The organism is Streptomyces sp. NPDC007896 (genome assembly GCF_042959425.1).
GTDB lineage: Bacteria > Actinomycetota > Actinomycetes > Streptomycetales > Streptomycetaceae > Streptomyces.
In genome coordinates, this window is the sequence record NZ_JBIBKX010000031.1 from 1 (window position 1) to 54568 (window position 54568).

Consider the following 54568-nt stretch of genomic DNA (forward strand, 5'->3'; position numbering starts at 1 on the left):
AAGCGGGGGTTTTGATTCCGTTCTGCGGGTGTCTTCCGGGGGTTGGGGGTGGTGTGCGAGGCTCGGGGTCGGGTGGTCGCGGGGGTGTGTTGGTGCCTCTTGCGTGGGCCTCGGGCGAGGCTATAGTGAAACCGGCCGAGCGGTTTTGTTTTGCGAGTGGTTCTCTGGCGGGTGTCGGTGGTGCCGGGGGGACGGTTTCCGGGGATGCGCATGGCCCGGGCCGGCACCCGAGGTGCGTGCCCTCCGCGTTCTGCTTCGGTAACGGCTCGGGCGCGGAGTCGGTGGCCGGCTCCAGATGAGCGCCGCAGGGATACGGACGGTAAGCGTGGCTGCCGACAGGACTGCGGGCCGCCGTAGGCGACTTGGACTGGGCTGCTGTCGCAGGCCAGGCTGGCGGGGCAGGAGTGCCAGGCGAAGTCAACGGTGCAGGTGCCTGTGTGGAAGTCGCTGATGCTGCCGAAGTGGCCGCGGGCGAGGCTGAGTTCGCAGACGGTGACGAGGGTGACCTCGGCGCCGTCCCGGCGTAGCCGCTCCGCCCGTTCGGCGCAGTCGGTAAACAGTGGCAGCATCTCGGCGTTCGTCAGCTCGTAGGGGAAGGGTGAGAACCGCACCTCCAGGCCCGCGTACGCCCCGTACCGCGGTGCAGTTCAGGTCCTTCGCAACGACCCGCATGTCCCGTTCGGCGTCCCGGGGTTCGAAGACGGGTGCGATGTGTCGCCGTTGGGAAAGGTGCCGGCGTTGTGGTGCATGCCCTTGCCGCGCAGTATGACTGATGCCTCCGATGGGAAGCGCTGGATGTCGTACGGCGCGATCGTCCAGGTTCCAGCCGCGTCAAAGGCCCGCCACAGCCCGCCGGACCAACCAGTCTCGTCAATCGGTACGTTCCTACCGCGTACCCCGAGAAGCAGGTCGACCCTGTCACGCCATAGGTGCCCATCCGTCCGGGCTCGCCGTCGCTCCTTTGTGCCTGGCTCTGGATTGGCTGGGTGGACGTCGGAGGGCGGGGCGCTGAGGCGGGTCCGAGGCCGGGTGGAGGACTCAGGCGGTGGCCTGGTCCCGTGCCGGGCTGAGGTAGTGCACGGCGGTCTGTTCGGCGTGCGGGATGAGCAGGCCCTGCAACTCCTCGGCTGCGACCTTGAGAAGGTCGCCGTCACGGGTGGAGTGGAGGGTTTCGAGGACGAAGGTGACGTGGGTGGAGTCCATGGTGACGCGGGTGCGGTGGGCGTCGCGGTGGTTCCAGTGGCGTGTCAGGACGCCGGTGGTGTCCGCATAGATGATCTCGCCGGGCTTGGGGTTCTCGGTGGACTCAGGTTCGCCGAGCGGGGTGAAGGTCTCGGTGCCGTCCGCGTGGCGGATGTCGACGTCGCCGGTGACGTGGTCGAGATCGAAGGCACCGGCGGGCAGGCCGTGGCGGACGGAGACGGCGTTGTAGGAGTCGACGGCCGGATTGATACGCGGCAGGGCCCCCTTCTTCGCGAGGCGGCGACCGAGCGCGTCGACGCTGGGGCGGATACGGCGGGGGTTGGTGCCGAAGGCGCGGTAGGCGGTGTGCCACGCCTCTATACGGGGGTCGGTCTCGTTGGCGGGCTGCCAGGTGCCGTCGGCGAGTTGCTGCTCCAGGTCCTCCACGGCGGCGGTGGTGTGGGGCCAGGATTCATGGCTACGCAGGCCGGTGGCGGTGACCAGGGCGATAAGGGTGTCGGGGAAGGCGTCGGCGACGGCGGGGCTGAGGCGGAAGACGGTCATGAGCGGGGTTCCGTTCCTGAGTGCGTGCGTGCGAATGGGCGCGGGTCAGGGATTCCAGGGTCCGATGCGGTCCAGGCGGCGGCGCTGCTGGAGCGCGGTGGGCACGTCGAGGCCCGTGCCGCGGGCAGTGAGGTGGTCGGCTACGGCGGTGCGGTGCTCGACGGGCTTGTGGTCGTCGTACTTGAACTTGGCCGCCACGTCGGTGACTTCGAGGCGCAGGCCGCGGATGCCGGGCAGCAGCCGGCCGTAGGGCGGCTGGTCGGCGGCGACGGGGGCGTGGTCGCCGTCGGGCTGGAAGTGGGCGAGTTGGCGGCGCAGCAGCTCGGCCTTGGCCTCGGGGTCGTCGATGATGTGGGCGCGGCAGGTGAACTGTACGGCCGTGTAGTAGCTGGTGGGGACGCCGTCGGTGGGCGGGGTACCGGCTGTGGCGCGCCATGGGCCGGGGATGAATGCGTAGTCGCCGAAGACGGTGAGGAGCACGTTCGGGTCGTGGTCGATCGACTTCCAGGCCGGGTTGGGACGGGCGAGGTGAACCAGGAGGTGGTCGCCGTCGCTGGTGAAGTGGGTGGGGACGGCGACGGGCGGGTGGCTGGGCAGGCCGTTGACGCTCAGGATTCCGAAGTCGTGCCCTTCGGCTATCCAGCTCTGCCATTCGGCTTCGTCCAGGCTGGTGTCCCAGGGTTGGATGAACATGCTGTGCTCCTTACGTAGTCGGCGGAGGCGGGGGAGGGAGAGGGGAGCGGGGGGTCAGGTGAGAGCGAGGAGACTGACGGCGACGGCGGCGGCGCCCAGTCCGACGAGCTGGCCGCGACGGATGCGTTCGGCGAGCACGCTACGGGCGAGCAGGACGGTGCCGGCCGGGTAGAGAGCGGTGATCACGGCGACGACGGTGAGGTCCCCGCTGCGTGCGGCTAGAAGGAACAGCAGGTTCGCCATGGAGTCCAGCACGCCGGCGGCTGTCGACATCGCGTACGCGGGGCGCTCGGAGCCGAGCCTGCGGTACATGAGGCCGGCCGCGGCCAGGATGACGGCAGAGGAGACCGCCCGGCCGATGATCAGTGGGGCCACGCCGCTGTCGGAGGGCGCCTGGTGCAGGAAGATCAGCTGGAAGGCGATGGCACCTCCCGCGCCGAAGGCCAACAACAGCGCGGTGCGGGACGGGCGTGCTGTTCCGGCGCCATGTCCGGCGCTGACCAGCACCACCGCGACCAGCGCGAGCGGCAGGCCCACCAGCCCGGCAGCGCCCAGGTGCTCGCCCTGCAGCAGGCCCACGCCGACGGGCAGCATGGCGGACACGAGGGCGGTGACGGGCGAGAGTACGTTCATCGGGCCGATCGCCAGGGTGCGGTAGAGCAGGGCGAATGCGGCGGCCGAGGCGATGCCGGACGCGGCGCCCCAGGCGAGGGCGTCGGCGCTGAACGAGGCGCCGAGGAACGGCCACAGCAGCAGCTCGACCGCGAGCGAGGCCGGGGCCGCGATCATCACGGTGCGCAGCACATGAGCCTTACGGGCCCCCAGGCCGCCCAGGAAATCGGCGCATCCGTAGGCGAGTGAGCTGCCCAGGGCCAGCAGCAGAGCGATCACGGTACATCCCTTACGATCTCGATGGAACGACTAGACGGTACAACGAACCGACTGGCGTGTGTCAACAAAACGACCGGACAGTGCATTAAAGTGGTCCACTGGCGAGGATGGTGATCGGATGGCCGAGACAGAGGCAGCCCTGCGGACGCTCGCGCACAACGTCAGGACGGCCCGCACCCGCGCGGGCCTGTCCCTGGACGAGCTCGGCCGTCGCGCCAAGGTCAGCAAGGGGGCCCTGGTCGGGTTGGAGAAGGCACAGGGCAACCCGAACTTCGCCACCCTGGTCCGGCTGGCCGACACTCTCGGCATTTCGGTGTCCGCGCTGATGGAGGGGCCGTCCGAAGGGCGCGTTCGCGTCGTGGCCGCCGACGCCGTGATGCCGTTGTGGACCGGAGCGCAGGGCAGCGAGGCCCGGCTCATGCTGACGACCTCGGGCCCGGCACCGGTCGAGGTCTGGCGCTGGAAACTGGAACCGGGCGAGGAGTACCCCAGCCACCCCCACCAGGCCGGAGTCGTAGAAACGGTCAGCGTCACCGCCGGCCGGATGACCCTGATCGTCGACGGCGCCGAGCACCTCGTCGAAGTCGGACAGACCGCCACCTTTGACGGCGACGCCACCCACACCTACCGCGGCGCCGGCACCGAGTCCTGCCACCTGATCATGACGGTCCACCTGCCGCCCGGCCCCGCTTCCACATCCTGAGCCGACGACACCCGGGAAGGCCGCAGTGGCGCCGACCTGGGGCCAACTCGTTCAGCTGGACGCTGCGGGCAAGAACCCGGGCCCGTCGCGGGAGTGCGTGCGCGGGTTTGGCCGGGAGCCGCAGCAGATCTTCCACGAGTGGAACAGCATTGCGGATGTCAGCGAGTACGAAGCGAACTATCAGCGAGTGTGCGTGCGCGTATCAGCTCAAGATGGTCTGGTGAGTTCTTCGAGTAGGAAAATGAAGGACTCGTATGGCCGCCCGGTAGCGTGTCGAAGACCCATTTCGCATGTGCGGTTTGCCGAGAGGTACGCCTGAGCCGGAGAGGCCTCGAGTCCGGCCTTCTCGTCCCGTGTCGCGGAGACCACCAACTCCGGATGGAGCAGACCGCGGTCTCCCGCAGTGCCACAGCAGGTTGTGCCGACGGGCACCACGGTCGTGTCGGCCAGGAAGGACGCAATGGTCTTGAGGGCATGGTTGAGCCCGAGGTGGGTCGTGGAACACGTCGGATGCAGTGCGACCGTCTCGAGCTTGCGGTTCGCTGAGAGACGGGGAAGCAGGTCCCGGCACCAGGTGATCGAGTCTCGGATACTCATGGCCTCCATCTGAGCGCGCCGTGAGTCGTCGACGTGCTTGGCGACATCCTCGAGCAGCCCATGGGTGCAGGACGCGGCATCGATCACGATGGGGAGCGAGCCGTGATCGGTCCACCGCCAGAAGGCGTCGCAGATCGCATCCGCCATCCATTGGTGCCCGTCTGCGAGACCTTTGCTCGCCCAGGGCGTCGAGCAGCACAGTCCGCGCACGTCATCGGGTATCCACAGGGGCATGCCGGCGCGGGCGGAGAGCGAGACGAACGCTTCCGGGAGCGACGGCGTGCTCGGTTTGTCGGGGTCGCGCCCGAAGATGCGGTTGATGCAGGCCGGGAAGTACACGGCGTACCCAGACCGCCGCTCGGTATGCGGGAGGTGGGCGGGTGCCGGGTGGGGCATGGGACCCGGCACCGAGGGGATGAGATCGCTGCTGACGACACATCGTGCCGCGTCGGTCAGCTCCGTGAGAACCTTCACGTCGATGCGGGACTGGACGCCATCGACCGCCGACATCGCTGTGCGTGCGAGCCTTTCGATCTGGCCCCAGTGCTTGGCTGCCGCCAGCCCGGCATGCTCACGGGAAGTGGTGGACTCGGCACGGCGGAATCCCTTGATCAGGTCCCCGGTGTTGATCTGCACAGGGCACGGGATGGCGCAGGTTCCATCAGCGGCGCACGTCTCGATGCCGTCGTATTCATACTCGGCCTGGAGCTGTGCGAGCACCGGAGAATCCTCGGGTTGCCGGGCCATCTCCCGGCGGAGGGCGATCCGCTGCCGAGGGGTCGTCGTCACATTGTGACTGGGGCACGTGGCTTCGCAGAATCCACATTCGATGCACAGGTTCGCTACTTGTTCGATCTTAGGCGTGGATTTGAAATCCTTGAGGTGGATTCCGTCGTCGGTCGTCAGGATGACGTTTGGCCCGAGGACCCCATGTGGATCGGCGAGACGCTTCAGTCGCCACATGATGTCGGTTGCTTTGGCGCCCCATTCGTGTTTGACGAAGGGTGCCATGTTGCGTCCGGTGCCGTGTTCGGCCTTGAGTGAGCCATCGTACTTTCCGATGACCAAGTCGACCAGGTCGGACATGAATGCCCCATAGCGTTCCTTGTCGGCTGCCTCGGAAAGTATGGGAGTCAAGGTGAAGTGCAGGTTGCCGTAGGCGGCGTGGCCGGCGACTCCGGGGAGGAATCCGTGCTTGCTGAGCAGTTGTTGCAGGTCGTGGGCACCGTCGGCGATACGTGCGGGAGGGAAGCACACGTCTTCGTTGACGACTGCGCTGCCTTCTGGTCGCAGGTGACCGACGATGCCGAGCAGGCCCTCGCGCACCCGACAGTCGCATTCGATGAGGTCCTCGTCTCGAGTGAACTCGATCGGATGCAGCAGGGGGGTGTCCGCGAGAAGCTCTCGGACGTGCTGCTCGGCGTCATCGAGTGCGTCGGCCTCGCCGCGGAACTCCACGAGGAGGGCTGCCGACTTGGGATCCAGCGTGCGCCAGTAGGAGGGGGCGCCCGGGAATGCCTGTGCCGCCACGGTCAACGCGGGCGCCATCATCAGTTCCACCGCCTCCGCGCCCAGGTCGACCAGCGCGGGTACCAAGCGTGCCGCCGCGTCGATGGATTCGGTGGCGATCCACGCCACAGTGGTGAGTCCGGGGTTGGGGAGGGTGTCGATCACGACCTCGGCCATGAAGGCCAGGGTTCCTTCCGAGCCGACGAGCAGCCGGCGGAAGATCTCCAGCGGCGTTTCTGCGTCGAGAAAGGCGTTGAGGGCATATCCGGTGGTGTTGCGGATTGTGTACTTGTGCCTGATCCGTTCGACGAGTTCCTTATCGGCGAGTATTTCCGTACGAAGGGCGAGCAGGCCGTCAGCCAGTTCGGGCTCGGCCTTGGGGAACGCGGATTCGGCGTCGGGGGAGTCGGTGTTTATCGTGGTTCCGGAGGGGAGTACGAAGGTGATCCCGGCTACGCAGTGGTACGCGTTTCGGGGCAGCGAGCACCGCATGCCTCCCGCGTTGTTGGCGACAACCCCGCCAATGGTGGCTACGTCGGCGCTGGCGGGATCGGGACCGAGCCGGCGCCCATACCGTGCCAGGACGGCGCTTGCGTGAGACAGAATCGTGCCTGGGCGCGCCCGCAGGCGGGCGCCGTCGTTTTCGACAGTCATTCCGGCCCAGTGGCGCCGGACATCGATCAGTATGTCGTCGGACTGTGACTGGCCGTTGAGGCTGGTACCTCCGGACCGGAAGGTGGCGTGCCGCCCGGTTCGGCGGCAGTAGTCGAACACCGCGGCGACGTCGCGCGCCTCTCGTGGTTGCACGACGACTTGTGGAAGAAGCCGGTAGGGGCTCGCGTCCGAGGCGTAGCGCACCAGGTCCGAGAGCCGGTGCAGGACTTGCCCGGAATCCAGCAGTTCGGTGAGGTCGCGGACGAGGTCCACCGGTGAGCCGCCGAGATGTTCGACGCCGACCGCATCGGGCTGCGCCGGCCCGTCCGGACGTCCGATGCGGCTGGGCTCGGGGGCGAAGAGCTTTTTCATGCGACGGCCTCCAATGGCCCAGCGGAGCATTGCGGTGTCCGAGTGGGCTGGGCGGGATCCGCTTGTCATTCAGGCGAACGGCGGGAGAGTTCCGACAGGTAGGCCATCTCCAACTCGCCTTCATAAGTTTCGGCGCCAGCCTTTAGTGCTTCCTTCATGCGTGCCTGTGTCACCTCGCTGGCGACGCTCAGATCGGACTCGTGGGCCTCCACCAGTAGCCCCTCCGACAGCGAACCGAATGCTCCGGAATCGACTGATGCCTTGGCATGGGCGATGGCATGCGGAGGAAAGGAAGCGATGCGGTGAGCCAGCTTTTCGACAAAAGGAGTCAGCTCGTCCGCCGGCAGTGCCCGATTGATGTAGCCGTAGCGTTCTGCTACTTCCGCCGGGATGTCGTCGCAGCCCAGGAGCACCTCCAAGGCGCGCCCCCTCCCCATGAGCCGCGGCAGTCTCTGCGTGGCACCACCGCCCGGAACGAGACCGATTGCCACTTCCGGTTGGGCGAAGACGGCTTTGCCGACGGCTGCGAAACGCATGTCCATGGCCAGCGCGATCTCACTGCCTCCGCCCCTCGCCCGGCCCTCGATCTTGGCGATGCTCACTTTGGGCATGTTCCTGAACCGCTCGCCGATCGTCTGCGTAAGACGAAAGTTGCGAGTATTGGAAACCGTTTTAGAAAGCGTTCCAACCCGCCCCAGGCCGGAATGAGCTATGAAGAACTCGGGAACCGCACTCTGCAGGACCACGACCCGGACGCTCTCATCCGCCTCGAGTTCCCTGCCGAGTCTGTCAAACTCCTGCGACAGATATTCGTCAAGGAGATTGATCGGCGGGTGGTCGATGGTGACGAATGCCGCCCCGGTATCAAACTCGAACCGGAAATACTTGTCATCAGAGTAGGCCATGGGCGCGGCTCCTTTCGGATGATGGCCGATAGCGGATCGCCGCTCCCGGTTCAGGCGCTCACGAAACGCTGACGAAGCTCGCCGATGCCGGTGATGTAGCTGACCAGCTCCTCGCCCGGCTGCAGCCACCGCTGCGGGTTGCGGCCGACGCCGACGCCGGCCGGGGTGCCGGTGAAGATCACGTCACCGGGCAGCAGCGCCAGAGTCGCTGACAGGCCCTCGACCAGCTGGGGCACCGGGAAGATCAGGTTGCTGGTGCGGGAGTGCTGCACGGTCTCACCGTCGATGGCGCAGCCGAGTTCGAGGTCGTCCGGGTCGTCGAACTCGTCCGCGGTGACCACCCACGGCCCCATCGGGGCGAACCCGGGGAGCGACTTGCCCATACTGAACTGAGGCGCGGGGCCCTCGGTCTGCTGGATCCGCTCGGAGATGTCCTGGCCCACGGTCAACCCGGCCACGTAGGACCAGGCATCGTGTTGCAGAGCGCTGATACATCCCACGCCCCAGCGACACGAACGCCGTGCAGTCCCAGGCCGCCGGAAGGTGCACTCGCCGCACTGATCTCCCACCTCGGCACGGCACGCCTGGTCCAGGGCCCATCTTTCACCGACGCGACGCCTTGCTGAGCGGACCGAGTAAGGACACGGATTCAGCGCCTGCCGATACCGGACGCCAGAACTATCCGTTCACCAGCAAGATCTTGCCGATGTGCTGGCCAAGGTCCAGAAGTCGATGTGCTTCGGCGGCCTCGGCCATCGGCAGGATTTGGTCGATGACCAGTTGTACGGCGCCGTTCTCGATCAGCGGCCAGACCTCATTCTGCGCTTCGGCCACGATGGCGGCCTTCTGTGCTACCGGACGGGAGCGCAAGGTGGTGCCGTGTATCGATGCCCGCTTGAATACCAGCTCGCCAAGGTTGAGTTGCCCGATGAGGCCGTCCTGCAGGCCGATGACAACCAGGCGTCCGTCGGTAGCCAGAGACTGGACGTTTCGTTCAAGGTACTGGCCGCCGATGACATCGAGGATCATGTCGTAGGGGCCGTGCTCGGTGAAGTCTTGTGTGCGGTAGTCGATCGCCAGGTCGGCGCCCAATTCACGTGCTCGGGCGGCCTTCTCAGAGCCTCCGACGGTGGTGACGACGCGAGCGCCGATTGCCTTGGCGATCTGGATCGCAAAGGTGCCGATGCCTCCGGCTCCGCCGTGCATGAGAAGCGTCTCGCCCTCCTTCAGCTTCCCGGTCATGACGATGTTGGACCAGACCGTGGTGACTGCTTCGGGCAAGGCGGCCGCCTCGACCAGGCCGATTCCCTTGGGTACCGTGAGCAACTGTCCTGCGGGGACAGCGACCTTCTGTGCGTAGCCGCCTCCCGCCAGCAGTGCGCAGACCTCGTTGCCTACCTGCCAGCCAGTCACGCCCTCGCCGACGGCGCTGATGCGGCCCGAGACCTCCAGCCCCGGGTACGGCGATGCCCCTGGCGGCATCGGGTACCGGCCCATCCGCTGCGCGACGTCCGCCCGGTTCACCGCGCTGGCCACCACCTCGACGACGACTTCGCCGGCTGCGGGCAGCGGGTCCTCGACCTCGATCCATTCCAGAACCTCAGGACCACCCGGTTCCCTAATCGATATTGCCTTCATGGCGCTCCGTTCGCACGGCTGAGATGTTGGGCTCCCGCACACGCCCAAGGGATGCGTTGGCAACGTGTCCTTGCCAATGGTTCGGCAGGCCGGACGCTCGCGCCACAAGGCGAGGCCAGAGCGGGAGGGCTGACCTTCTGCCTTGGAAGGGCTCGCCGAAAAGCCCTAATGTGTACGCTGCACACATTAGAGGACGAGAGTGTGCAGTGTCAACATTGAGCAGTGGCCGCTACCACCACGGTGATCTGCGGGCTGCGTGTCTGCGTGCGGCTTGGACTTGCTGGAGGAGAGCGATGAGGCCGCCGTTTCGCTGCGCGCAGTCGCCCGTCGCGCCGTACCGGCATCACCCGGACAAGGGAGCGCTGCTTTCCGCCGCGCCTGACGCCAGGACGAGCGCGTCGCTGAGACCCGCCTTCATCCTCCGCTGGAGGCCGCGCTGATCTGGAGTTACCTCGTGCACCGACCGCGATTCAGCCGGCGGCCGGTTCAGTGGCTCGGTGATCCGCTCGGTCCGCTTGGCGTCGCGGTTGAAACCAGGCGGCAATCGGTGACGTCTCCGAGGGCAGCGGCTCCGTGCACAACACGAAGAGCGTGTATGTGCCCCGTCGGCCGCGTGTGCCACTGCCTACCAACCCGTACGTGCGCTTTGCGGGATGTCGCGCTGCTGAAGACGGTCTATGCCGCTGGAAGTCCGCGCCGTCGGATCCCCCGTCCTCCTTTGTGGCATCCCCGGCGAACGTCTGCGTTACCTGACCACCGATCAGATACGTGGTGCCTCGGATAGCATGTTCCTCCAGTTCGGAAATTCACGCTGTGGATAGCGCCCAGCCTGGCCGAACTCGCTCACCGACTCGTCAAGGCGCCGCGCCGGCGCTCCGCTCTCGCCCGCCGCCTGGCCAACCGGACTTCACGGTTGTTCCCCTGGCGTGCGGCCCGGCCAGCCCCTCAGCCGCAAGGCGTTCAACGACCAACTCGCGCGCCACGGCGTCAAGGTCGGACCGGCCAGGACCGCAGCCCTCATCGCACTCGCCGCCGAACTGCCCCCGCCAGACCTGGCAGAGCTGCCCGGTGTCCATATCCGCAGCGCACTCAAGTGGGCTCACAACGCTCAGCGTGACGGGAGCGCTTACCTCACCGCCTGCGTCACCGACCGTGACGCGGGCGGATGAACCTCCATATCGGCCAACGGAAATGGAACGGGAACTCGTGATGAAGCGGTACATCCTCACCGGCACGCCCGGCGCAGGAAAGACATCGATCCTCAGACAACTGCAAGAATTCTTCTTCATCCGCAACATCGGGTTCTGTGAGCCCACTGCCGCCCGCCGGATGAGCTTCCAGGAGTCGTTGGCGTTCGAGCAGATCCACGAGCGGAGTTATCGGCAGTTCGGCTACGACCTCATCGATGTCCCAGCCGGTGAGGTGGCCGATCGGGTGGCGATGATCGCAGACGTCATCTCGCAGCTCACGTAAGACGGGTCCGCAGTAGACATGCCCAAGACTGGGAGTCGGCATGGACCTCAGGAACCCGGGTTGGCTGACGGCAGGTACTAGGGGTCGGCTTGAACTGGGGCCGAGGCCGGCTCCCCGGCTCATCGGCGGCGATTGTCAGTCGACGGAGTCCATGAAATCCAGCATTCGGCGGTTGACCTCTTCCGCGTGGTCGATCTGTGGTCCGTGACCTGTGTTGGAGATGATCTCTGCCCGGGTTCCCGGTATCAGGCGGGGCACGCGCTCCATTTGCCGCTGTGGGTGCACGAGCAGGCTGCGCTTGCCGAGTGCGAGGTAGAGCGGGGTACGGATGGTGGACAGCTCGTCGTCGGTCAGGGGGAGAGGGGCCGGGCGGCGTATGCGGTAGGCGCGGACGGCTGTTCTGATCATCGTGCGCAGCTCCGGCACGACGAGGACCGGCTGCTCCAGCCAGGCTGCCAGTCGTGGGCGGAGCGCCTTGGGGGCGAAGGTTGCGAAGAGACTGGCGAATATCCAGACGAAGAAGCGAAGTCCCACCTTCTCCAGGCCTCCGGGGTCGAGCAGCGTGACCGAGGCGAGGCGGTCGGGCCTGCGGTGCGCCTGGTTCAGCGCCAGCCAACCGCCGTACGAGGAGCCGACGAGGTGGACGCGGTCGAGCCCGAGTCCGGCGAGTGTCTCGTCCAGCCACTGTGCGGCGCGTTCCGGTTGGTGGATGGGTTCGCGCTGCACGCTGCGTCCGGGGTCGCCCGGGGTGTCGATCGCGTAGACCGGGCGATCGGCGCTGAGCGCGCGGGTGTTCGGGTACCACATGGCAGAGCAGGAGCCCGCACCGTGCACCAGGACGACCGGGGTGCGGGACCGGGCGGCAGGGGTCGCGGGACCGTAGCGGTAGACGTGCGTGGCGCCGAAGGACGTCTCCACGTCCTCTTCGGCGAGGGCGGGCGCTCCCAGGGCGTAGACCGCGTCGCAGGCCGCGAAGTAGCGGTCGCGCCAGGCTTCGTTCACGTAGCGGCCGACGTCGGCCTGAGGGCGGGCAGTGGTCTCGGGCACAGGCACCTCCGGGTTCAGTTCCTTTATGGTACGAACGTACCACCATGATGGTACCGCTGTATCATCAACGGGTCCCGGCAGGGTCGTACCAGCGAAACGGCGAGCGGAGGAGAGAAGGCCGATGCCCAAGCGCGTGGATCATGCGGAGCGCCGCACCGAGATCGCCGAGGCACTAGTCCGGGTTGCCGGGCGGCATGGGCTGCATGCCGTGGGAATGCGCGATGTGGCGGCCGAGGCAGGCGTGTCACTGCGGCTGGTGCAGTATTACTTCGAGACCAAAGAGAAGCTGCTGCTCTTCGGGCTGCAGTACCTGACGGAGAGGTTCGGGGCACGGGTCGCCACCCGGATCAAGGACAGCGGGGACAGTCCCGGACCGCGTGCCATGGTCGAGGCGCTGCTGATGGCGGCCCTGCCCACGGACGAGGAGAGCCGCACCTTCCATTTCGTGTACACCTCGTACGCCATGCTGGCCGTCAATGACTCCGCACTCGCCGCCCAGCCCTTCATCAAGGACCCCGACGCCGCCGAGGACGCCGTGACCGGAATCCTCCGGCAGGCACAGGAGGCCGGTCTGCTCCGGCCCGGTGTGGAACCGAGACTGGAGGCAGCCGGTCTGCTTGCCATGTCCGCGGGACTCGGCACCGGCATCCTCGTCGGCCAGCGCAGCCCCGAGTCGGCCGTCGCCGTCTTGGAGCACCACCTGGATCGCATCTTCCATGGCGGTGAGCGAGACCTTCCGACCCGGCCGACGGGCGTCGCATGACGTCAATTCCCGTGTAAATCCCCGAGATTGACGATCAGTCACTGCCTTCCAGCCTGTCGACAACCGCTGCCGTCGAATCCAAATGAAGCCACCCGGGGAGACAGCGAGCGTGGCGGCGGCATCGGCGACCGCCGACACTGCGGTTCACCTGGGGCTAGAGCGCCGCGTGGGCCAGCCAGTGGTTCAGCAGCGCGCGGTCGCCCGTCACCGTCACGCGGTCGTCCTCCGGCGGGAGACGGTGGGAAAACACGAGCATGAGGTCCGCCACGGCCCCTGACACCACCACGTCGGCCATGACCGGCCCGCGCTCCCACCGCAGCGCCTCAGGTGCCCTGGTGATCACCCAGCCCTCCGTGGACCTCGGCCGGAATCCGATCCGCTCGCCCCGGCCGCGCAGCCCGGCGACCGCCGGCCTGGTCGTCTCAAAGCCCGGTGTGGACAGCAGGTCCAGGTTCTCGCTGATCACGTCGGCCGCGAGGTCGTCGGCTGTCTCGAACGCGGTGTCCGTCGCAAACGCCGCGTCGTAGTGGTGGACGCAGGTGTCGCTCAGCATCCTGCGCAGCCAGAAGGCCGCGGGCCGCGGCCCGAAGAATGTGCGCGTCTCGGTGTCCGCGCCGGTCTCCTGGATCGTGCTGATCAATCCCTCCGTGCCCTCGCGCAGCCACCGGGCCCACTCGTCCGGGGCGCCGGGTTCGGCCTGCCGCGGGTCGGGGATGGGTAGTTGCTCGCCCCGGCGCACGAGTTCGGCCGCCCACCGGTGCTCCTGGCCGACGTGCCCGACCAGGGTACGCAGCGGCCATTCCGGGCAGGTGGGCACCCGCGTGTCCGGGTCCCTTCCGGCGACCGCGCGGGTGAACCCTCTGGTCTGCTCCCACAGGTCCTCTGCGAGCCGTGCGGTGTCCAGCGTCGACGTCATCACGAATGCTCCTCCCACGGGGTGACGCCAGTACGGTAGAAACTCCAGTCCAGTGGAGGTTCAAATGCCTTTGCTCGATGAGACGCTCGGGATCGGCGACCTGGCACGGCTGACCGGTGTGCCGGTGCGAACCATTCGCTTCTACTGCGACGAGGGCATCGTCGACTCGGTGCGCAGCACGGGCGGGCACCGTAGGTTCGACCAGGCGGCCGTGGAGCGGCTGGGCCTGGTCAGACAATTGCGCGGGCTCGGGCTCGGGTTGCCCTCCATCAGGATGGTGCTCGCCGGTGAACGCTCCGTGGCCGAGGTCGTCGCGGCCGAGCGGGCCGCGCTCGACGTGCAACTCGCGGACCTGGCCTGGCGGCGGGCCTCACTGCGCGCTGTCGAGGAGGCGGGACCGGCCGTCCGGGCCGCCAGGCTGGAGCTGTTGGCCGCCGTGGCGAACGGTGGTGCCGCTCGCGACGCGCTGATCGGCTTCTGGAGGCGCACGATGGTCGCCCCGGTATCTGAGGCGATACTCACCGCGTTCGTGACCATGGCCGTGCCCGGGCCGCCCACCGACCCGTCCCCGGCGCAAGTAGTCGCATTCGCGGAACTGTTCGCTCTGGCCGGGGACCGGGCATTGACACGGGGTCTGCTGGCCATGGCGCGGGCCAACGCCGAACTGATCGCCGACGAGGACGAGCTGTTGAACGGGATCAGTGAGGCGTGCGCGCTGGCCCAGCCCAGGGTGCGGGCGGGCGAACCTCCCCGCGTGGGCCCGGAACTCGACCGGTTCGTCGCGGCACATGCCTCGGTCCGCGGCGGCAGTGACTCCCCGCAGTTCAGACGCCGACTGCTGGCCTACGTGGCCGCCGACCGTGTCCCGCGGATGCGCCGCTACTGGCGGCTCGTGGCCGAGGCCAGCGGCGACCCGGTCACTTTCGGCGCGTCCCACCTGTGGTTGACCGACTCCCTCGAACGCTCCGTAAGCCCTGGCGGTGCTGCCGAGCCGTGCTGAGCAGACCGGGACGATTCACGCGCGGAGCGAACCGCGAGCATCAGGCCTCGCGACCGTGCAAGCCGGCGACTCGGCGGACAGCCGCCTGTCACCTCAGCAGTACAAGATCGCAAGGCTCGCCGCCGCGGGTATGACGAACAAGCAAATCGGTCAACGACTGCACCTCTCGCCGCGGACAACGCCCTTTTGCTTGGGGGGAGTCGAGGCACTCTCCGAAGGTGGGTTTCTCAACCGAGGGTCGTAGTCGAGGGCCCCGAGCCTGTCGTTCTGAAGTTGGGGGGTGGTGCCGCACTGGGCGGTCGGCGTCGGCGGTACTGGCGCGCGCTGGAGCCGAAGGCCGAAGCACGGCGGGCTTATGCCACCGAACAGGTCGCGGACACGGCCTGCGAGCGCACCGCCCCACACCTGCCGGCCACGCGGCTGGGGCAGTTGCGCCGGGGCGATCGGTGGCCGCGCGATGGGCCGAACGCCTGGTTCCGCTGCCGACCGGCCGGTCAGCGAGGACGTCAGGGTGGGGACTGCCTGCAGGGCGGGACTCCGGGCGTTTCAGGCGTGGGCTCGGCTGTTGTGGACGGCCCAGGCCAGGGCGAAGTCGGCGACGTCCTCCCAGCCGTCCTGTCCGACGGTGTAGTGGGAGCGGTCAGGGAACTCGTGGTAATCGGTGACGGCCGACGACTTGCGGTAGAGCCGGGCGTTGGCCTTGTTCACCTTCGGTGGGACGATGTGGTCCGCTCCTCCGGCTATGAACAGCAGCGGTGCGCGGCTGTTGTTGCGGAAGTCGACACGGGTGGTGGCACGGGGGTTGAAGTTGGCGAACGCGCCCTGGAAGAGGACGCGCGCGGAGCCGGGCACGTGGTGCCGGTCGTAGACCGCCTGTGATTCCTGGTCGGTCAGTGTGTTGGTGAACGCGTAATGGAACTGGCGCGGGGTCAGGCCCACTGCCTTGTTCTTGTTGGCAGGGTTGCCCAGTACGGGCCAGGCCGATTTGAGCGTGGACAGCGGTAGCGGAAGCACACCCTTGACCGGGGCTGAATCGATGGCTACGCCTGCGACGCCGAGGCCCCGGGACAGAAGGATCTGCACGAGAGCGCCTCCGAAGGAGTGGCCCATGATGATTGGCTGCTCGTCCAGGCCGCGGATGGTCCGTTCGTAGTGGTTGGCAATCTCGCCCAGTCCGACACCCGCAATCGAGGACGGGTCGCGCCGCAGTTCCTCCACCGTGCCCTCCAACCCGGGCCAGGCCGGCGCCAGTACGCGGTGGCCCGAAGCGGTGTATCGGTCGCTCCACTGTTCCCAACTGCGCGGAGTCATCCACAAACCGTGGATCAGGACGATCGTGCCGGTCTTCGGCTTACCGATCGGGGGCATGAGGCTCTCCTAGAACTGTTTCCACGTCGAGCACGTCGGTCGCCACGATCGAGGAAGCTTGGGACTTGAGGAATGCGGCTCGAACCGGAGGCGTCCGTGGGCGTGTTGTACGACGCCGGGCTGGTGGCGAAACATCAAGATCTCGATGTCGTTCACCCCTACAAGTCACCGCGGGTGAAACAGTTTTCGCCACGCACAGTGATCAGATGCGGCGCAGGGCACCGCCGTCGACGTCCCACTCCGCGGCGGTGACCTGGCGGGACAGGGGCGAGACGAGATATGCGACGACCTGCGCGACATCGTCCGGTTGCCCAATCCGGCCCGTGAGCAGCGGCCGGATCTCCGTCACCATACGGGTGATCGCGCTCTCCCGGTCCGTACTCCACAGCTCGGCGGCCTGGTCGCCGAAGCCGCCGGGCCGGTCGTACAGCGGGGTGCGGGTGGGCCCGGGGATGACGACGTTCGAGCGGATGCCCTGCGGGCTGAACTCGGTGGCCAGTGAAGTGGACAGTGCCAGCAGCGGAAGCTTGGCCGCCGCGTAGTCCATGTTGCCGATCTCCGGCAGCCGCGCGGAGTCGCTGCCGACGTGCACCAGGCTGCCGCCACCGCTGTCGAGCAGGGCGGGCACGGCGGCGCGGCTCATGCGGCGGGCGGCGTGGAAGTTGAGATCGAAAGTGGCCAGCCACTGCTCGTCGGTGATGTCCAGGAAGCTGCTGCGGGCATGGAGCCCGCCGGCGTTGTTGACCAGGGCGTCGATGCGGCCGTGCTGTTCCAGCACAGTAGCGATCACCCGGGCCGGTGTCGCGCGGTCGGTGAGGTCGGCTTGGACGGCGGTGCCCCGCGCGCCGAGACCGGTGTCGACCGGATCGCGGTCGACACCGACCACAACGGCACCTTCCTCTGTGAGCAGACGGGCAGTGGCTTGTCCGATGCCTGAGGCGGCACCGGTGACGACCACTACCTTGTCGGTCAGTTGCAGATCCATGACGTTCTCCTTCGGGGGTGAAGCCAGCGGTGCGGGCGGCTTGCCGCGGCGCGTGAGACGGGGAGAGATTCCGTGGTCAGCTGGGCGCCAGCCGGGGCAGCAACAGGTCCCGGGCGGTGGTGAGGAGAGCGATCGCGAGGGCGATCACGGGGCCGCGATCGGGGCGAACGGCCTTACCACGGCCCATGCGGGCGATCTGCTGTTGGTGCCAGGCACTGTTGAGGAGGTCGTCGATGTTCTTGTGGCCGAGTGTCTTCGGCGTCACCAGGCTCTTCTCGGCGGTTCCGTCCAGGAGGCGCTGCGGCAGGTCCGGCTCGTAGGTGATGGGGCGCGCCAGTCCGACGACGTCGACCGCACCGCTGTCCAGCGCGTCGTTCATGCCCTGCCGGCTGCGGAATCCGCCCGTCAGCATGAGGGGTACCGACACTTCCTGGGAGAATCGCTCCGCGAACTCGAGGAAGTACGCTTCCCGCTTGCGGGTCGACTCCCGCTGAGAGGCACCCGCGACCATGGCGGTGTTCTCGAACGTTCCGCCGGAGATCTCCAACAGGTCGATGCCCTCCTGCTCCAGGGACCGGGCGACGGCCAGGGAGTCCTCGGCGTCGAAGCCACCGCGCTGGAAGTCGGCGGAATTGAGCTTGACCGCGATCAGGAACTGGTTGGAGGTCGCTGCCCGGACCTCGCGCACCGTCTCGATGAGCAGCCGCATTCGGTTCTCCAGCGAGCCGCCCCAGCGGTCCGTGCGCTGGTTGACCAGCGGCGACAGGAACTGGTTGAAGAGATAGCCGTGTGCGGCGTGGATCTCTACGCCGTGGAAGCCGGCATCGGCGGCCACCTTGGCGGTACGGGCGAAGCGGCCGATGATCGAGGTGATCTCCGCGTCGGACAGAGCACGCGGCGCCCGGAACAACGCGTTGCCACCCACGGCGAGGGGCACCGCGGAGGAGCTGACGACCTCCTGCCGGCGCCCGGGGAGCACGTTGCCGCGCATCGTCTGCCGCCCGGGGTGTGACAGCTGAAGGATGAACTTGGCTTCGGTGCCGTTGGTCACCGCGGCCCAACGGCGCAGTTGCTCATGGTGTCGGCCGTCCTCGATGACCACGTTGCGCGGCGCTTCCAGCGCCGTGCCGTCGACCATGACATTGCCGCTGATCAGCAACCCGGTCCCGGAGAGCGCCAGCGCCCGGTAGGCGGTGATGAGCTGATTGGTGGGTGCCCCTTGACGGTCCGCGAGATGCTCGCTGGTCGCGGCCTTGGCGAGCCGGTTCGGCAGCGTGATGCCGTTGCGCAGGGCAAGCGGGTCGGCCAGCGCATTGCGCCCGCCTCCCGCTCGGTTCTCATTCATCTGACGTCCACCTTCCTGGACTGTACGTCGTACATGCATGCTGTACAGGTGAGCATGTACGACGTACGAGTGTCAAGGCGGAGGGAGTGCTGATGGGTCCCTGTGTCGCGCCGCCTTCCGTATTGGCGGCGGAGCACGCCAAGTTCGGGTGTATCCGGTGGGTGACGTGCGTGATCTGCAGCCCCGCACCTCGTGGCTTGCTTGACGCCTGTACTTAGTACATGTTTTCCTATACATCGTCCATGTACATCGCATGATGTCCTCTATCGGTGAGAACGCCATGGCATGGATGGAATCCTGTTTGGAGGTGACCGATGAGAAAGTCCTCGGAGGGTCGAAGGAGTACTTCTGCTGTCGACGCGGGACGGCCGGACGCCCCGCTGGTCCGGAGGCTGACGGCAGGGGTTGCCGCCACCGGCGAACCGGTGGCCACGACCGCCCCGTTCACCGGCGACGAGCTCGCCGTTCTACCCCAGTCCACGGCCGCGGACGTCGCCGATGCCTTCGCCGCCGCGCGTGAGGCCCAGCGCAGTTGGGCCGCCCTGCCGGCGCGTCGCAGAGCCGAGCCCTTCCTGCGGCTCCACGACGCGATGCTGTCCCGCCGGAACGAGATCCTCGATCTGCTCCAGTGGGAGAACGGCAAGGCTCGCCACCACGCCTTCGAAGAACTGATGGAAGCGGCGTCGTCGACGCTGTACGCGGCCCGGCAGGCCCCGAAGGTCCTGCGGCCCCACCGCAGGCAGGGAGCCTTCCCCCTGCTCACCCAGGCGGTCGAGACACCTCACCCGAAGGGCGTCGTGGGCATCATCACGCCGTGGAACTACCCCCTGGCCCTCGGCATGGACGTGATCCCGGCCCTGCTGGCCGGCAACGCGGTGGTCCACAAACCCGACAACCAGACCGCGCTGTCCAGTCTCTGGCCCCGCGCACTGCTCCAGGAGCTGGGCCTTCCCGCAGACCTGTGGCAGGTGGTACTGGGGCGCTCGAAGGTGGTGGGGGACCCCATGATGAAGCACGCCGACTTCATCGGCTTCACCGGCTCCACGGCCGTCGGCCGCACCATCGCCGAACAGGCCGGTCGACGCCTGATCGGCTGCTCCCTCGAGCTCGGCGGCAAGAACCCGCTCCTGGTGCTGGCCGACGCCGACCTCGACCACACCGTGGATTCTGCCGTCCGAGCATGCTTCGCAAGCTCCGGACAACTGTGTGTTTCGGTCGAGCGCATCTATGTCCACACCTCGCTGTACGAGCAGTTCGTCACACGCTTCGGCGCACGCGTCCGGGCCATGAAGCTGGGAGCACAGCTGGACTTCACGGCCGACATGGGCTCACTCACCTCCCAGGGGCAGCTGGACCGGATCAGTACCCAGGTCGAGGAGGCCCGCGCCGCAGGTGCGTCCGTCGTGGCGGGCGGCCGGCCACGCCCGGACCTCGGCCCCTACTTCTACGAGCCGACCGTGCTCACCGGAGTCACCCCTGAGGTGCCGCTGTGGCGGGACGAGACATTCGGGCCGGTGGTGTCCGTCTACCCGTTCGAGAACGAGGAGGAGGCGGTGCGCGCTGCGAATGACTCCGTCTACGGGCTCAATGCCAGCGTCTTCAGCCGCGATGTCCGCCGAGCCCGCCGACTTGCCGCCCGAATCGAAGCGGGCACCGTGAACATCAATGAGGGCTATGCCTCCGCATATGCCTCCCAGGGCGCCCCGATGGGCGGCATGAAGGACTCCGGCCTCGGACGCCGACACGGCCGGGCAGGCCTCCTCAAATACACAGAGCCCCAGAACGTGTCCAGTCAGCACGTGCTCGGCTTCGACCCCCCAGCCCGGATGAGCAAGGCCGGCTATGCCGAACTGCTCACCGCGTCACTGCGCACCCTCAAGACCTTGCGCGTACGGTGACTCACTTTCAGTAGTCATCAACCGCGCGAGATGCCCCCTGCCCCATCGCACTCCACCCCCCACCAAGAGAGACGATCATGAAGGTACTCATCACCGGCGCGACCGGCTACATCGGCCGGGCAGTCGCCCAGCGACTGCTCACCGCCGGGCACGACGTCACCGGCCTGGTCCGCAACGAACTCGGCGTACGCACACTGACCACGGCCGGCATCGAGCCCGTGCACGGTGGACTCGACGACGCGGACTCCCTCCGCGCCGCGGTGAAGGGCGCCGACGCTGTCATCGAGACCGCGAGCGCGGACCACGCCGCGTCCACCACCGCTCTGCTGAAGGCCATAGCCGGCACCGGAAAGCGCTTCATCCGAACCAGCGGCACCGGCATCTACACCGATCTCGCCGGAGGAGAGCCCACCGACATCGTCCACACCGAGGACGACGGCTACACCCCCATCCCCCCACTGGCGCCCCGCTACAGCCTGGACGTCATGGTGCAGGAAGCCGCACAGTCCGGTGACCACACTGTCGTGCTGCGTCCCACCATGATCTACGGCTACGGCGGCAGCGAGCAGCTTCCCATGATGCTCCGCGCCTCCCTGCGCGACGGAGTCAGCCGCTACCTAGGCCGCGGCCTGAACCGGTACGGCAATGTCTATCTCGATGACCTGGCCGACGCCTATCTGCTCGCGCTGGAACACGCCCCCGCAGGCAGCGTCTACAACCTCGCCAGCGACGAGTGCGACTTCCGTCGCATCGCGGAGGCCATCGGGAAACTGTTCGGCTTCGGGGGCGCCGGCTCCGCCACCGAGGAGGAGTTCGCCCAGGCCCTCGGCCCCCTGCCCGCTGCCGGCCTGGGCAGCAACAGCCGGGTGGACTCGACCAGGGCGCGCACCGAACTGGGGTGGGTGCCGCAGGGCCCGCCGCTGCTCGACGAGCTCGTCCACGGTTCGTACCGCCGGATCTGGGGTCCCAAAGGCATCACCGTCACTCCCGGACAGTCGACCTCATGACCGAAGCACTGACCGAAGTACTGACCGAAGCACCCTGACACGTCGCGGCCGACCGCTGTGATCCCGAGCGGGCACCGTAGCGCCTTCCTGGCCTGGCACGAGATGGGACCCCCTCTCGTGCCAGGCCAGGAAGGCGCTGTCCGGGGTGCATCGTGCGGTGGTATGGGAAGACCTGGCGGATACCCGAACTTCTGGGAGTTGCGGGGCGATCCGGGTGTGTTGTTCGTGCTGCGCGATGGCCCGGCACACCCCCACGTGATGGTCCGGCACACCCGGATCGGGTCAATGCCCACAGGGAGAGCGCGCGACAGCAGGCAGGTCTGATCGCGAACCACCACGTCGCGACGCGTCGAGCAGGCACGGGCCGACCGGTCGTGATGTGGCTCGTCGGGCGGATGGCCGTGGTCTTCGCCGTCGAGCGAGCGGAGTCGGCCGACTGAAGTTCCCCCGAGGTGCGGCTGCCTCATGGCAGGCGCCCTGCTCTCGGCGACCTTCGTCGTCGAGGCCCGGTCGGCCGCACCGCTCGTACCGCTGCGACTGCTCCGGTCGCGGGCGCTGAGCACGGCGAGCGGTGCTCTGGCCCTGACGACGGACGCGCACCCGGGGCTTGTCACTCACCTCTGCCTCACACACAAGGCAACACCACCCCGAGCAGGAGGGCTTCCTCATGTACGACGCCGACCCCGCACACACCGCCGCACTGCTGAAGCACTTCGCCGACCTCCGCGACGGCACCCACGGCGACGCAGTCTCTCGACAGGCCAAGGAAGAACTCTTCGCCGCCACGGTTGAGTTGCTCGACCCCTACGGCCGCCAGGCACTCGACGAGACCAACGCACACCTGCTCCTCGGCACCGGCGAGGTCGTCGCCACCGGTGCCCGGAAATCCAAAGACGGCATAGCGGCGGTATGGGCGCTGACCTGGCCAGAGCAGCGGGCTGTAGGCATCAACCCGATCATCCTCCAGGCCTTCTACGGCGCCGGATTCCACCACCCGCACCTGCGCGGCGGCACTGTGGGCGACTGGCCCCTGAACGCGTTCACGCCCTCTCAGGCCGCCGCGGAACTTCCCACGCTGCGCGCCATCGCCTCGGCCGAGCTGCACAACCTCGTCTTCCAGCGTGACTACCGGATCATCCCGGCCACCACACACGGGCATGCCTCATGACCCTGCGCCTGTCGATACTCGACCAGTCCCCGATCCCGGCCGGTGGAGCGCCGGCTGAGGCGCTCATCGCCACCCTCCAGCTCGCCCGGAGCGCCGAGGACCTCGGATACCACCGCTTCTGGGTCGCCGAACACCACGGGACGGCAGGCTTCGCCGGAACGGCCCCCGAGATCATGGTTGCGAGCCTGCTCGCGCACACCCGCCGACTGCGCATCGGCTCCGGCGGCGTGCTCCTGCCCCGTTATGAGCCACGTAAGGTCGCCGAAGTCTTCCGCGTCCTGGGCGCACTCCACCCGGGGCGCGTCGACCTCGGCATCGGCCGTGCGGGTGGCGTCTCGCGGGACTTTCCGCGCAGGTTCGCCGAAGTCATCGATCTCCTCGGCAAGCCCTACCCGGGCTACATCCCGCCGACCGTCCGGCTGCTTGGTGCCGGCAGCGGATCCGCCCGGCTCGCCGGCGCCCTCGGAACCCGTTACGCCTTCGCTCACTTCCTGAGCCCACAGCTGAGTACCGCCGCACTGGACGCATTCCACGGCAGTACGCTTCATGCCCCCGTGCAGAGCGCACTCGCGGTACGGGTGGTGGTAGCGAATACCGAAGCCAAGGCCCGGGAGCTGACCGCCGGCTTCCTGCTCTGGCGCAGTCGCAAAGACCTCGGCCACAACGAACCGTTCCCCTCGCCCGCCACGGTTCGCAGCCACAGCTGGACCGCCGAGGAGGACGCGCGAGTCGGCCACCGCAGTCGGCAACTGGTGGCCGGGACCCCCCATCAGGTCAAGGCCGCACTCATCGGACTCGCCCGTGCCCACCGGGTCGACGAGATCATCGTCAATACGCTCACCCACGACCCGCTCGACCGGCTGCGCTCGTACGAGCTGCTGGCGGAGGCCTTCCAACTCGCCCCGAAGGCTTAGGTACCAGCTGCCGCCACGCCGGCCCAAGGACACCGGGAACGGCTGCCGCAGAGGAGACCGGTCGCGCTGAGCAGCACGCCGAGGAGACGAAGGCGCCGACGAGCCCCGGTCGGCGTCGGGGGCACGGTCCGGCGGCATGCTGCGTGGCGCGCTGATCGCTCCGCTGTTCAGGAAGCCGTTTCGGCCTCGGCCTTCACGGGCTCGGTGGCGATTCCGCTGACGCCGGTGATCAGCATGTCCAGGCCCAGGTTGTAGTAGGCGTCCGGGCTCGCACAGGCCGCCAGGGCGCCTGATGAGGCGATGATGTTGGGGTAGCGGCGCGGGGACAGCGCGCCGAGCGAGGCCGCCTTGACGCGGATGGCGTCCTCGTGGGCCTCGTCATCGTCACCGTGCCGCTGGCCGGGCTCGCAGGTGACGAGGGTGACGACCGCACCGAGGAGGTAGCTGCCGATCTCGGCAGCCTGCTCAGGCGAGAACCCGGCCTGCCTCAGGTGGGAGAGGGTGCGCTCGGCAATGTTCAGGCCGGCCTCCGAGGTGAGAATGCGAGAGGTCACGAGCCCGGCCACCGCCGGGTGAGGTCGTAGGGCAGCCAGAAGCGCTCGCAGCACCGCACGCAGCTGCTGAGGCCAAGGCTCCGTGCTCACTGGCGGCAGATCGACATCATTGAACAGCCGGTCGGCGATGCCGTCCAGGAGTTGATCCTTGTCCTTGAAGTGCCAGTACAGCGCCATCGGTGACACACCGTGATCCTGGGCGAGACGGCGGATGGTGACCGCCTCCAGGCCCTCGGCATCCGCCAGCGCCACGGCACCGCCGGCGATGGCATCGCGGCTGAGCTTCTCGCGCGTCCGCCCATCGCTTCCACTCTTCTTCATGGTTGACAACCATACTCTGTACATGCTCATGTGTACCTGTACATCGAACATGTACGTCGTATGGTCATCGGCGTATGGGCGGACGTGGCCAACCAGGGGACATCACCATCAAAACCGAGCAGGTAGACATATGACCGAGACGACTCAGCCACGCACAACGCCGCTGGCCGGTGAACTCATCGCGGAGGACTTCGACGGATGGAGCCCGCAGCTTCGACAGGAGTTCGTCGACAACGCCCGCAACCACCAGGTCGGCTCCGTTCTGCTGTCGGAGACCGGCGAAGTGAAGGTATGGAGCATCCGGCTGGCCCCCGGCGAACGAGTGCCTGCCCACCGGCATGTCCTCGACTACTTCTGGACCGCCCTCACCGACGGGTCCAGCGTGCAGCACACCGACGACAGTACGACCAGACGGGTCACCTACCGGGCCGGCGACACCCGCCACTTCACCTTTCCCGATGGCGAGTACATCCTGCACGATCTGCACAACGACGGACCGACCGAGCTGGCCTTCATCACGGTGGAACACAAACGCGGGCCCCACTCCTGAGAAGGTGAGGCACCGATGGGGACGACCGGAGGCCACCGCCGCGCTCGCGGCTCGGTGAAAACCTGCAGCCAGTGCTCGGCCCTCTCGCCAGAGCGAAGCTCATGTGAGTTCGACAGCGGTCTGGCCGGGCCGGGCGTGCGTGAGTGACTCGGGTGCAGTGGATGCGGACGGCGGTCGCTCCACCGGCGCTCTCAGGTAAGCGACCGCGGAGCAACGCGCACTTGTGCTTCAAGGTCTGGCCTCGAACGATGTCCTGGACATGCTCGCGGAGGGTGCGCCGTGTGGTGCACGGACGGGATGACAGGTGATCGACTACGACGGCGAGGCCCGTGACTACGACACTTCCCGAGGCGGCGAACGGCGAGCACAGGCGGCGGCGGACGCCTTGGAGGAGTTGTTGCCGCAAGGCGCCAATACGCTGCTGGACATTGCGTGCGGCACGGGCATCGTGACCAGGAGACTGCTGCGGCCCGGGCGCACGGTGCTCGGCATCGACCGCTCGCCCGGGATGCTTGGTCTGGCCGCCCAGCGGGTGCCGGGAGGCATGGTGTGCGGCGATGCCACGCGGCTTCCTTTCACGTCGGACAGTGTGGGCGCGGTCGTGATCGTCTGGCTGCTGCATCTGCTGGCGGCCCCCGCTGCCGTGCTGGCCGAGGCGGCCAGGGTGCTGCGGCCCGACGGTGTGCTGATCACTACCGTCGACAAGGACGACGCGTACTTCGTCGAGGACAGCGACATAGCCCCGATCACAGCGGAGCTGCGGCGCCAGTACGTGCCTCATGTGCCTGATCACGCCTCCCGGATGCTCGATTGGGCTGCTGGGCATGGTCTGGGGCTCGTCGGCGAGACCGTGTTCCCGGGCACCGGTCAGGGCCGTAGCCCGCGCAGGTGGCGGGAAGCGATCGAGGCAGGCCGTATCCCCTGGTGCACGTATGGCGCCCCGGACCAGGTGGCGGAGCTGAGCCGGCGGCTCTCCGCGCTACCGAACCAGGACGCGCCACGCCCGGACCCGTCGTATCGCCTCATCGCCCTGAAGGCGTGACGCTGCGCCGACTTGATCCTTCAAGTCTGGCTCCGAACGCTGTCTCGGACATTGCCGTCCGGACGGGTATTCGCCGGACGCTGTGGCGTCACACCTCCGGGACGACTTCTATGGGTGCCTGCCCGAGTGGCGTGACGAACTGTTCGAGCTGATGGACGCGTTGTTGTGCGCGGACCGTCCGGTGACGGCACCGGTGGATCCGACGCCTGTGCGGCGGTGCGGGAGGTGGAACGACGGCGCGGCGCTCCGGCTATGGAAACCAGACCTCGGAGATGCTTTCCTCGCCCTCCTCGCTCCGGTCGACAACGAATGCCGACTCGCAGCGGTCTTCCTCCGCGTAGACGGACAGGGCGCCGCCGGTGAGCATGTGGAGGAAGCCGTCGTAGTCGAAGAACCCTTCACCGCTGACGTCGTATCCCTCGCCCAGCCCGTCGGGGTCGATCCCCACAGCGGCAAGAGTGGCGCGCAAGTCGCCGGTGGTCTCCAGCTCATCGAAGCCCTCGACCATCAGATCCGGGGTGCCGGGCACAGCAACGAGGATCTTCATGTAGGAGGCGCCGAAGTCGCGTTCGCAGACAGCGACGATCCGGGCATCTGGATGCTGCTTCTTCTGGGCCCGGAACTCGTCCTCCAGCGCACTGGCCAGTACCCCGTCTTCGACAAGCCCCGGGTCACTGATCTTCACCGTGGAGCCCCACACGGCCGCGTGTACGCAGTCCAGCTCTTCCCGGCTGGCCGGGCTTCCCGGATGCTCCAGCCGGGACGGAGCGTACTCACGGCGGATCACTGAGACGCTCGACAGGGACAGCACCGCAGCCGTGGCCGCCGCCGGGTCGTGGGCAGTAGCGGACGGCCGCTCGTTGGGCTGGAGCGGGGCCGCGAAGGGGGGACGGACGATGACCAGATGCGCGTGCCCGCTGTGACGGGGATTCACCTGCGTTCCGGGAGATACGGGACTCATGCCGCCGAGCGTATGCCGTCGTCCACCATCCTGATGTAACGGTCCTGTGGAGAAGGGGAGTTGACGCGGTCATCGAACCGCGATTCGACTACGGCCGGTACACGCATGTGTCTAGCGTGTGGTCCGTTCGTCGGCGCCACATTGACCACGGGGGCCCCTGGCGCCACGAACACCCCATGCCCTACTGGGCCCCCACGGGGACATCACGTGCCAAAACCCATACGCGACCGGCGGTTGCACGCACTGCGCCGGTCGGTCGTCGCACTCGCGTGCGCCTCGGTCATGGCCCTCGCCGGGCTTCCAGGAATCACCTCGGCGAGCGCCGCACCGAAGCCGCTGGACCCGGGCAAGCGCTGTGACGAGTTGTACGGCCTGCCCAGCAGCACCAGCCCGACCGTTGACCTGCCGGAGTTCGACGCCTCCCGCGCGAAGTCCCAGTGGGACGAGTACTCGTACGTCAACCCGGCAAAGGAGTGGGACGGCCTCGGGCCGCCGTCCGCCGCCAAGGCAGACGCGCTTTCCGAGCTGACCAAGGCCCCGGCGACGCAGCCCGACCGGGTCTGGTGGAGATGGCTCCAACAGAAGGACCAGTACCCCAAGTTCGAGGACTACAGGGACGCGAAGTTCATCACGAACTCCGGGAACGATCCCCGCGGCAAGGCCTTCGAGCGGAAGGTGATCAAGGATCACGGGCTGGTCGGACCGGACTGGATCTGCCAGAAGGAGGTCGAGTTCAAGGACCCCGCCAACCCCGACAAGACCTACCGGCGCAAGCTCGACGCCTACAACACGCGCACGAAGCAGATCCTGGAGATCAAGTCCAACGGCAGCCCAGACCGCACGCAGATCCCCAAGGACCTGGCCTGGGCCAAGGACCCCAACTGGAAGGACAGTCGGGTCAAGTACGTCTTCGCCGAGCCCCAGAAGGCCGACGCGAAGAAGTTCCTGGGGGACATGCGCCAGCTCGCCGGTGACCGGGTCACCGAGTACAACTACCGTTCCGACCGCGTGGAGTTGGCCCCCAAGGGCGGACAGCGCGCCATGAGCGGTCTGCTGGAGCCCCCGGGCCAGTCCGGCACCACCCGCGGCGGCGCCACCGACCTGATCCGTGAGTCGCGGCCCACCCCTAAGGACATGGCGGACTACCTGAACCGCAGGAACGTCGCCAACCCGGGTGGTCTGCCCCGTGGCCCCGGCGGCGTCGACTTCTCCACCCTGGACCTGAAGTACATCGGCAAGCCGGTCAAGGGCAGGGGCGTCGACTTCGCGTTCGATGCGAAGGAAGACCCCACCGAGCAGTCCGGATGGGGCGGCAAGGCCAAGGCCCAGCTCATCTCGGACGCGTTCTTCACCTGGCTCGCCCTGACCCCGGACAAGTTCTGGGTCAACCTCAACCCGGATGAGCCGGACCGCATCATGGACGCCAAGTTCGGCAAGACCGACGCCGGCCGCGTGCTCCTGGAAACCGATCTCCAGATGAAGCACGACTTCTACAAGGCCATGGACCCCGATACCGACCTCGGCAAACGTTATTGGGCGGCCCTGCCCAAGCAGAACGGCTACCCGTGCATGCCCGGTCTGCGCAACTGGATCGAGCCGAAGACCGCGCAGGTCCGCGAGCAGGATGGAGGCATCTACATCCTCGACACCCCGCTGCGGCTGAAGTCGACCGCGCAGACCACGATCACCCCCGGCCCCGGCACGCCTATCTGCACCCCGAACGAGGCCGAGACCAAGGCGGCCCAGCGCGTCATCGACCAGATGATCGTCCCCGCGGTGGAGAAGACCATCAACACCGCACCCCAGTACGCCGACCTGCGGCGCGTCTACACCGCTCGCGTCGCGGCCGAATACATCCGTCAGCAGGACGCCAAGACACCCACCGACTACCACAAGATCATCAACAGTGGTGACGTCTCCCGCTGGCCGCTGCGCGCGCCCAACCAGAACTGGACCCGCGAGGCCCTGTTCAACAAGTACCGATACATCTACACCCACGGCGAGTTCGAGTACAAGATCCCTGCCAACGGCACCGTCCAGGTCTACCTCGTGGGCGGCGTCGACATGTCCAAGCAGCCCAAGCACAACGTCAGCAAGGTCAGCTTCACCGCCCAGCACCGCTACCTGCCCCGACAGGCGCAGACCAGCGTGAAGACCCTCACTGACAACACCGACATGACGGGACAGGTCCTCCTCGGCGCAAACACAGCCGCCGACGACACCGGCACCCCCACACCCACGCCAACCCCGACACCGACGACGACACACACGGGGAAGCCGACCCCCACCCCGACCCACAGCGGTGGAGCCGGCGGAAGCACGCGGACCCCCGCACCCACCACGCCCGCACCCAGCGAGCCCGGCGGCGACCTCGCCCACACTGGCAACGACTCCCCGATCGGCCTGATATCGGGTATCGCCGCCGCCCTTGCCGTGGCCGGCGGAGCGCTCGTGTGGTGGATGCGCCGCCGCAAGACCGTCCAGGAGTAGCCTCCCGGCGGATGCACACACGGTGGGGCGGTACGCGCAACCCGCGTACCGCCCCACCATCTTCAGTAGCCCTGCTGAGTTTCCCGACTCCTACACGCAGACCGCCGAGTTCGGCGACCTGCGTTACGCCGGGTCGGCACTCCGCAAGAGCGTGGCGTCCCGTTGTCAGCAGAGGAACTGACCGACGAGCAGATCGAGCGCCAGGTCGACACCAAGGTGATCGCCGCCATCCAGCTCCAGCATGGGCGGCCACATCGCGTTCCCCGCGATGTCGATGTACCACACCAGCAAGTGGCATCGAGGGCTTCTTCGAGGCGTACGCCCTGGAGACAGAGCCGTTCGGCATCGACACCACGCTGATCGAACCGGGCACGGTCGCCACCGATTTCTACGGCGCAGCGGACAGCACCCCCTCACAGCTGCCCGCCTACGCCGGCACCCAAGCCGCGGACGTCACGCACGGCAAGAACAGCGTGCCCCTGGAGGCCATGCCCGGTGACCCGCGCAAAGTCGCCGAAGCCGTGATCCGCATCGGCGACCCAAGGGGCCGCCGCGGCGCCAGCTCCCCGGTTCCGACGCCCACAGCCTGGGCAGAAGCCGCTATCGGCTCGGTCTCAGTGCTCGTCAACGGCGTGGCGCGGGCCATCGTCGGCACCTTCCTGGGGACGCGGGCGGCCGTGCCGTCTATGCGTCGACGCGGCGGCTCCATCGTCAACATCAACTCCACTGCCGGGATCGGCGCCGCCGGCGGACTGGCCGCCTACGGCACCAGCAAGTGGGGCATCTGTCGGTCACGCCCGGTCCGTCGTCGCGCACCGTGGTGACGACCCGACCGTCCTGATTCCGGACGGTGATCAGGATGTGGTGTGCGGCATGGCGGACGGCGTTGCCGACGAGATTGCGCAGCAGCCGCTCGAGTTCGTTCCGGTTGCCGTGCACGAGGGCTGGACCAGCGCTGTCACATGCGAGGGACAACGGCCGCTCGAAGAGCGGGTATTGCTCGGTCAGTCGCGAGGCGAGAGCTGCCAGGTCGACAGTGGTGGGACTGGCCAACGGGATGCGGGCATCAAGGAGCGCGAGCAGCGGGAGATCCTCGGCAAGAGCCTGCGGGCGGCGCGTCTGTCGCGCGGCGGTGGCGGCCGCGGCAGGCCAGTCGGTGCGCTGGGGATAGGCGAGCGCGACTTCCAGGCTGGCCAGCAGCGTGGTGAGGGGACTGCGCAGTTCGTGAGCAGCGTCCGCGACGAAGCGCCTCTGCTGGACGGCGGCGTCGTCGAGGCGCTGAAGGGTGGTGTTGATGGTGGTGGCCAGGGCGGCGATCTCGTCTCCCGTGCCGGGGACGTCGAGGCGTTCGCGGGGATCGGTCGCGGTGACCGAGGCGGTACGGGTCCGGATGGCCTCGACCGGCCGCAGGGCGAGCCGGGTGGCGGTGTAGGCGACGGCGGCAATCAGGACGAGACCGGCGAGACTGGCGCGCAGCAGCAGGCCGTCGGCGGTCGAGACGGCTGCTTCGGCAGCGTGCGGGGCCAGGACGACGTAGACCCGCGGCTTGGCGTCATCGGTGACGCCCAGGGCGCCGGCCTTGGCGTGGCCGAGCTCACGGGCCTCGACGTCGGAGGCCATCGCCCGGATGGTCCGGCCGGCCAGGTCGTCTGTCCCGTACGTGCCGTCGTGCCGTGCGGGCATGCGGACGGTGCGGATGTTCCACGCCTCGGACTGCCCGGCCGCCGGCGGGGCGGGCAGCACGTGTCGGGTCTCGGACTCGAAGCCTTCCATGGTGGAGCTGTAGGCGACGGAGGAGCGTCGGCCGGTGGCGACGATCTCGTAGGGCAGGGCGCTTCTGTCACCAGGAGCGACCTCCTGGTGCAACTGGCCGACGAGAGCCCAGAGCTGTTCCTGAGCCTGCACGTTGGTGGTGTCCATGCTCTGGAGGTACACGTCGCGGTGAACCCACCAGCCGATGCCGGCCAGGACGGCGGCGGCCGAGGCAGCGGCCAGGGCCGAGCGGGCCCGTACCGAACGCGGCCACCAGCGGCGCCGGGGCTCAGGCGCGTTCACGGTCGTCCACCAGTCGGTAGCCGACACCCCGCACCGTCTCCAGGGACCGCCTTGGAACGCGGCGTCGACCTTCTTGCGGAGAGCGCTGACGCGTGCTTCCACCAGGTTGGGATCCCATGCTTCGTCGGGCCATGCGTGATGCAGCAGGTCCGTTTTCGAGACAGCCTGTCCCGCCCGGCGAGCCAGCAGTTCCAGCACCGCGAACTCGCGGGGCGTGAGGTCCACCCGGATGCCGGCGCGGCGGCAGATGCGGGTGGCGATGTCCAACGAGAGGTCGCCCACGGCCAGGACAGGCGGTGCGGTCGTGGGAGCCCGTCGCACCAGGGCCCGCTATGAGCTCGTGACGCACTCAGTGAACGCTTCTGATCCCTGAGCGCCAGGCGATCTCGATGGCGTGAACGGCGATGACCGTGCGACCGGTTCGGTTGGTGCCGCAGCGGGCGTTGCGGAGGATCCGCCATTGCTTGAGGCGGGCGACAGCGCGTTCTCCTGCTCCTGGCGCCGCAGCCGGGCGTGGTCGCGGTTGGACCAGGCGTACTTCTCGGCCAGGTCTCTTTGTGGCGGGGGTGCGGATGGCGGCTCCAGCTCCGAGGAGTAGTCGAGCGCCTCAACACCACCGGCCAGTGGCAGTCCGGGGATCCGGACATCGTCATCGTGACCGACGCCGGCTATGACGTCACCCACCTGGCCTGGATCCTGCAAGACCTGCCCGTCGAGTTGTTCGGGCGGATCCGTGGTGACCGGGTGATGCGGATACCGGAGCCGCCGCGTGTCTATGATCCGAGGGGCGGGGTATAGGAGGCGTTCCTCCAGCGTTTCGGCCTTGAGTACACATTCCATGTACACAACTCAAGCTCGCCTACAGGCTCGCCAAGGGCCTGCGCCACCCCTGGGAGAAACCGGCCGCAGCGGTCCGACTCACCCCGCCCGGGTCCGTCGGACGTCTCGAAACCTTCGCCGGACCATGCCATTCCCCGCCAGAGCATATATTCGGTGATCCAAAGATCCCCACTACCGAGAATCCGGCGGATGGTGAAGGTGAGCTTGGCCGGGTGGTGCGAGCGCAGCGCCTGTAGATTGCGGCGGCCGTGGATGCGCTCACCCGACTGCGGATAGTCGGTGATGACGTCGTCGTGATAGATCTCGTGCTCGACGTCTTGGTCCCCGGCAGCAGACGCTGCCCAGTGCCGGTCCAGCGCCGCTCGAGTCTCCTGGTCTCCCACCGCGTTCCCTCCGATCACAGAAGTACCGGACGAGATCCATCTAGGTGGTGCCCTCATTGTCCCCCCGGGCCATGGCCTCCGCGACGGGATCACCGCGGCCGGTGGCGCGCCGAACGGCGCCACCCCGTGAACGTCCTCAGGAAGGATGCGAGCGCCTGAGAAGGCCACCGGTCCCCTACTACGAGACCGTGACACGAACGAACGAACGAACGCCGATCGGGCGGACGCGGGCGTCTGTGAATCCTGTGGTTCGGGGCTCGCTCAGTCCGCTGCTGTCCGACGAGGGTGACTTGGGTGCGTCGCCTGAGCGATAGCTCGACCATCCGCAGGGATGCGGCTGTGTTGAGGAGGGCCAGCGCCTTCTGCCGTCCGGCACGGAACGTAGAGAGCCGAGGCGCATTGCTGGATGGCCCGTTGCTTACAACGGGCCATCGAACAGGCTGCGGCACTGTAGACGCGGCGCCACCGGGAGAACAGGGCCGATCAGGAAGCGACCCTGGCGTTCAGCCCATAGTCCAGTTCTGAACCATCGACCAGCACCGCCTCGACCGTGCGCGTGCTGGGGTCGATGTCGGCCACGATCCCGTCCCCGGCGTAGCGGGGGTAGCCCGAGGCGCCTGTCTCGCCCGTCGCCTCGACGACTGCCGATCGCACGGCCGAGTCCTCCACGGAGGCGCCGCCTCTGTCCTCGACGTGTTCAGGGACCAACAAGATACGGAAGCGCTGCGGCTCTGTAGTCATGCTCCGGTATTTAATCGCCTGTCCCGCCAACGGTGGGAAAGGCGCACGACAGGTCTGCACAAACAGGCTCCGTCGGCTGACCGCCGAGGAGATCAACCGGCGCGAGCCTGGTCGGTCATCTGTTCTCGGTCACCCGCAGTCTCGAGCAGGTCGTGGACGTCGTGCAGGAAGCGTTCATCCGGGCCCTGAACTGCTGGCCTCGGATCCAGGCCTATGACGTGCCGGAGCTGTGGGTGCGCCGGGTGGCGATCAACCTTGCGGTCAGCGAGATGCGGAGGTTGCGTCGACGTGCTGCGGCTTTGCTGCGCCTGGGTGCCCAGCGCCCGCAGCCCCAGCTCACGCCGCAGACGGTGGCTGTCGCCGAGTTACTGCGCCGGGTGCCGGTGAACCAGCGCCCTGTGCTGTTGCTGCACGATGTTTTGGACCTGTCGATCGAACAGGTCGCCGAGCAGTTGGGCCTGCCAGTAAGCACCGTGCGCGGCAGGTTCGCCCGAGCCCGCGCGAACCTGGCCCGCCACCTCGCCGCCGATCCGGAAGGAACTCTGTCCCGCCATGGCCGACCCTGAGCGCAGTCTTCGCGATCTCGTCGAGGAGGGCAGCCGGGCCACACGACAGCCGCCGGTCGCGGACCTGAGGCGCCGTGCCCGGCGCCGTCGTACGTGCCGCGAGGTCGCGACGGCCGCGGCGGCGGCCATAGCCGTGACCGCTACGGTGGCGGCCGTCCTCCCTCTGGTCGACTCCGACCGTTCCGCAACCAGCTCGCCCGGTCCGACGGCGCCCAGCGCACTCCAGCCCAGGGTTACCGAGTCCACGAACTCGCTGGTCGCTATGCCGTCCGAGGCCGTGCCCGTCGACACGATCACGCTCAACGGCACGGGTTGCGCTCCGGGGGAGACGGTGTCCTTCGGAATCCGTTGGGACCGCGGTGCGAAGTTGAGCCTTCCGATGGAGAAGAAGACGCTGGGGCGACCGCAAGCAACCGCTACGGCCGGCGAGTCGTACAAGCTGACCTCGGTCAACGGGCAGAGTAGCCGTTCTCCTCGCCGTCTGAGGGGCCTGGCGACCTGTCTACCAACCCAGCTGAGGTTCCCCGAAGCGCAGTCCCGTCCCTTGCAACCAATCCCGTGCGTTTGCATCCGAGTTTCGCGTGCCGATGGAGACGTACACGGTGTGCCTGCCTGGATCAGGTTCACTGCACTGCTCGGTCCATGTGCTGTTGAGGCACAGTTGGACGCCACCCAGGTTGGAGTTTGGTAGGCCGCGCAGTGCCGAGAACCAGGAGATGTCGATGGACAGGGGGCCGCAGACCGCGACCGCGCCGTCGATCTCCCCCTCGGTGCACTCGTCGGAGTCACGGATGGGAAAGGTGGAGGGCGTCTTTCCCTTCATCAGCTGGAACTGCACTCCCTGCGGCAAGGGCCACAGGGACGCCAGTTCCGGTTGCAGCTCCGTCTCCACCCAACCAGAGGACGTGTCCCGGAAGCCCAAGTGGTACAGGGTCTGCCAGAGTTCCTGGACACGCGAGTCCTGCAGGTCCCGCTTTGAGCAAAGGAACGTGCCGCAGGTGAAGTACTGCCGGGCGTACTGGAACTGTTCCTGCGTGGCGATGTCGTTGAAGCTCAGGGAAGGCAAGTCCGGCGTTCCGGCGCCCAATTGGGCGAGCAGTTGACGTGCGAACCGTAGAGCACTCCGCGCGTCCGGCAGCGGTTCCAGCACCTGGTAGAGCATCGATGCACCCATCGGCCCACCTCCCTCCCCCCGCACTTTAGTCGGGCGGACCCATCAGGCCATCGGATTAACAGTCGGGCTGCGGTGCTGAGAGGGCGTCTGCCCCAACGGACGCCTTTCTCGCGTCGGATGTGAGCGCGTTCCTGGCGTTCGGGTAAGTCGTGACTTCGTGCGGTCCCTGTGGCCGGGAGGACTCGTCGGCGGTGGTCAAGATCTTGCGCCAGACGGCTTCGACGATGTCGGTGCTACCGGGTCGTAGACCATCTTGTACGGAGGGAAGTCGTGGGCAGGTTCTCCCATGGGACGCCGGTGTGGTTGACGTAGAGGATCGCTCAGATGCCCCTTCCGAGAAGGTTCCAGCTAATTCATGACACTCCTCCACTCGGCCTGTTTCACGGCTCCGTAACTGTGCGCACTTCTGCTTCTTGGTGGGGGAGCAGTGGGGGAGTGTTGGTGGCGAGCTGGACAAGGTATTCGGCGAGGTCGACGTCGAGGGGGGAGCCGGTCATGAGTCGTCGGTACAGGATGGTGCCGGCCCAGATGTCCTGGACGAGGTCGACGTCGAGGTCGTGAGGCAGGTCGCCGCGTTGGATTCCGCGGCGCAGTGCGGCGGCGATGTTCTCGCGCTTGCGGTACAGGAAAGCCTCCCGGAACCGGGTCATGAGTTCGGGGTGGGGGAGGAGGCCGCCGGCGAGTGCGGGCAGCGAGGTGGCCATGTCCTCGTTGGCGTAGTTGTCGATGGTCATGTCGACGGCGCGACGCAGCTCGGCGTGGGTGTCGCCCAGATCGGGGATCTCGTCGGCGCGGAAGATCTCGGCGAGCGCGTCGGCGACGAGTGCCTCCTTGCTGGGCCACCAGCGATAGATGGTCGATTTGCCGACGCCCGCGGCCGCCGCGACGGCTTCGATGGTCAGCGCCGGGTATCCCTGGCCCGACAGGACATCCCGTGCCGCGGCGAGGATCTTTGAAACAGAACGCGGCCCACCGGCCACAGAACCTGAGGAGAAGACGAGTGCCATGACTAGAACGATACGGATCGTTTCACTCGTGGGTCAAGGTGTGCTACTTTCGCACCACACCGATGAAACGCTACGTATCGTTTCACTCCAGTCTCTCCCGAAGGACGTGGCATGAAGGGTTACACCGTCCCCCTGTCTCCCCGTGGCATCGCGAACCTGGCACCCGCCCCGCCGTGGCACTACGCCGGCACCGTGGTTGGCGTGGAGTTCTTCACCGACCCGGCCGCCGCCGCAGCGACCCTGCCCGAGGGACTGACGCCCGACCCGGACTCCGCCGGCCGCGGCGTCGCGATGTTCATCGACTGGCAGTACTCCTCCACCGGCCTGGAATACCTGGACCCCGCACGCTCGCAGTACCGGGAATTCCTTCTCACCCTGGACGCCCACTACCACGGCGCCCCGGTGGCCTGGTGCCCCTACATCTACGTCGACAACGACTCCGCCATGGCCCGCGGCTGGGTCCAGGGCTTTCCCAAGAAGCTCGGCGCCGTCCACCAGACTCGCGCGTACTCCGTCGGCGGCCCCGGCACCCCGGTCCTCGGCCCGGGCGGACAGTTCGGCGCCACCGCCTCCGCCGCCGGACAGCGCATCGCCGAAGCCAGGATCACTCTTGAACAGCCGGTCCCCGACCCCGCCGCGCTGATGAGCCGCCCCGTGGTCAACCTCCGCCACTTCCCCCGCCTGGCCGCCGGACAACACGACAAGCCCGCCGTCCACGAACTGGTCATGTCCGTCCTGGACAACACCGCCGTCAGCGACGCCTGGGCCGGCACCGCCGACCTCGCCTTCCTCCCTGCCCATGGCGAAGAACTCGCCGACCTGCCCGTCCAGCGCACCGGCAAGGGATTCCACTTCGACCTCGCCTACACCGTCACCGACCTCAAGACCCTCACCGACGACAACAACTGACCACCGCGCACATCACGAAGGCCCCGCCACCAGCGACCACCCCGCTGGGCCCCTCCTCCGCCACGAACCATCCCCCACGCAGGTGCGCCCCCCAAGCTCTGGGGGGCGCCCGCAGCTCTCACACCTCAGGAGCCGACGTGCCCATCTACACCTGCACCACCGCCGAGGGAACGCTGAGGCCCGACGACAAGGGCGATCTGGCCGCCGAGATCACCAGGATCCACGCGGAGATCAATCACGTCCCGCCCGCCTACGTCAACGTCGTCTTCTCCGAACTGCCTCAGGACAGCGTCTACGTCGGCGGCCAACCAGGAGCGCCGCTGCTGATCGGCGGCTGGGCACGCCGCGGCCACCCACAGGAAGAGACGACCCGCCTGGCACTCGAGCTGTCGGCGGCCGCCTCCCGCATCACCGGACTACCCGAGCACCGCATCCTGGTGGTGATCCAGGACAGTCCCGCACGTTCCGCGGTCGAAGCCGGCCACGTCCTGCCCGACCCGGGCCAGGAAGAGGAATGGCTGAGCCACCACGAGGCGTAAAGCCGAGACCGGCTCATGCCGCCTTCGCGGACGCATCCTCAGCCGTGAGACGCGAGGCCCAGAATCGTCACTTCGTTAACTGCATTTCGTCGGTTCCCCAGACGGTCGAGCAGTGCGCCGCCACCTCCGTAGTCCTCGCCACCTCACCCTTGCTCGAAGGCATCGGCGGCCGCTACTTCGTCGGCCTCCGCCAACACCAACACCAAGCCGCCCGTAGCCGGCGACGAGGCCACCGTCTACGGGAAAGCCTTCGAGGTGGCCGAGTCCCGCTCGGTCATCAGCGTCGACCGCGATGTTCCGGAGCACGGCGGCCACTGGCCCAACGAGTCTTCCTCGTCCAACGCCTCGCGGCCGGCACCGACACGTACGAGGTCACCGGTATCTCCTCGTCGGACCGCCAGTGGGGCAGCCTGCCCGACTCCCTCGGCCAGAGTCCGGAAGGCCGTCCTGTCGAGCCCGCACCCCCCGGTCGGTCCGATGAACTGAATCTGGATCTGCCCCGAGCTCGACAGTCCAGGAGGCTCTGGCGATGAGTGAGGCGGCAGGGTAGGCCTTGAGGCCGCGGGCGTCGGCGAACCGTCCACCCGATCTACGGTGCAACGTGCCTCACGACCCCTCCGATACCGGTGAGGCAGGTTCCTGAACGGGGCCGGCGGTGTACGACACATCCAGCCCTTCGACCTCATTCGATTCCCGATGAAGTCGCCGACGCCCAACTTGCCTTCCCGCGACGAGAAGTTGGGCCACCTCCTGCCGAGGGAAGAGACGTCGCAAATCGAGGCGGAGGGGTCTTGGTGCGGACAGGCACGCGGCGGGACCGTCCACCCAGTACCCCTGTCGCCGCCGGGGGCGCACGGCCAGACCCGGGGCGATGTCCGAGCCCGCTGACAGCGTGCCGCGTCCTGCGGAAAAGATCACGAGAGGACGGCGGACGTCCAGGAAGTGACACGCCACGAGGTCAGCGGACAGCGCATAGCCCAGGCGCTCGACGACATCAGCCGACGGACCCGGCGGCGGTGGCACTGGATGCGCTACGACGACCCGTCCCCGGAGAGTGGTGCGACACGTTTGCGGCGTGCCTGGTCAGCGGACTGGTGTGGGAATGGCAGCGGGTGATCGGGCTGCTGTTGCGTAGCGACTACGCGCCCGCGATCCGCGACGGGGTGCCGTACTCGAAGCTGAATTCGACGTCGGATCGGGCGGACCTTGCTGCGATGGACGCGTTGTGCGGCTACCTGACCCAGGCGCGCGGGCACCAGCCCCGGGACTGGGCCACCGTGACCCTGTGCAAGCCGGACGCCGACGAGCGCGCCGAGGCGGCCCGGAAACTGGACGCAGCAGGCACCCTGGCACCGGACAAGCGCCTCCTTCGCGTACTCCTCGACGACGACCGGCACGCCTTTGAACAGGCTCTCGTGGCCCGGCTCATCGAGCACCGCGAGAGCGTGGGATCCGACCCCGCCCCCAGTACTCTGCTGCCGCTCAGCGCCCTTGCCCTGGCCGCCCTCGCGGTCCAAGTGCACGGGCGGGAGTTGGGCGTCCGGTCCGGTTATCTGCCGCACGGCATGCTGGGTTCGCCGGACGCGCTGCAGCGAGCGGTGGACGCCGGCGGAAATGAACAGGGCCACCGGACCGCCAAGTAGTCAGTTCGGAGAGCCGTGTCCTCGAGCGCCTTGACGTGGCCGCGGCCACTCCGCTGGCTTCTCGGCCGGCTCGCGCAGCTCGTGGCGAAACGACGTCGCAATTCGCGTACACAGCCAGTCCGCCAGACAGGAGGCCAAGCCGAAGCGGTGCAGCGCGTCGAAGGAGCCAGGCCACGCCCCGCTCTGGCGACGCAGCCTGCCGCGGCCTCGTATGCGTCGACCGGGGGCGGCAGGGTGCCCAGTTGTTCAGGCAGGCCGACGAGGCGCTTGGCGGGACGGACCAGGAGGAGTCCGTCCAGCGATCTGCCCGGACTGCGCGACACCCTCGGCTCCGGCGCGCTGCCCTACCCCACCGGCGACCCGCTCGCCTTGGCCACCGTCATCGGCCACATCGTCGACGCACTCGAAAAGCGCCGGGCACTGCGCACGGCTGCGTCCGAGAACGGTATGCAGCACACGGCGTACGAGTTCGTAGTACCGACGCGGATCAACCGCCGAGCTTCCTTTGCGGCCCGCGGCTCAGCACCTTTGGCCTGAACATCATCATCGTCAGCCGTGCAGGGCGGTCTTGAGTGCGTCGATGGCGAGGTGACGAGCGACCTTGGTGGCGTTGGTGTCACGGAGGAGGTCCAGCATCAGGAAGTCGTGGACCATGCCCAGAACACGGACCGCGGTGACGTCGACGCCGGCTTCACGCAGCTTGGCCGCGTAGGCCTCGCCCTCGTCACGCAGGACATCGGCCTCGTCGGTGATGACCAGGGTCGGGGGCAGACCGCGCAGCTGGTCGATGCTGGCCCGCAGCGGCGAGGCGTAGGGCTCGGCGCGCTGGGCGGCATCGGTGGTGTACTGGTCCCAGAACCAGATCATTCCGTCCCGGGTCAGGTAGTCCCCGTCCGCGAACTGCAGGTAGGACGGGGTGTCGAAGTCGGCGTTGGTGACGGGATAGAGCAGGACCTGGCAGCTGACCCGGACATCATCGCCCCTGTCCTTGGCCATCAGGGCGAGGGCTGTGGACATGTTTCCGCCTACGGAGTCGCCGCACACGGCGAGGCGCGAGGCGTCCAGGCCGTGCTGTGCGCCTTCGCGGGAGGACCATTGGGCCACGGCGTAGTTCTGCTCGATCTGGGTGGGGTACTTGGCCTCGGGGGCCCGGTCGTAGACGGGGAAGACCGCAGCCGCGCCGGCGCCGACGACGAGTTCGCGTACGAGGCGGTCGTGGGTGTTCTCGTCGCCGAACACCCACCCGGCTCCGTGGATGTAGAGGATGACCGGAAGCGTCCCGGAGATGCCGCGCGGGCGCACGATGCGGGTGCGTACCTGCCCCCACTTGCCGGCGTCGACGGTCACCCATTCCTCCTCGACGTCGGGTTTCGCGACACCTTCTCCGGTCTGCAGGCCGGCGAGGATGTCACGTCCCTGATCCGGCGGCACCTCGTAGATCCGCGGGTGTGGGGAGGTCGCCTCGACAAGTTCCTTCGCCGCGGGCTCCAGGATCGGAGTGAGAGGGGGAAACACTGAAGTCATGCTGATCTTCCTTTCCCTGCAGGGTAGGGGGCAGCAACGACGCCAGATGCACTATTTGCACATATGTATGCATCTTTGATCCAGGATAGTGGGGCGGGGGCACGCCCGCGATCGCGCCGGCCCGTCCCTGGGCGGGCAGGGGAAGGGCAACGGCAATGTGCTGATGAACACGGCACGCCCCCTGTGCGCACCGGGCGCTGCAACCTGAATGGATCGCCCCGTTCGACAAACCGCGCGGCATCGTGGATCGCGATGTACGGATCGACCGTGGATCCGGTGGCGCCGGCGAAGCCGCCAGCCCACCCCGCGATCACGCGGTCCGCACCGTTCTCCGTTCTCGGTTCGCCGGAGAACCGAGAACAGAGAACAGAGAACAGAGAACCGAAAGGGTGTTCCAATTAGGAGGGTGACGGGTTAAGGTCACGACTTGCGAGATCTTGTACGGAGGTGCCCGGGATGGAGAACAGCGTGCCCGCACGGCAGGGCCGTCCCCCGGGACCCCAGGCCGCCGAGGGGGAGTTGACGAGCCGCCAGTCGGCCATCGTCCGCTACATCACGGAGTCGGTCGACCGGCAGGGCTACCCGCCGTCGATGCGGGAGATCGGCCGGGCCGTGAAGCTCGCCAGTACATCCTCGGTCGCCCACCAGTTGATGGCCCTCGAGCGCAAGGGCGTTCTCTACCGCGACCCGCACCGTCCCCGCGCCTACCGGGTCCGGCCCTCGTGGGCACCCGACCTGGTCAGCAGGAGCGCCGCACCGGTCGACGTACCGCTCGTCGGACGGATCGCCGCCGGGGCACCCCTGCTCGCCGAGGAGATGATCGAGGACGTCTACTCGCTGCCCCGCCAGGTCGTGGGAGAGGGCGACCTGTTCGCCTTGACGGTCTCCGGCGACAGCATGATCGACGCGGCGATCTGCGACGGTGACATCGTGACCGTGAGGCGGCAGGACAGCGCCGACCACGGGGACATCGTCGCCGCACTCCTGGAGGACGAGGCGACCGTGAAGGTGCTGCGCCGGCAGGACGGGCAGGTGTGGCTCATGCCTCGAAACCCGTCGTACTCGCCGATCCCTGGCGATGAGGCGCAGATCCTTGGCAAGGTCGTCGGCGTCCTGCGTCTGCTCTGAGGGAGTGACCCGTACCGGTTTCCCCCCGAAGGACGACCGCGACGGCAGCGTCCGAGGAGGGTGCCTACCGGCACCTCGGCGACGAGTTCGTACGCCGTCCGGCGGCCCTCCGGGAGGCCTAGGACGTGTCTCTTAGGTCGGGTTGTCGGTTGATCGGATGTATCTGTCCGATTAGTGATCACTCATGCGATGTGGGCTCGGATCGAGCCGTTGATGTCGGCTGACCCGGTCCGCGGGCGGTGGTGGGCCGACCATCGACGCACCCTGGAGGCCATCGCGTGGAAGTACCACACCGGTTCGCTCTGGCGGGATCTTCCCGACGAGCTCGGCTCGTTCCAGACCGCTCGCAATTGCCGCAGACGGCGGCGCACGCCGCCTTGCCTTCGCCGCCACAGCGGGTCAGGCCGGTGACGCACCGGCCTTCGAGACCGTCATGGCCCGCATCCGCGTGCCCCGCACCGGCCCGGACAGGCCCCGCACCCGCCCCACCACAGTCCCGGCCGACTGCGCCTACTCCTCCCGCGCCATCCGCGGTCACCTGCGACGGCGCGGGATCAACGCAGTAATCCCCCAGCTGTCCTACCAGATCGGGCAACGCCTGCGGCGGGGCCGCAAAGGCGGCCGCCCGCCCGACTTCGACGCTGATGCGTACAAGCAGCGCAACACCGTCGAACGCTGGATCGACCGCCTCGAGCAGTGGCACGGCCTGGCCCTACGGTGCGACAAACTCGCCCTCGCCTACCAGGCCGCACTCCACCTCGCCGCCATCCTCATCTGGGCACGACGGTGGCCAAAGAGATAGAACCTTGCCATGCCAGGCTTCGAGGTCACACCGATAGGTACAGTCCGGAACAACCGGACGGACGTTCAGCACACGGACAACTGGGGTGCCGTCCGCAGCACGATCACCATCGACGAGCGCTTCGGCGAGGCGTGCCTCCAGGGCCTGGAGGGCTTTTCCCACGTGGAGGTCCCGTGCTGCGCCATCGAATCCGTCCACGGCCGCGAACTGACGGTGGTGGGCCTCGACGCGGTCTCCGGCACCCCGGTCATCGACCTGAAGCCGAGGATGGCGGAGTTCCGCACGGTGAACATCAAGCAGCCGGAATGGGTAAGCCGCCTGATGGCGGAGTACTTCCAGCCGTAAACGGCCCCCGCCAACGCGCCCACGCTCGCCGCCTCACCCCGCTGCTTGCGCGGCGCGGGATCAAGGCCGTGATCCCGGTCAAGGACGACCAGCGATCGAACCGGAGGAAGCAGGGCTCGCACGGCGGACGCGAGTACAGCTTCGCCCAGGAGCTGTACAAGCGCCGTCACGCCGTGGAATTCGGAATTAACCGCCTCAACCGCCTCAACCGCCTCAACCGCCTCAAGCGGCACAGGGCCGTGGCGACCCCGTACGACAAGCTCGCAGTCCGCTACGAAGCCGCCGCCCAGATCGGCGCCGTCAATGAATGGCTCTGAGCCTGTGAGTCAAACGGACCCTGGGCCGGGTCAGTATCCAATGGCCTCTCGGAGAAGCAGCACGGTGCCGCGCCCTGGGCGGGCTTCCGCGTTGAGGATGAGCAGGTGGTTGACGGCGCTGGGCATCCCGTACACCGCCTGGGCGCGGGCGTTCTCCAGCGGGAGGGCGTGCTCCTCGACGCGGCGCAGCGCTGTGCTCAGGTCAGGCACCACCTTCTGCGCGCCGACGATCCAGACCGCGTGGGCGGCGCCGCCGACGTTGGCAGGGAGTTGGCTGCCGCTGCCCGAGGCAAGAACGAGCGAGCCGGTCTCGGTGACCGCGGCGACGCTGTTGACGACGAATTCGGGGCTGGCGACCAGCCTTCGGATCTCGTCGGCGCCGGTGGCACGGTCGATGGCCAGGACGCGCGGCCTGATGGCGTCGTACCGGCCGCCGGCGTTGATGTCCTCGTCGATGCCGGACAGTCGGAGGGTCTCGCTGGCTCCGGTGAGTACGCTGGCGCCTTCAGGGACCAAGTCCTTGATGCGGGCGCGCGCGGCCGCGGAGTCGTCGAGGATCTCGGCGGCGAAGCCGCCCGCACGCAACGCGGCGGCTACCCGCTCCAGTCGTTCGGCCGATGCCGGGTCGGCGAAGGACGCGGCCGGAGCCGGGGTGGCCGTGGCATCTGCCGGGCTGGTCCCGGAACCTCGCGCCGCCTGGGGCGCCGAGCCCGCCAGCGGGGAGGCGTCGAGGTACCTGACCTCGTACACCCGCTCGGCGAACTTCCAGCCCTCCGCGGTGCGCTGGTAACGGTCATGGTAGACGGCGTAGTTCAGACCCTGGCGTCCGTCGAGGGTGCGCGCGAGTTCTTGGATGTAGGCGCGGCCGGTCGCGGTGTCGCCGTCGAGCAGGATCGTGCCGGGGTGTGTGGTCTGTACGAAGAAGTCCCACTGGCTTTGCAGCCGCTCGCCCCCGGCACGGATCTCCTCGCGGCCGATCAACTCGGCGGGGATGTTGGGCATGCGCAGGGCACCGTCCGGTGTGAACAGCGACGCCAGGCGGGGTCGGTCGCGCATCATCGCCGCGTCGGTGAACTCGCCGCGCAGTGCCTCGATCTCGACGCGATCCGCGATGGCCTGGAAGTCGTTCATTGGAGTCACCTCTCCGTCTTGTTGTCGTCCTCACCGTTACGACAACGCAGCCCTGCGGAATGTGAGGCGGCGCGTCGGCCTCACATTCCGATGCGCTGTCCTGTCGTAACGGGTAGAGGCACACAAGCGAGCGAGGGAGACGGCCAGACCATGACCAACAGAGCCGAGCACGGCGACGATCAGAGCGATCCGGGCCTCAGCGCGATCATGAGCGAGCGGCGCCAGCTGATCAACCTCGGCTATCGACTCCTCGGGTCCCTTGCCGACGCCGAGGACGTCGTGCAGGAGACCTACGCCCGCTGGTACGCCATGTCCGCACGGGAGCAGCAGGCCATCGAGTCGCCCGGCGCCTGGCTGGTGACGGTCGCCAGCCGCATCTGCCTGAACCTGCTCCGCTCGGCGCGGGCCAGGCGGGAGACGTACGTGGGCGACTGGATCCCGGAACCACTGCCCGAGCCCACGGAATGGATCACCGGGCGCTCCGGCGTCGGCGGGATCGACCCGGTCGATCGGGTCACCCTCGACGAGTCAGTGACGATGGCCTTCCTGGTCGTCCTCGATTCGATGACCCCGTCCGAGCGCGTCGCGTTCGTCCTGCACGACGTCTTCCGCTACCCCTTCGGCGAAGTCGCCGAGATCGTGGGCCGCACTCCGGCGGCGTGCCGCCAACTGGCCTCGTCCGCCCGCCGTCGCATCCGCACCGCGCAGACCCCGGCGGGCCCGAGTACCGAGCAGGCCGGCATCGTCAGGCAGTTCAGAACGGCGTGGGAGGCCAAGGACATCGACGCCCTGATCAGCCTGCTCGACCCCGACGCCACCGCGACCGCCGACGGCGGCGGGCTGGCCGTCACCCACCAGCACCCGATCGTGGGCGGTGAGCAGATCGCACGTGCCTACGCCGAGATCGCCCGTGTGTCGGGCGATCGCACGACGTTCCTGGAATGCACGGTCAACGGCCTGCCCGGCTTGGTAGCGCAGCAGGACGGCAACATCGCGACCGTGTTCGCGTTCGAGATCGCGGGCGACCGGATCAGGCGTATCTGGGCGGTGCGAAACCCCGAGAAGCTCCGTCCCTGGCGGATCAGCTGAGGAGCGATCCGAAACGCCGCAGCGATCGGATCGTGACCAGCACCAACCCGCACCCAGCCCACATCTCGAACACGGGACAAGGATGCGGAAGTTGGTCCACGCCACTACGAAGCTCCAACCAGAGAGCCCTGCCGAGACCGGGATGAAGGCTTCGATGATCTGTTCCCAGTCCACCCGGGAGGCTATTACGTCCCTCGCCCATTACGCCCGCTCCGGCAGAGCTCATGATCAGGTGATCTTGGCGAGGGGTCATGGTCGGGCGATACGTCGCCATGAACTGACCGAAGGAGAGCGGGAGTTCGGCCGACCGCTGCTGTTGGTGCCGCTGTTGGGCCGCAAGCGGCTGGACGACCGGACCATTCTGAACGGGATCGTGTGGAAGGTCCGTACCGGGGTGGCGTGGCGGGATGTGCCCGAGCGGTACGGACCGTGGGCCACGCTGCACACCCGATTCCACAGGTGGGCCAAGGACGGTACGTTCGAGCGGATGCTGAAGGCAGCGCAGGCCCAGGCGGATGCGGCGGGCGACACCGACTGGCTGGTGTCGGTCGACTCCACGATCGTGCGGGCCCACCGCCACGCCGCCGGAGCCCGAAAAAAGGGAGGGCGCCGTGCCCTCGGACGTTCGCAAGGTGGGCTGACCAGCAAGAGACGTCTGGTCTGTGACGCCGTCGGCCGACCCCTCGCTCTGGTGTTCACAGGCGGCAACGCCAGCGACTGCACCCAGTTCACGGCGCAGCAGCCGCGGCGGCCGACCATCAACCTTCGGCCAGTAGATATACAAGCGGCGCCACGTGGTGGAACGGTGCTTCAACCGGCTGAAGCAGTGGCGTGGCATCGCCACCCGATACACAAGACCGCCGGTTCCTCCAAGTCAGCCGTCACCCTCGCATCGCTCCTGGTGTGGGCGTGACATGTGACGACAGCGCCTAGGGCCGGAGCACGATCTTGCCGTGGGTGTGCTGCCGCTCCAGCTCGCGGAACGCGTCTCGCACCTGCTCCAGCGGGTAGGTGCGGGCGATCGGCACCTCCAGCTCCCCGCGCGCGGCAAGGCCCACCGGACAGCTCCGTCACCTTGGTCACAAAGGGTTCGAGTTCCGCCGGGCCGTTCAGGATCACGTGACGCCCGTAGCGACTAACCTCGTCAGCCAGCTCGATCGCACGAGCTATGTAACCCTCCTTGAACTCACTGTGCTTCAGGTAGGAGATGGAGTGTGCTCCGACAGGACCAGATGCGCTCGACCGATCGAGGAGACGTCCGAAGTTGACCCAAGGCTCAAGGTGATCATGAAGCGTGGCAAACGGACGATCAATGCGCTCAAGGGCTCCCGGGCCGTGGCGACCAGGTACGACAAGAGAGCGTATGTCTTCCACGGCACCGTCACCTTCGCCGCGATGCGGCTATAGCTCCGATGAGGACCTGCCGGACAGCTCCCGGCTGTCCTGACGGCCGTAGCGCTCCCTTTCCCGCGCCACCCCTTCGGCACTCACCGATGACTGGATGGTGTACACATCTCCGATACGGTCGTCGCCGCGCCGACGCTGTCGCCATTCTTCGTGAGCCCGGAACACCATGACGGACACCTGTGAAGCAGGCTGCCAGTGCCGTGTGAAGGTCGGAGCATTCACGTCCGGGGCGTCTTCCAGGGGTATACCGTGCTTCCCCAGCAGCCGCTCCAGTTTGTCGAACCGGAGGTGGCGGTCGAAGCGCCCGTACTGGTCGCGAATTGCCCTGTTGACGATGCTGCCGCCCAAGTACGACAGCCGATGCACCTGCAAGGTGAAGTGGTGCCCCTCCCATGGATGGTCCGGTGTTTCCCGAATCCAGAAGAACTCAGCCATTCCGTAGTCGCGCCACATACTGTGGTCGTCAAGGGAGTTCTCGGCGAAATCGGAACCCAGCATCGCGGTCACCCGGTCGGGACTGTCCGTCGGATTGGCACCGAGCACCGTTCCGGAGGCGACCACGTCCATGTAGAACGCAAGGGAATGTGGAGTCAACTGGTCTTCCTTGACGGGGCGCCGGGTATCAGAAGCGACGGCCTCAGCATATGCGACCGGGGACGCCACGAAGATCCGCCGGACAGGCCCTAAGCACAGCGACGCACGAGGTGCATGCAGCCCCTGATTGTCCGACGGATCGCGTCAAGAACGAGGGCGGGCAGGGTGTCGGGCCAGACTGCCCGCGCCCGGCGACAGCAGACGCTGAGATCAGCCGTGGACGGCCGTGCCGTCCCGCACCGGGGGCATGGTCATCACATTGCGGCCTGACGGGATCTACGCACGGCGGCAGGCGGATGGAAGGATCACCAGGATGACAAGCAATGCTGAGCTGTCCTTCCGCATCCTGGGCGCGTCCGCACGCTGGGCAACCGCGCTGGCCGCGCTGGCGGCGATCGGGGCAGGGGTCGCGGCCGGTCTCGGTGTTCCGGGGCACGACCAGTGGGTGGGCTGCTCCTCGGTCCTCGCTGTGGGGACCCTGATAACGGCTTTCGGGTTCCTCGGGCGCCGCCTGGAGGCGGGCCAGGAGGGGCTGCGGTACCGCACGGTGCTGCGGTGGCACCGACTGGAATGGGACGAGATCGACCGCTTCGAGGACCTGCGGGTGCAACCCGGCGACCGCCGCCTCAGCACCCACAACCTCCGTGTCGTGGCCAAGCTGCACAGCGGCAAAGCCGTCTGGCTTCCGGTGCCGTACGTCGGCTCCGTGGACGCGTTCAGCTTCGAGGACCAGCTGCGCGCCCTGCGCGCAGCACACCATCACTACAGGCCCGGCACTCCATGACTACCTGGATTCCGCGTGCAGTTCCAGCTCGACGACGAGACCCCGATGGTCCGAGCCCGGCAGCGAAACGAAGTGCGCCGAGTCCACCTGGAAATCCCGGCTCACCAAGACGTGGTCGATCTGGGTGCGCAGCAGCCGACCGTTCTCCACGGGCCACGACCACGCTCGGGGCTTTGAAAACTGACCAGCACTCAGAACAAACACCGTTGCAGTATTAGTACTCCAGCAGTACTTCGCGTCTTGACCTGCGCGGTTGTCGAGCGGTGGGAGTGTAGCGGGCACCGCCCGGTCAGGGGCGGCTTCTGACCGGGCACCCCTCGAAGGAGTGCCCCCGACGGCAAACGGTCTCCCGGGGCCGGGAAGCCTCCCGTCGTGATCGCAACCGAACAGGCAGCCGAGACCGCGGGCGCACCGCTGGCGCTGACCGGGGTCGCCACAACGGTCGACCCCGCACTCGTCCTGCCGTACCTGGCCAACGGCGACGACCTGGCCGACGCCGGCCTCGCCGCAGCCCCGACCGACCAGCGCACCATTGCCGACACCTTTGCCCGGCAGCTGGAGTACCCCACGGTGATCGCCCTGGTCGAGGACAGCTCGCGTGGGGAGGGCGGCGAGTCCGCCGACGACAGCGACCACGCGCTGCTCGCCCAGCTCACACCAGGCGCACGAGGAGTGCGCGTGGAGGGTGGTGGCCTGGGGGCCGCTCTGCTGGCGGGTTTCGACGTGGCAGCGGCCGCCGCCCGCCTGCATCCCGCGTGTGCGTTGCTGCCGCAGGAGTGCGACGAGCATGGCGTGAGCACCCTCGTCTGGCGGCGTGAACGGCCTTTCCATCCACAACGCCTCTACGCCGCGCTGGAGGATCTGACCTGCGCCGCCGCCCGCAGCCGTGGGCGGTTTTGGCTGGCCGACCGCCCCGACACGCTGCTGTCGTGGGACGCCGAGGGTGGCGCGCTGTGCGTGGAATCGGTCGGACCTTGGCTGGCTGCCCTGCCTGATGCCGCCTGGGAGATGGTTCCGGCCGAACGTTGCGTCGCAGCCTCTCTGGGCTGGCACCCCGGGCACGGTGACCGGTGCCAGTACCTCACCTTCACCTCGCCCGGCCTGGACCGCGAGGGCCTGCTGGCACTGCTCGACTCGTGTCTGCTCACCGACGACGAGTACGCGGCGGGCAGGAAGGGCTGGAAAGAACTGCCGCACGCCTTCGATGATTTGCTCGACCCAGTGGCCTGAACTGTGCCCTGTTCCGGCGGCTCCCGGCCTGAAGGCACGGCATTCGCTCGTGTGGCCCGTGAGTCGCCGTATGGCCCGCATGTCCGACCGCATCCCATGGAGAGAGGACCGATCCGACCATGCCCCGAAGCACGAGCACCCGGCGGCAGACAGCCAAGCACCAGCGCGCCAATCCGCTGGAGGCCGCCGGCATCACGTACATCGACTACAAGGACACCGGCCTGCTGCGGAAGTTCATCTCCGACCGCGGGAAGATCCGCAGCCGTCGGGTGACCTACGTGGCGCGTCAGCAGCAGCGGCAGATAGCGCAGGCCATCAAGAGCGCACGCGAGATGGCTCTGCTGCCTTACAGCTCGCGATAGGCGTAGGAACGACAAAGGCACCCCCCGGCCCCCAGCGCCGGTCGTCTGCGTACGGCCGGCCTGTGTTGTCCCTCGTCAGCGCTTCTCGTACGGGTCCGACGGCTCCGTGACCTGTCTGACCGTCTTGGCGTCCAGCAGCGGGGGCCAGGCCGCCGACGATCCCAGCTTGCCCTTGGGGTGCCAGGTGCCGGTCACCGTCACCCACGTGTCCGTCTCCGGCGCGTTCGCGCCGCGGACATCCACCTTGCTCGTCGTCGCGTCGGCCGCGCAGCACGAGACCAAGAGCCGGGTCACGTACCAGGTGCCGCTGTCGCCGTGCGTGACGAATCCGGTCAGCCGGACCGTGTGGCCCGTCAGCGAGTGTCCGCTGTCGTAGATCGCGCGGGAGCTGAAGGCGGCCACGCTCAGATCCACCGGGTCGTCGGCCGGCAGCGCCGGGAAGGTGCCGACACCCTCGGCCGCGCGCTGGGCGCCTTCGCGGGCGGCGCTGTAGGAGCCGAGCGCGGGCGGTGGGAAGAGAAGCAGGGCGGCAGCGGGGAGCGTGAGCAGCCAGGCGAAGCGCGGGCCGCCCGTGTGGGAGTGGCCGTGGTCGTGTGCGTCCTCGTCCGGGTGTGCATCCCCGTCCGCGAATACGGCGCCTTCCCGCGCCGCTCGCGCTGCCATCGCCGCCCCCACCAGTCCGAGTAGCCCCAGCAGCACCCCGGACGCGATCAGATACGGCCGCAACCCAGCCTGCACGTACCGCAGGTACAGGTCACTGAACAGCGAGATCCGCAGTACCGCGGCGCCCACCAACAGCAACAGCACGGCAGGCCCGTACCGCCTCACAGCAGCCACCACCCCACGAGCGCACTGCTCACCACCGCGACCGCCCAGGTCGCCGACGAGAACCGGACGGCGAAGGCCCGCCCGAACGTGCCCGCCTGGAGGGTGATCAGCTTCAGGTCGACCATCGGCCCGACCACCATGAACGCCAGCCGAGCGGTCGGCGCGAACCCGCTCAGCGACGCTGCCACGAAGGCATCGGCCTCGCTGCACACGCACAGCATCACGGCGAGCAGCGCCAGCAGGGGCACCGACAGCCAGGTGGATCCCGTGAAGACGTCAAGGAGTGAGCGCGGCACCACGATGTTGAAGCTCGCCGCGGCCGCCGAGCCGAGCACGAGGAAGCCCCCGGCATGCAGGAAGTCGTGCTGCAGCCCCGCCGCGAAGGCACGTCCGCGTGAGGTGGCCGCGGGGGCCGTACGCGTCGTGGGCAGCCTCAGCCACTCCTCCCGCCCGAAGCGGGCCCACAGCCAGCCCATGACGACGGCCGTGCTGAGGGAGGCGACGAGCCGGGCCGCCACCATCAGCGGCTGCCCCGGGAAGGCGATGGAGGTGGCGACGAGGACGACGGGGTTGATCGCGGGGGCGGAGAGCAGGAACGCGAGCGCGGGGGCCGGTGCCACTCCGCGCCGCATCAGGCTTCCGGCCACCGGCACGGACGCGCACTCGCATCCCGGCAGCACGGCACCGGCCGCACCCGCGACGGGCACGGCGAGCGCCGGGCTGCGCGGCAGCAGCCGACTGAAGACGCGCTCGGGTACGAAGGCACCGATGGCCGCGGAGACGAGCGTCCCGAGTAGCAAGAACGGGACGCCCTGGACGACGACGGCCGTGAAGACCGTCCACCAAGCGGCGACTGGAGGGGTGTAGAGGTCGAGGGCGACCAGCGGGCCGAGGAACTGTACGACCGTGGCGATGGCGACGAGCGCGAAGCTGCCGAGGACGACATGCACGAGGATTCGGGCGCTGAGACGCACGGCGTCGAAGAGCCCGTACCGGTTCTCGGTGTATTCCTGATCGCTCACGCTACTCGCTCAGTTGTACGACGCCATGGATGTGCTCAGGCTAGCGAGGGGATCTGTGCGTCGGCCGGGTTCTTCCTCAAAGCGAGCTGTCAGAGCGACGGCTCGGGTGACGGCCACCCGGATCGGTGTCCGTGCCGGGCCGGACGATGCCGTGGCTGCGTCCACCGCCCGGCCCGGGGTCTTCAGGAGCCTGCCTCTGCTTCGTGACGCTCGTGGTCGCAGGTGTCGTCTATGCCGTGGGTGTCCCAGGCGGGGAACGGGTCGACGGGCGGCGGACTTTCGCCCTGGGCGATGAGGCAGTCGTTCAGTGCCGCGTGCAGCGCATCCGCGTGAAGGTGCGTGCCGATGAAGACCAGTTCCTGGCCGCCGGGGCTGTCGGCGTTGCGGGCGGCGGAGGGCTCGAAACGCGCCACGGAGCCGGCCTGTGACCACAGGCCCGTCACCTGCGGGCGGCTGGACAGGGTGAAGAACCCCTTGGAGCGCAGGATCTGCCCGTATGCGGCGCTGTCGAGCTCCTTGGTCACAAACGTCCACAGCCGACCGGGGTGGAAAGGCAGTTCGGAGCGGAAGACGGTCGAGGAGATCCCGTACTCCTCCGTCTCGGGGACATGGTCGCCGTTGAGCTCCATCACCCAGCCGGGGGCCTGTTGGGCGCGTTCCAGGTCGAACAGCCTGGTGCCCAGTACGTCGCCGACCCTCACCCGGCCGTGGACGGCCGGGACGACGCGCGCGACGGGATTGAGGCGGGAGAGTGTCGCCCGCAGGCGGTCGGCCGACTCCGCGTCGACGAGGTCGAGTTTGTTGAGCACGATGACGTCGGCGAACTCGACCTGGTCCATCAGTAGGTCGCTGACGGTGCGTTCGTCGTCCTCGTACTGGTCCAGGCCCCGCTCGACGAGCTCGTCGCCACTCGTCAGCTCGGGCAGGAAGTTGGCGGCGTCGACGACCGTGACCGTGGTGTCCAGGCGGGCGATCTCCCCGAGGGCGGCGCCGTCGTCGCGGGCGAAGGCGAACGTCGCGGCCACCGGCATGGGTTCGGAGATGCCGGACGACTCGATGAGCAGGTAGTCGAAGCGGCCCTCGCGGGCCAGTCGTTCGACCTCCTGAAGCAGGTCGTCGCGCAGGGTGCAGCAGATGCAGCCGTTGGTCATCTCGACGAGGCGTTCCTCGGTGCGCGACAGGGCTGCCTCTCCGCCGCGTACCAGGGCGGCGTCGATGTTGACCTCGCTCATGTCGTTGACGATGACCGCGACGCGCAGCCCCTCGCGGTTGCCGAGGATGTGGTTGAGGAGGGTGGTCTTGCCCGCGCCGAGAAATCCGGACAGGACGGTGACGGGCAGTCGGTCATGAGGCATGAACGGTCAGCCCTCGGGGCGCAGCAGCCCGCGCTCGTACGCCCTCACCAGCCGCTGAGGCACCAGGTACGGGACTCCAGCGACGGTGATCGGCACGAGTGTCGGCGTGGCCGCCTTCCACTGGGCGCGGCGGTGGCGGGTGTTGCTGCGGGACATCTTCCGCTTGGGAACGGCCATGGGGTCCTCCTTGAGGGTGAACGACAACAGACGCTACATGAAAATGGATTCCATTACTAATTGGTTTGCTGGAGGTCGCTGGCGCTGGTTGCGAGTGGTGGCGCGCTATGCGCGCGGCACTGCGAGCAGGGGGTCGTTCATTCACGATCTCCTGAATTCAGGATTTCATGTACAGTCGAACGGTGCCGACTACTGCCTACGACATCGAGGTGCTGGCCCGGTTCGGCCGGGCGCTCGCCGACCCGATCCGCTGCCGCGTCCTGCTCGCCCTGCGTGAAGCACCCGCCTATCCCGCGACCTCGCTGGCGCACTGAACGTCTCGCGTACCAGGCTCTCGAACCACCTGGCGTGCCTGCGCGACTGCGGCCTGGTCGTCACCGTCCCCGACGGCCGCCGTACCCGCTACGAACTCGCCGACGAACGCCTCGGCCATGCGCTCGACGACCTGCGCACCGCCGTGGTCGCCGTCGAGGACGACCGGACGTGCGTCGATGCCGACGACAAGGGGTGCTGCTGACCATGACCGCAGAGATATCCATACCCCTCGGCCCCGACCCGGCCAGGCGCGGCGCCCTTGCCAAGCGGATACGGCTGCTGGTCGCCGCAACCATCACCTACAACGCCATCGAGGCGATCGTCGCCCTCACGGCCGGAACCCTCGCTTCGTCCACCGCGCTGATCGGCTTCGGTCTCGACTCCGTCATCGAGGTCTCCTCCGCTGCCACTGTCGCCTGGCAGTTTTCCGCCCGCGAGCACGCGGTGCGCGAGGCCCGGGAGAAGACCGCGTTGCGGATCATCGCACTGTCGTTCTTCGTGCTTGCCGCGTACGTCGCCGTCGATGCCGTACGGGCCCTGACCGGCACCGGGGAGGCCACCCGCTCCGTGCCCGGCATCGTGCTGGCTGCCGTCTCCCTGGCCGTTATGCCGTTCCTGTCCGCTGCTCAGCGCCGGGCAGGACGCGAACTCGGCTCGGCCTCGGCGGTGGCGGACTCCAAGCAGACGCTGTTGTGCACTTACCTGTCCGGGGTACTCCTGGCCGGTCTGGTCCTCAATGCCATTCTCGGGTGGTCCTGGGCCGATCCGGTCGCAGCCCTGGCCATCGCCGT

53 protein-coding genes and 8 pseudogenes (1 of these 61 cut by a window edge) are annotated in these 54568 nt (G+C 67.9%); 33 read left to right on the plus strand and 28 right to left on the minus strand.

The window, feature by feature from the left end; genetic code table 11:
• Positions 1 to 1038: 1038 nt before the first annotated feature.
• From ACFZDJ_RS51845 to ACFZDJ_RS51855, 3 genes are read right to left on the minus strand one after another with little or no spacing between them, the layout of a single operon-like run.
• A complete protein-coding gene (locus ACFZDJ_RS51845; RefSeq protein WP_390938686.1) occupies positions 1039 to 1746 on the minus strand; it encodes a phenylalanine--tRNA ligase beta subunit-related protein in 708 nt (235 codons plus the stop codon).
• Between the two features lie 45 nt (positions 1747 to 1791).
• The gene (locus ACFZDJ_RS51850) at positions 1792 to 2439 is read right to left on the minus strand and encodes an FMN-binding negative transcriptional regulator (RefSeq protein WP_390938688.1); all 648 of its coding nucleotides are present in this window, start codon (positions 2437 to 2439) and stop codon (positions 1792 to 1794) included.
• A 54-nt stretch (positions 2440 to 2493) separates the two neighbouring features.
• Complete coding sequence (locus tag ACFZDJ_RS51855; protein WP_391070057.1) at positions 2494 to 3330, minus strand: EamA family transporter; 837 nt, start codon at positions 3328 to 3330, stop codon at positions 2494 to 2496.
• Positions 3331 to 3448: 118 nt separating this feature from the next.
• On the opposite strand from ACFZDJ_RS51855, the gene ACFZDJ_RS51860 reads away from it, so the two are divergent.
• Entirely contained in the window at positions 3449 to 4033 is a 585-nt protein-coding gene (locus ACFZDJ_RS51860; RefSeq protein WP_390938692.1) for a cupin domain-containing protein, read from the plus strand.
• 207 nt (positions 4034 to 4240) lie between these two features.
• Here the strand turns inward: ACFZDJ_RS51860 and ACFZDJ_RS51865 are convergent, their stop codons facing one another.
• The 4 genes and pseudogenes from ACFZDJ_RS51865 to ACFZDJ_RS51880 all read right to left on the minus strand — a co-directional run bounded on the left by ACFZDJ_RS51865 (position 4241) and on the right by ACFZDJ_RS51880 (position 9708).
• On the minus strand, positions 4241 to 7165 hold the full coding sequence (locus ACFZDJ_RS51865; RefSeq protein WP_391070059.1) for an FAD-linked oxidase C-terminal domain-containing protein: 2925 nt from the start codon (positions 7163 to 7165) through the stop codon (positions 4241 to 4243).
• Between the two features lie 65 nt (positions 7166 to 7230).
• Positions 7231 to 8070, minus strand: coding sequence for an enoyl-CoA hydratase-related protein (locus tag ACFZDJ_RS51870; RefSeq protein ID WP_391070061.1), 840 nt, complete (start codon positions 8068 to 8070; stop codon positions 7231 to 7233).
• Positions 8071 to 8120: 50 nt separating this feature from the next.
• A pseudogene (locus ACFZDJ_RS51875) lies at positions 8121 to 8543 on the minus strand (fumarylacetoacetate hydrolase family protein); the annotation flags it as partial.
• Between the two features lie 205 nt (positions 8544 to 8748).
• On the minus strand, positions 8749 to 9708 hold the full coding sequence (locus ACFZDJ_RS51880; RefSeq protein ID WP_391070062.1) for a zinc-binding dehydrogenase: 960 nt from the start codon (positions 9706 to 9708) through the stop codon (positions 8749 to 8751).
• A gap of 206 nt (positions 9709 to 9914) precedes the next feature.
• Between ACFZDJ_RS51880 and ACFZDJ_RS51885 the strand changes: the two are divergent.
• From ACFZDJ_RS51885 to ACFZDJ_RS51895, 3 genes and pseudogenes are all read left to right on the plus strand, one after another.
• Positions 9915 to 10082 (plus strand): annotated as a pseudogene (locus ACFZDJ_RS51885) (TetR family transcriptional regulator); the annotation flags it as partial.
• Between the two features lie 552 nt (positions 10083 to 10634).
• A complete protein-coding gene (locus tag ACFZDJ_RS51890; protein WP_391070064.1) occupies positions 10635 to 10877 on the plus strand; it encodes a hypothetical protein in 243 nt (80 codons plus the stop codon).
• Positions 10878 to 10917: 40 nt separating this feature from the next.
• On the plus strand, positions 10918 to 11181 hold the full coding sequence (locus ACFZDJ_RS51895) for a hypothetical protein (protein ID WP_391070066.1): 264 nt from the start codon (positions 10918 to 10920) through the stop codon (positions 11179 to 11181).
• Positions 11182 to 11316: 135 nt separating this feature from the next.
• Here the strand turns inward: ACFZDJ_RS51895 and ACFZDJ_RS51900 are convergent, their stop codons facing one another.
• On the minus strand, positions 11317 to 12228 hold the full coding sequence (locus ACFZDJ_RS51900; protein ID WP_391070068.1) for an alpha/beta fold hydrolase: 912 nt from the start codon (positions 12226 to 12228) through the stop codon (positions 11317 to 11319).
• Between the two features lie 121 nt (positions 12229 to 12349).
• On the opposite strand from ACFZDJ_RS51900, the gene ACFZDJ_RS51905 reads away from it, so the two are divergent.
• On the plus strand, positions 12350 to 12991 hold the full coding sequence (locus ACFZDJ_RS51905) for a TetR/AcrR family transcriptional regulator (protein ID WP_168515484.1): 642 nt from the start codon (positions 12350 to 12352) through the stop codon (positions 12989 to 12991).
• Between the two features lie 154 nt (positions 12992 to 13145).
• Here ACFZDJ_RS51905 and ACFZDJ_RS51910 read toward each other — a convergent pair whose 3' ends face one another.
• Positions 13146 to 13907, minus strand: a complete 762-nt coding sequence (locus ACFZDJ_RS51910; protein WP_391070070.1) for a maleylpyruvate isomerase family mycothiol-dependent enzyme — start codon at positions 13905 to 13907, stop codon at positions 13146 to 13148.
• Between the two features lie 64 nt (positions 13908 to 13971).
• On the opposite strand from ACFZDJ_RS51910, the gene ACFZDJ_RS51915 reads away from it, so the two are divergent.
• On the plus strand, positions 13972 to 14907 hold the full coding sequence (locus tag ACFZDJ_RS51915; protein WP_391070072.1) for a MerR family transcriptional regulator: 936 nt from the start codon (positions 13972 to 13974) through the stop codon (positions 14905 to 14907).
• 55 nt (positions 14908 to 14962) lie between these two features.
• The gene (locus ACFZDJ_RS51920) at positions 14963 to 15151 is read left to right on the plus strand and encodes a LuxR C-terminal-related transcriptional regulator (protein WP_391070074.1); all 189 of its coding nucleotides are present in this window, start codon (positions 14963 to 14965) and stop codon (positions 15149 to 15151) included.
• A 302-nt stretch (positions 15152 to 15453) separates the two neighbouring features.
• Here the strand turns inward: ACFZDJ_RS51920 and ACFZDJ_RS51925 are convergent, their stop codons facing one another.
• From ACFZDJ_RS51925 to ACFZDJ_RS51935, 3 genes are all read right to left on the minus strand, one after another.
• Positions 15454 to 16275 carry an alpha/beta fold hydrolase gene (locus ACFZDJ_RS51925; protein WP_391070076.1) on the minus strand — a complete coding sequence of 274 codons (822 nt, stop codon included), beginning with the start codon at positions 16273 to 16275 and terminating at the stop codon, positions 15454 to 15456.
• Positions 16276 to 16477: 202 nt separating this feature from the next.
• Positions 16478 to 17260: an SDR family oxidoreductase gene (locus ACFZDJ_RS51930; protein WP_391070078.1), complete on the minus strand. Its 783-nt coding sequence runs from the start codon at positions 17258 to 17260 to the stop codon at positions 16478 to 16480.
• A 76-nt stretch (positions 17261 to 17336) separates the two neighbouring features.
• Positions 17337 to 18605 (minus strand): NADH:flavin oxidoreductase/NADH oxidase family protein, encoded by a 1269-nt coding sequence (locus ACFZDJ_RS51935; RefSeq protein ID WP_391070080.1) that lies wholly within the window; start codon positions 18603 to 18605, stop codon positions 17337 to 17339.
• Positions 18606 to 18919: 314 nt separating this feature from the next.
• On the opposite strand from ACFZDJ_RS51935, the gene ACFZDJ_RS51940 reads away from it, so the two are divergent.
• From ACFZDJ_RS51940 to ACFZDJ_RS51955, 4 genes are all read left to right on the plus strand, one after another.
• A complete protein-coding gene (locus ACFZDJ_RS51940) occupies positions 18920 to 20503 on the plus strand; it encodes a succinic semialdehyde dehydrogenase (protein ID WP_391070082.1) in 1584 nt (527 codons plus the stop codon).
• Between the two features lie 77 nt (positions 20504 to 20580).
• Positions 20581 to 21510, plus strand: coding sequence for an NAD-dependent epimerase/dehydratase family protein (locus ACFZDJ_RS51945; RefSeq protein ID WP_391070084.1), 930 nt, complete (start codon positions 20581 to 20583; stop codon positions 21508 to 21510).
• 667 nt (positions 21511 to 22177) lie between these two features.
• Positions 22178 to 22678, plus strand: coding sequence for a hypothetical protein (locus ACFZDJ_RS51950; protein ID WP_384925704.1), 501 nt, complete (start codon positions 22178 to 22180; stop codon positions 22676 to 22678).
• Complete coding sequence (locus ACFZDJ_RS51955) at positions 22675 to 23592, plus strand: MsnO8 family LLM class oxidoreductase (protein WP_391070086.1); 918 nt, start codon at positions 22675 to 22677, stop codon at positions 23590 to 23592. Before ACFZDJ_RS51950 ends, ACFZDJ_RS51955 begins: the two co-directional genes overlap by 4 nt.
• A 167-nt stretch (positions 23593 to 23759) precedes the next feature.
• On the opposite strand, the gene ACFZDJ_RS51960 is transcribed toward ACFZDJ_RS51955, so the two are convergent.
• Positions 23760 to 24518: a TetR/AcrR family transcriptional regulator C-terminal domain-containing protein gene (locus tag ACFZDJ_RS51960; protein ID WP_391070088.1), complete on the minus strand. Its 759-nt coding sequence runs from the start codon at positions 24516 to 24518 to the stop codon at positions 23760 to 23762.
• A gap of 79 nt (positions 24519 to 24597) precedes the next feature.
• Between ACFZDJ_RS51960 and ACFZDJ_RS51965 the strand changes: the two genes are divergently transcribed.
• Together ACFZDJ_RS51965 and ACFZDJ_RS51970 are read left to right on the plus strand one after the other, a co-directional pair.
• On the plus strand, positions 24598 to 25017 hold the full coding sequence (locus tag ACFZDJ_RS51965) for a hypothetical protein (protein ID WP_391070090.1): 420 nt from the start codon (positions 24598 to 24600) through the stop codon (positions 25015 to 25017).
• 304 nt (positions 25018 to 25321) lie between these two features.
• Positions 25322 to 26059, plus strand: coding sequence for a methyltransferase domain-containing protein (locus ACFZDJ_RS51970; RefSeq protein WP_391070092.1), 738 nt, complete (start codon positions 25322 to 25324; stop codon positions 26057 to 26059).
• A gap of 250 nt (positions 26060 to 26309) precedes the next feature.
• On the opposite strand, the gene ACFZDJ_RS51975 is transcribed toward ACFZDJ_RS51970, so the two are convergent.
• Positions 26310 to 27020 carry a DUF6333 family protein gene (locus tag ACFZDJ_RS51975; RefSeq protein ID WP_390938704.1) on the minus strand — a complete coding sequence of 237 codons (711 nt, stop codon included), beginning with the start codon at positions 27018 to 27020 and terminating at the stop codon, positions 26310 to 26312.
• A 207-nt stretch (positions 27021 to 27227) separates the two neighbouring features.
• On the opposite strand from ACFZDJ_RS51975, the gene ACFZDJ_RS51980 reads away from it, so the two are divergent.
• Together ACFZDJ_RS51980 and ACFZDJ_RS51985 are read left to right on the plus strand one after the other, a co-directional pair.
• Positions 27228 to 29510, plus strand: a complete 2283-nt coding sequence (locus ACFZDJ_RS51980; protein WP_391070094.1) for a hypothetical protein — start codon at positions 27228 to 27230, stop codon at positions 29508 to 29510.
• A gap of 488 nt (positions 29511 to 29998) precedes the next feature.
• Complete coding sequence (locus ACFZDJ_RS51985; RefSeq protein ID WP_391070096.1) at positions 29999 to 30334, plus strand: SDR family NAD(P)-dependent oxidoreductase; 336 nt, start codon at positions 29999 to 30001, stop codon at positions 30332 to 30334.
• Here the strand turns inward: ACFZDJ_RS51985 and ACFZDJ_RS51990 are convergent.
• Positions 30228 to 31886 (minus strand): winged helix-turn-helix domain-containing protein, encoded by a 1659-nt coding sequence (locus tag ACFZDJ_RS51990; protein ID WP_391070098.1) that lies wholly within the window; start codon positions 31884 to 31886, stop codon positions 30228 to 30230. The two genes, ACFZDJ_RS51985 and ACFZDJ_RS51990, sit on opposite strands and share 107 nt — an antisense overlap.
• 261 nt (positions 31887 to 32147) lie before the next feature.
• Here ACFZDJ_RS51990 and ACFZDJ_RS51995 point away from each other — a divergent pair.
• Positions 32148 to 32336, plus strand: a pseudogene (locus ACFZDJ_RS51995) (transposase); the annotation flags it as partial.
• A gap of 2 nt (positions 32337 to 32338) precedes the next feature.
• Here ACFZDJ_RS51995 and ACFZDJ_RS52000 read toward each other — a convergent pair.
• Positions 32339 to 32788, minus strand: coding sequence for a nuclear transport factor 2 family protein (locus ACFZDJ_RS52000; RefSeq protein ID WP_391070100.1), 450 nt, complete (start codon positions 32786 to 32788; stop codon positions 32339 to 32341).
• 483 nt (positions 32789 to 33271) lie between these two features.
• Entirely contained in the window at positions 33272 to 33529 is a 258-nt protein-coding gene (locus ACFZDJ_RS52005; protein WP_168500290.1) for a hypothetical protein, read from the minus strand.
• Positions 33530 to 33648: 119 nt separating this feature from the next.
• Here ACFZDJ_RS52005 and ACFZDJ_RS52010 point away from each other — a divergent pair, with 119 nt between their 5' ends.
• A complete protein-coding gene (locus ACFZDJ_RS52010) occupies positions 33649 to 34095 on the plus strand; it encodes a sigma-70 family RNA polymerase sigma factor (RefSeq protein ID WP_391070131.1) in 447 nt (148 codons plus the stop codon).
• A 502-nt stretch (positions 34096 to 34597) separates the two neighbouring features.
• Here ACFZDJ_RS52010 and ACFZDJ_RS52015 read toward each other — a convergent pair.
• The gene (locus ACFZDJ_RS52015; RefSeq protein WP_391070101.1) at positions 34598 to 35269 is read right to left on the minus strand and encodes a hypothetical protein; all 672 of its coding nucleotides are present in this window, start codon (positions 35267 to 35269) and stop codon (positions 34598 to 34600) included.
• Positions 35270 to 35649: 380 nt separating this feature from the next.
• Positions 35650 to 36276 carry a TetR/AcrR family transcriptional regulator C-terminal ligand-binding domain-containing protein gene (locus ACFZDJ_RS52020; protein WP_390938719.1) on the minus strand — a complete coding sequence of 209 codons (627 nt, stop codon included), beginning with the start codon at positions 36274 to 36276 and terminating at the stop codon, positions 35650 to 35652.
• A 111-nt stretch (positions 36277 to 36387) separates the two neighbouring features.
• Here ACFZDJ_RS52020 and ACFZDJ_RS52025 point away from each other — a divergent pair, with 111 nt between their 5' ends.
• The 4 genes from ACFZDJ_RS52025 to ACFZDJ_RS52040 all read left to right on the plus strand — a co-directional run bounded on the left by ACFZDJ_RS52025 (position 36388) and on the right by ACFZDJ_RS52040 (position 39904).
• Complete coding sequence (locus tag ACFZDJ_RS52025; protein WP_168500299.1) at positions 36388 to 37185, plus strand: acetoacetate decarboxylase family protein; 798 nt, start codon at positions 36388 to 36390, stop codon at positions 37183 to 37185.
• Between the two features lie 137 nt (positions 37186 to 37322).
• Positions 37323 to 37724, plus strand: coding sequence for a tautomerase family protein (locus ACFZDJ_RS52030; RefSeq protein WP_391070103.1), 402 nt, complete (start codon positions 37323 to 37325; stop codon positions 37722 to 37724).
• A 1016-nt stretch (positions 37725 to 38740) separates the two neighbouring features.
• Positions 38741 to 39367, plus strand: coding sequence for an Imm49 family immunity protein (locus ACFZDJ_RS52035; RefSeq protein WP_391070105.1), 627 nt, complete (start codon positions 38741 to 38743; stop codon positions 39365 to 39367).
• Positions 39368 to 39634: 267 nt separating this feature from the next.
• The gene (locus ACFZDJ_RS52040; protein WP_391070107.1) at positions 39635 to 39904 is read left to right on the plus strand and encodes a hypothetical protein; all 270 of its coding nucleotides are present in this window, start codon (positions 39635 to 39637) and stop codon (positions 39902 to 39904) included.
• Positions 39905 to 39916: 12 nt separating this feature from the next.
• Here the strand turns inward: ACFZDJ_RS52040 and ACFZDJ_RS52045 are convergent, their stop codons facing one another.
• Positions 39917 to 40891 carry an alpha/beta hydrolase fold domain-containing protein gene (locus tag ACFZDJ_RS52045; RefSeq protein WP_390938727.1) on the minus strand — a complete coding sequence of 325 codons (975 nt, stop codon included), beginning with the start codon at positions 40889 to 40891 and terminating at the stop codon, positions 39917 to 39919.
• A gap of 456 nt (positions 40892 to 41347) precedes the next feature.
• Here ACFZDJ_RS52045 and lexA point away from each other — a divergent pair, with 456 nt between their 5' ends.
• From lexA to ACFZDJ_RS52065, 4 genes and pseudogenes are all read left to right on the plus strand, one after another.
• Positions 41348 to 42019 (plus strand): transcriptional repressor LexA, encoded by a 672-nt coding sequence (lexA, locus tag ACFZDJ_RS52050; protein ID WP_384921539.1) that lies wholly within the window; start codon positions 41348 to 41350, stop codon positions 42017 to 42019.
• Between the two features lie 189 nt (positions 42020 to 42208).
• Positions 42209 to 42821 (plus strand): annotated as a pseudogene (locus ACFZDJ_RS52055) (transposase).
• 9 nt (positions 42822 to 42830) lie between these two features.
• A complete protein-coding gene (locus ACFZDJ_RS52060; protein WP_391070109.1) occupies positions 42831 to 43166 on the plus strand; it encodes an S-adenosylmethionine-dependent methyltransferase in 336 nt (111 codons plus the stop codon).
• Between the two features lie 68 nt (positions 43167 to 43234).
• Positions 43235 to 43483, plus strand: coding sequence for a hypothetical protein (locus ACFZDJ_RS52065; RefSeq protein WP_391070110.1), 249 nt, complete (start codon positions 43235 to 43237; stop codon positions 43481 to 43483).
• Positions 43484 to 43513: 30 nt separating this feature from the next.
• Here the strand turns inward: ACFZDJ_RS52065 and ACFZDJ_RS52070 are convergent, their stop codons facing one another.
• Positions 43514 to 44614 (minus strand): nuclear transport factor 2 family protein, encoded by a 1101-nt coding sequence (locus tag ACFZDJ_RS52070; protein WP_391070112.1) that lies wholly within the window; start codon positions 44612 to 44614, stop codon positions 43514 to 43516.
• 150 nt (positions 44615 to 44764) lie between these two features.
• On the opposite strand from ACFZDJ_RS52070, the gene sigJ reads away from it, so the two are divergent.
• The gene (sigJ, locus tag ACFZDJ_RS52075; RefSeq protein ID WP_391070114.1) at positions 44765 to 45703 is read left to right on the plus strand and encodes an RNA polymerase sigma factor SigJ; all 939 of its coding nucleotides are present in this window, start codon (positions 44765 to 44767) and stop codon (positions 45701 to 45703) included.
• A gap of 262 nt (positions 45704 to 45965) precedes the next feature.
• A pseudogene (locus ACFZDJ_RS52080) lies at positions 45966 to 46616 on the plus strand (IS5 family transposase).
• A gap of 16 nt (positions 46617 to 46632) precedes the next feature.
• Here ACFZDJ_RS52080 and ACFZDJ_RS52085 read toward each other — a convergent pair.
• A complete protein-coding gene (locus tag ACFZDJ_RS52085) occupies positions 46633 to 46761 on the minus strand; it encodes a zinc-binding dehydrogenase (RefSeq protein ID WP_390938742.1) in 129 nt (42 codons plus the stop codon).
• Positions 46762 to 47002: 241 nt separating this feature from the next.
• On the opposite strand from ACFZDJ_RS52085, the pseudogene ACFZDJ_RS52090 reads away from it, so the two are divergent.
• Positions 47003 to 47110 (plus strand): annotated as a pseudogene (locus ACFZDJ_RS52090) (IS5/IS1182 family transposase); the annotation flags it as partial.
• On the opposite strand, the gene ACFZDJ_RS52095 reads toward ACFZDJ_RS52090, so the two are convergent.
• Entirely contained in the window at positions 47105 to 47677 is a 573-nt protein-coding gene (locus tag ACFZDJ_RS52095; protein ID WP_391070115.1) for a hypothetical protein, read from the minus strand. The pseudogene ACFZDJ_RS52090 and the gene ACFZDJ_RS52095 overlap by 6 nt on opposite strands.
• A 340-nt stretch (positions 47678 to 48017) precedes the next feature.
• Between ACFZDJ_RS52095 and ACFZDJ_RS52100 the strand changes: the two genes are divergently transcribed.
• The gene (locus ACFZDJ_RS52100) at positions 48018 to 48488 is read left to right on the plus strand and encodes a hypothetical protein (protein ID WP_391070117.1); all 471 of its coding nucleotides are present in this window, start codon (positions 48018 to 48020) and stop codon (positions 48486 to 48488) included.
• Here the strand turns inward: ACFZDJ_RS52100 and ACFZDJ_RS52105 are convergent, their stop codons facing one another.
• Positions 48489 to 48638: a hypothetical protein gene (locus tag ACFZDJ_RS52105; protein ID WP_180293013.1), complete on the minus strand. Its 150-nt coding sequence runs from the start codon at positions 48636 to 48638 to the stop codon at positions 48489 to 48491.
• Positions 48639 to 48890: 252 nt separating this feature from the next.
• On the opposite strand from ACFZDJ_RS52105, the pseudogene ACFZDJ_RS52110 reads away from it, so the two are divergent.
• Positions 48891 to 49718 (plus strand): annotated as a pseudogene (locus ACFZDJ_RS52110) (GTP-binding protein); the annotation flags it as partial.
• A gap of 119 nt (positions 49719 to 49837) precedes the next feature.
• Positions 49838 to 50080, plus strand: a complete 243-nt coding sequence (gene rpsR, locus ACFZDJ_RS52115; protein ID WP_390938750.1) for a 30S ribosomal protein S18 — start codon at positions 49838 to 49840, stop codon at positions 50078 to 50080.
• Positions 50081 to 50155: 75 nt separating this feature from the next.
• Here rpsR and ACFZDJ_RS52120 read toward each other — a convergent pair whose 3' ends face one another.
• The 4 genes from ACFZDJ_RS52120 to rpmF all read right to left on the minus strand — a co-directional run bounded on the left by ACFZDJ_RS52120 (position 50156) and on the right by rpmF (position 53462).
• Entirely contained in the window at positions 50156 to 50908 is a 753-nt protein-coding gene (locus ACFZDJ_RS52120) for a TIGR03943 family putative permease subunit (protein ID WP_390938898.1), read from the minus strand.
• A complete protein-coding gene (locus ACFZDJ_RS52125; RefSeq protein WP_390938752.1) occupies positions 50905 to 51930 on the minus strand; it encodes a permease in 1026 nt (341 codons plus the stop codon). Before ACFZDJ_RS52125 ends, ACFZDJ_RS52120 begins: the two co-directional genes overlap by 4 nt.
• A gap of 182 nt (positions 51931 to 52112) precedes the next feature.
• On the minus strand, positions 52113 to 53285 hold the full coding sequence (locus tag ACFZDJ_RS52130; RefSeq protein WP_391070119.1) for a GTP-binding protein: 1173 nt from the start codon (positions 53283 to 53285) through the stop codon (positions 52113 to 52115).
• 6 nt (positions 53286 to 53291) lie between these two features.
• Complete coding sequence (rpmF, locus tag ACFZDJ_RS52135) at positions 53292 to 53462, minus strand: 50S ribosomal protein L32 (RefSeq protein ID WP_390938756.1); 171 nt, start codon at positions 53460 to 53462, stop codon at positions 53292 to 53294.
• A 182-nt stretch (positions 53463 to 53644) separates the two neighbouring features.
• Here rpmF and ACFZDJ_RS52140 point away from each other — a divergent pair.
• Both ACFZDJ_RS52140 and ACFZDJ_RS52145 read left to right on the plus strand, forming a co-directional pair.
• Positions 53645 to 53979 (plus strand): annotated as a pseudogene (locus ACFZDJ_RS52140) (ArsR/SmtB family transcription factor).
• 2 nt (positions 53980 to 53981) lie between these two features.
• Positions 53982 to 54568: the 5' portion of a cation transporter gene (locus ACFZDJ_RS52145; RefSeq protein ID WP_391070121.1), read on the plus strand. Its footprint extends 121 nt past the window's final position; 587 of the gene's 708 nt are visible here — the first part of the coding sequence; it begins with the start codon at positions 53982 to 53984; its stop codon lies off the right edge, out of view.

Excerpts from the sequence above, each read along its gene's own strand:
- ACFZDJ_RS52005 (WP_168500290.1), bottom strand. The coding sequence starts at position 33,529 with ATGACTACAGAGCCGCAGCGCTTCCGTATCTTGTTGGTCCCTGAACAC.
- ACFZDJ_RS51960 (WP_391070088.1), bottom strand. The coding sequence starts at position 24,518 with ATGTTCGATGTACAGGTACACATGAGCATGTACAGAGTATGGTTGTCA.
- ACFZDJ_RS51925 (WP_391070076.1), bottom strand. The coding sequence starts at position 16,275 with ATGCCCCCGATCGGTAAGCCGAAGACCGGCACGATCGTCCTGATCCAC.
- ACFZDJ_RS51865 (WP_391070059.1), bottom strand. The coding sequence starts at position 7,165 with ATGAAAAAGCTCTTCGCCCCCGAGCCCAGCCGCATCGGACGTCCGGAC.
- ACFZDJ_RS51905 (WP_168515484.1), top strand. The coding sequence starts at position 12,350 with ATGCCCAAGCGCGTGGATCATGCGGAGCGCCGCACCGAGATCGCCGAG.
- ACFZDJ_RS52100 (WP_391070117.1), top strand. The coding sequence starts at position 48,018 with ATGACAAGCAATGCTGAGCTGTCCTTCCGCATCCTGGGCGCGTCCGCA.
- ACFZDJ_RS52045 (WP_390938727.1), bottom strand. The coding sequence starts at position 40,891 with ATGACTTCAGTGTTTCCCCCTCTCACTCCGATCCTGGAGCCCGCGGCG.
- ACFZDJ_RS51930 (WP_391070078.1), bottom strand. The coding sequence starts at position 17,260 with ATGGATCTGCAACTGACCGACAAGGTAGTGGTCGTCACCGGTGCCGCC.
- ACFZDJ_RS52070 (WP_391070112.1), bottom strand. The coding sequence starts at position 44,614 with ATGAACGACTTCCAGGCCATCGCGGATCGCGTCGAGATCGAGGCACTG.
- ACFZDJ_RS51950 (WP_384925704.1), top strand. The coding sequence starts at position 22,178 with ATGTACGACGCCGACCCCGCACACACCGCCGCACTGCTGAAGCACTTC.
- rpsR (WP_390938750.1), top strand. The coding sequence starts at position 49,838 with ATGCCCCGAAGCACGAGCACCCGGCGGCAGACAGCCAAGCACCAGCGC.
- ACFZDJ_RS51880 (WP_391070062.1), bottom strand. The coding sequence starts at position 9,708 with ATGAAGGCAATATCGATTAGGGAACCGGGTGGTCCTGAGGTTCTGGAA.
- ACFZDJ_RS52060 (WP_391070109.1), top strand. The coding sequence starts at position 42,831 with ATGCCAGGCTTCGAGGTCACACCGATAGGTACAGTCCGGAACAACCGG.
- ACFZDJ_RS51935 (WP_391070080.1), bottom strand. The coding sequence starts at position 18,605 with ATGAATGAGAACCGAGCGGGAGGCGGGCGCAATGCGCTGGCCGACCCG.
- ACFZDJ_RS51940 (WP_391070082.1), top strand. The coding sequence starts at position 18,920 with ATGAGAAAGTCCTCGGAGGGTCGAAGGAGTACTTCTGCTGTCGACGCG.
- ACFZDJ_RS52020 (WP_390938719.1), bottom strand. The coding sequence starts at position 36,276 with ATGGCACTCGTCTTCTCCTCAGGTTCTGTGGCCGGTGGGCCGCGTTCT.
- lexA (WP_384921539.1), top strand. The coding sequence starts at position 41,348 with ATGGAGAACAGCGTGCCCGCACGGCAGGGCCGTCCCCCGGGACCCCAG.
- ACFZDJ_RS51915 (WP_391070072.1), top strand. The coding sequence starts at position 13,972 with ATGCCTTTGCTCGATGAGACGCTCGGGATCGGCGACCTGGCACGGCTG.
- ACFZDJ_RS51955 (WP_391070086.1), top strand. The coding sequence starts at position 22,675 with ATGACCCTGCGCCTGTCGATACTCGACCAGTCCCCGATCCCGGCCGGT.
- ACFZDJ_RS51895 (WP_391070066.1), top strand. The coding sequence starts at position 10,918 with ATGAAGCGGTACATCCTCACCGGCACGCCCGGCGCAGGAAAGACATCG.
- ACFZDJ_RS51985 (WP_391070096.1), top strand. The coding sequence starts at position 29,999 with ATGCCCGGTGACCCGCGCAAAGTCGCCGAAGCCGTGATCCGCATCGGC.
- ACFZDJ_RS51975 (WP_390938704.1), bottom strand. The coding sequence starts at position 27,020 with ATGAGTCCCGTATCTCCCGGAACGCAGGTGAATCCCCGTCACAGCGGG.
- ACFZDJ_RS51945 (WP_391070084.1), top strand. The coding sequence starts at position 20,581 with ATGAAGGTACTCATCACCGGCGCGACCGGCTACATCGGCCGGGCAGTC.
- ACFZDJ_RS52095 (WP_391070115.1), bottom strand. The coding sequence starts at position 47,677 with ATGGACGTGGTCGCCTCCGGAACGGTGCTCGGTGCCAATCCGACGGAC.
- ACFZDJ_RS51860 (WP_390938692.1), top strand. The coding sequence starts at position 3,449 with ATGGCCGAGACAGAGGCAGCCCTGCGGACGCTCGCGCACAACGTCAGG.
- ACFZDJ_RS51870 (WP_391070061.1), bottom strand. The coding sequence starts at position 8,070 with ATGGCCTACTCTGATGACAAGTATTTCCGGTTCGAGTTTGATACCGGG.
- ACFZDJ_RS52015 (WP_391070101.1), bottom strand. The coding sequence starts at position 35,269 with ATGGGTGCATCGATGCTCTACCAGGTGCTGGAACCGCTGCCGGACGCG.
- ACFZDJ_RS52130 (WP_391070119.1), bottom strand. The coding sequence starts at position 53,285 with ATGCCTCATGACCGACTGCCCGTCACCGTCCTGTCCGGATTTCTCGGC.
- sigJ (WP_391070114.1), top strand. The coding sequence starts at position 44,765 with ATGACCAACAGAGCCGAGCACGGCGACGATCAGAGCGATCCGGGCCTC.
- rpmF (WP_390938756.1), bottom strand. The coding sequence starts at position 53,462 with ATGGCCGTTCCCAAGCGGAAGATGTCCCGCAGCAACACCCGCCACCGC.
- ACFZDJ_RS51965 (WP_391070090.1), top strand. The coding sequence starts at position 24,598 with ATGACCGAGACGACTCAGCCACGCACAACGCCGCTGGCCGGTGAACTC.
- ACFZDJ_RS52025 (WP_168500299.1), top strand. The coding sequence starts at position 36,388 with ATGAAGGGTTACACCGTCCCCCTGTCTCCCCGTGGCATCGCGAACCTG.
- ACFZDJ_RS51910 (WP_391070070.1), bottom strand. The coding sequence starts at position 13,907 with ATGACGTCGACGCTGGACACCGCACGGCTCGCAGAGGACCTGTGGGAG.
- ACFZDJ_RS51845 (WP_390938686.1), bottom strand. The coding sequence starts at position 1,746 with ATGACCGTCTTCCGCCTCAGCCCCGCCGTCGCCGACGCCTTCCCCGAC.
- ACFZDJ_RS51850 (WP_390938688.1), bottom strand. The coding sequence starts at position 2,439 with ATGTTCATCCAACCCTGGGACACCAGCCTGGACGAAGCCGAATGGCAG.